The sequence below is a fragment of the Christiangramia pacifica genome (assembly GCF_057221535.1).
In genome coordinates, this window is sequence record NZ_CM170146.1 from 656,532 (window position 1) to 714,202 (window position 57,671).

Below are 57,671 nucleotides of genomic sequence, written 5' to 3' on the forward strand. Positions count from 1 at the left end.
TACTACAGCTACAGGTTCATTATAACAAATAGAGGCAATAGCACTGGCAGTATAATCTCCAACACCTTTTAATTTAACCAGTCCATTATAGCTATCCGGGAACTTACCTTTTAACTCGTTCGCAACATAAATTGCAGTTTCATGAAGGTTTCTCGCCCGGGAGTAATAACCCAGTCCCTGCCATAATTTTAATACTTCCTCCAGGGGTGCTTTTGCCAGGTCAAAAACGCTAGGATAAGCTTCAATAAATTTATAATAATAAGGTAAGCCTTGCTCTATTCGCGTTTGCTGAAGCATTATTTCACTAAGCCAGATGTGGTACGGTTCGTGTGTCTTTCTCCAGGGCAGGTCACGTTTATTTTGCAAGTACCAATGTGTCAGTCTTTTGGATAAAACCATATTAAATAAGGAATCTCCGCAATAATAGGAGTTTATTCCGTTATTATTAGTGAATTAGGTTTGAAATATTGCAGATTTAATTCTTATATTTGCCCCCTTGAAAAATTGAAACCCCAATTTATAAATTTAAATAGCACGAAAATGACGAAAGCAGATATCGTAGCAAACATTTCAGAAAAGTTAGGAATGGAAAAAGGAGACGTTCAAGCTACTATTGAATCTTTTATGGATGAAGTAAAAACTTCCCTAGAAAGTGGAGATAATGTTTACCTTCGTGGCTTTGGAAGTTTTGTTGTAAAAACAAGAGCTGAAAAGACCGGAAGAAACATTTCTAAGAACACTACTATCAAAATCCCAGCGCACAATATTCCGGCATTTAAGCCTGCTAAGATTTTTGTAGAAGGAGTTAAATCTAATGTTGAGGTAAAATAATTGATCTCTCCCGCTCTTGCGGGAGGTTTCAAATGAAATAATTATTAATTTAAATGACATTGCACTATGCCAAGTGGTAAAAAAAGAAAAAGACATAAGGTGGCTACGCACAAGCGTAAGAAAAGAAGAAGAGCTAATCGCCACAAGAAAAAGTAGTGTGAAAACTACTTTTTTTATTTAAATCGTTCTTTGAAATCGAAACCCAACAACAGAATTTCTATGTTGTTAAGGTTTCTTCAGGATTCAAAACCTGTGAAAAAATAATGTTTAATCCATCTATGTTTGTTTTATAACAGATATGGATAAAAAATCTGGAAGTGTGGACAAAGAATTAATTATCCGGTCCGAACCTTCTGCTGTAGATTTTGCCTTATTAAAAGATGGAAAACTTATTGAGCTTAACAAGGAAGAAGACAGCAATAAATTTAATGTAGGTGATATCTATATCGCCAAAATTAGAAAAGCTGTTCCTGGGTTAAATGCCGCATTTGTAAATGTTGGCTATGAGAAAGATGGTTTTTTACACTATCATGATCTGGGACCTCAGGTATCTTCTTTGCTGAAGTTCATAAAACGTGTAAGCACAGGTAAATTAAAAGACTATTCTTTAAAGAATTTTACTTTTGAAAAGGATATAGACAAAAACGGCTCTATTGCCGATGTCTTAAAATCAAATCAGTCGCTACTGGTTCAAATCGTAAAGGAACCAATCTCTACAAAAGGCCCAAGAATAAGCTCAGAGCTATCCTTACCCGGCCGTTATATTGTATTAGTACCTTTTTCAAACCGAATTTCAGTTTCTCAGAAAATTGAAAGCAAAGACGAAAAGGAACGCCTAAAGAGACTGGTAAAAAGCATTAAACCCAAAGGTTTTGGGGTTATTGTTAGAACCGTAGCCGAAGGCAAAAAAGTAGCAGAACTGGACAGAGATCTTCAAAATTTAGTAGGTCGCTGGACAGCCATGTGTAAAAAACTGTATAAACCGCATCATCCTTCTAAAGTACTGGGAGAATTGAACAGGGCTTCTTCCCTGCTAAGAGACATTTTTAATGACTCCTTTACTTCTATTTGCGTAGATGATGAAACGCTTTATACCCAAATTAAAGATTATGTGAGCGAGATCGCTCCAGAAAAAGAATCAATCGTAAAATTGCATCAATCCAACCAACCCATTTTCGAGAAGAATGGTATCGAAAGACAAATTAAAACTTCCTTTGGGCGCACCGTTTCCATGAGTAAAGGCGCCTACCTGGTCATAGAACACACCGAAGCCATGCACGTCATCGACGTGAATAGTGGAAACCGTTCTAACAAATCTAAGAACCAGGAAGATACCGCTCTTGAGGTAAATATGATTAGTGCTACCGAAATTGCTCGCCAGTTACGACTACGTGACATGGGAGGAATTATCGTAGTAGACTTCATAGACATGAATAAAGCTGAAAACAGAAAGAAGCTTTATGATCACCTTAGAAATGAAATGAGTGACGACAGAGCAAAACATAAGATTTTGCCACCAAGTAAGTTTGGATTAGTTCAAATTACGAGACAGCGCGTAAGGCCAGAGATGAACATCAAGACCCGTGAGGAAAATCCTAACGGTAATGGTGAAATTGAAGCACCAATAAGTTTGGTGAACAAGATCAAAGTTGACCTTGAAAAACTGATCAAGAAAGAACATAAAAAGATCACGCTTAGCGCACATCCATTTATTGCAGCCTTTTTAACTAAAGGCTTTCCATCTCCCCGATCTAAGTGGTTTGTAGACCACAAAAGATGGGTGAAAATTTTACCTCGCGATGCTTACACGTATTTAGAGTACCACTTTCACGATAAAGACGGGAAAGTGATCAAATAACAAAAAACGCCTTTCAAGCAATTGGAAGGCGTTTTTTTTTGCAATTTTTTAATTTTTTTGCATCGTTTAGCCCATATCACATCATATAATAACTCTATCACTGAGAATCCTGAATAATTAGTAATTAAGCAACAAATCTTTAGTAGTGTTTTAACTCGACACAGAGTCTTTCAGGATTAGATTTATACGTTATTAACCAATAAATATAGAATCATGAAAGATTTAAAAGAGTTATTTGAGCACCAGTTGAAGGATCTATTCAGTGCAGAAAGTCAGCTTATTAAAGCTCTTCCAAAAATGGCAAAGAATTCCCATGATGAGAAACTTAAAAAGGCATTTGAGAGTCATCTTGATGAAACCAAGGAGCACAAAAGTCGCCTCGAGGTAATCTGCAAAGAATTAAACATTAGTCCCAACGGAGAAACCTGCAAAGCTATGAAAGGACTTATTGAGGAAGCAGAAGACTTTTTAAAAGAGGATGCTTCAGAAGAAGTGAGAGATGCAGGCCTGATCGCGGATGCACAGAGAGTAGAGCATTATGAGATTGCCGGATACGGTACGGTAGTTCGATATGCCAAAGAACTTGGACATAAGGATATTGCCGCCAAGCTTCAGAAAACTTTGGATGAAGAATATGATGCAGACAATAAGCTGGATAAACTGGCTGAAGGCCGCCTTAATAAAAAGGCAAAAAAATAGCATCTATTAAGTAGTGAACCATCGAAGCCTTCCTTAACGGAAGGTTTTTTTATAAGTTAAGACTACAGAATTCAATTATAACAAACTAAATAAACTTCAATATTCTATATTTGGAGCATGAGAAAATATTCGGTTTTAGTAAGTATTATCACCCTTATTTTCGGCTTCACTTTCTACGGAGAACCGGTATCTATCAACATTTTCAATACTGAATATATTATTGCCGCTGAAGTTTTGTGTTTTGCAGCCTGGTTTATTTTCAACATAATCTTTCAAATTATCAATCTAAAAAGATACTTCGCCGGAAATGAAGCATGATCAAAAATCATATACGGTAGACGAAGCCATGCAAAAGCTGATGCATTATTGCGCTTATCGTGATCGGTCGCAAAAAGAGGTTGAGACCAAGCTTGATGATATGCGAATGATTCCTGAAGCCAAAGAAAAGATCATAATTAATTTAATGCAGGAAAACTTTCTGAACGAAGAAAGATTTGCTCGTAGCTTTGTAAGAGGAAAATTCAGGATTAAGAAATGGGGACGAATTAAGATTACCCAGGAATTAAAGAAGAAAGAGATCTCGACTCCTATCATTAAACTAGGTCTATCTGAAATAAAAGAATCAGATTACCGAAAAACACTTTATGACCTTGCTGAGAAAAAATCAGAAAAAATATCTGAAATAAACTTATTTAAAAAAAAGAAAAAGCTGGCAGACCATTTACTCAGAAAAGGTTATGAATCTTCTCTGGTTTTTGACTGCGTGAATGAAATTATTGATTGATATCATTCTTTTTATGAGTCCGTTTAATTGCCTGCTCATTTTTATAATCAATCCACTTCTGCCCTCTTATTTTTCTCATATAATTATCAAAATGTCTCATGAAAATGAGATTGTAAACTGCTTTGGAAAAATTAGTCAATGTCCGTGGAGTAGCCCTTAAACTCATAGAAAATCCCGCGGTTAGATAGGTCATATGATGCCAGTATCCTTCGGGCATATAAAGGGTTTCCCCATGATTTAATTCAGTAATATAACCTTTTGCTTTCTCAAGAACAGGAAATTTCTTCAGATCAGGATTGTTAAAATCAATATCCTCCCTGGAAATTAAGGCATGAGGAACTTTATACAGATACTTACTTTCTGAAGGAGGGAATAGTATACATTGCTTCTTTCCGTGGAAATGAAAATGAAGAATATTCGCATAATCGATATCGTAATGCATAAATACCCGCGAATTCTCACCTCCAAAAAACAACATGGGAAGTTGTTTTAGAAATCTTAATCCAACATCAGGAAATTTAAAGTCTTTCTGAAGGCTTGGCACTTCCTTCATAAGATGATAAAGGAAGATCCTGTAATTGGTAGGGCCAGACTTCAAAAGATCAATATAATCGCTCATTTTCATCTTTTCATGAGCTTCATTGAATTTGTATTCGGAAGAAATGGGCCTGTCGTCGTAAAGCGGTACTTCCTTATCGCCTGCTATTTTTTTAATATAATCAAGATTCCATTTTTTAAATGCTGGCCAGTCCTCTATTAGTTCTTCAATTACCACAGGTTTTTGAGGCTGAACATATTCCTTCAGAAAATCGGCCTTAGAGATTTTCTTAATCCTTGGTATTTGTTCTAGATTCATTTTTTCCTGCATCATTCTTCAATTCCAGCATTCCTGTTAGTTCTTTTTATAGCGACCCTGTTTTTATAATCGATCCATTTCTGGCCCCTTAGCTTCCGCATCAGGTTATCATAATTTCTCATAAACAGCAGATTATTCAAAACCTCCGCAATCTTTTTTGGTGATTTTGGCAATGACCTTAAAGTTAATGATAAACTGGGAGTTTCGTATTTTATAAAATGCCACCAGTGGCTTGGAATGTATAAGGCATCTCCATGTTTCAAACGCGCTTCAAAACCTTTAGCCTTAGCCAGCGCCGGATATTTATCGAAGTCAGGATTATCCATATCAATGATCTCCATACTAACGATAGAAAAAGGAACTTTATACAATAGCCCAGTTTGATCTGGCGAATAAAGGATCACTCTCTTTTCCCCGACAAAATTGAAATGAAAATTGTTGGCAAGATCCATATCGTAGTGCATCACCACCTTGGAACCCTCACCGCCAACAAATAGCACCGGCAATTTTTTAAAAAACTTTACTCCAAGATCCGGATATTCAAAATCTTTGACCAGATCAGGGCAATTCTGAAGCAGGTTAAAAAAGAACATTCTTAGATCTGTAGGTCCCTTTTTAAGAATATCAATATACTCCTTGAAAGGAACTTTCATGGCTGGCCCATGGGAATTCTGCCTGCCCTTAGCCGGTTTCCCGTCATATAATGGCACCACGACATCTCCAGCTTTTTCCCTGAAGTATTCAAAACTCCATTTTTTATAAGCGGGCCAATTTTCAGTAAGATCTTCAATGATCACCGGTCTTTCCGGCTGAAAATATTCGCTAAGAAATTCATCTTTCGATAGATTCTTTCTTCTTGGAATATTTTGAAGATCTAATTTCAAAATTCAGGATTTATCTAGGCTTTTGATTTAGCTTTTTGTTGCGCCTCAAGATTTCTTTCGATCTTGTGAGCAGGTCGTGACCATTTTGGCTTTTCACCTTTACTCTTGTATTTGCTATTTTCAGCATCCACGCTTTCCGGCTGAGATTTTTTCTCAAAAGCCTTCTGCGGATTTAACCCAAGCATCTTAAACATTTCCATATCCTCATTTACATCTGGATTTGGAGTGGTTAAAAGCTTATCTCCCGCAAAGATGGAATTTGCCCCAGCAAAAAAGCACATCGCCTGTCCTTCTCTGCTCATCTGGGTTCTTCCTGCTGAAAGTCTCACCTGAGTTTCTGGCATCACAATTCTTGTAGTCGCCACCATTCTTATCATATCCCAGATCGGCACCGGTTGTTGCTCTTCTAAAGGAGTTCCTTCCACAGGAACCAAAGCATTAATCGGCACAGATTCCGGCTGCGGATTTAATGTAGATAGGGCCACTAACATCCCGGCGCGGTCTGCCTCGCTTTCCCCCATTCCTATAATTCCACCGCTACAAACCGTCACATTGGTTTTTCTAACATTTCCAATCGTATCCAGTCTATCCTGGTAACCTCGGGTAGAAATAACTTCTTTATAATATTCTTCGGAAGAATCCAGGTTATGGTTATAGGCATATAACCCTGCTTCAGCTAAACGCTCAGCCTGGTTTTCGGTAAGCATTCCAAGTGTACAGCAAACTTCCATATCAAGTTTGTTAATGGTTCTCACCATTTCCAGAACATTATCGAATTCCTCACCGTCCTTTACATTTCTCCAGGCTGCGCCCATGCATACACGAGAACTACCGGAAGCCTTTGCCCGCAAAGCCTGGGCTTTCACCTGGTTTACGCTCATCAAGTCATTCCCTTCAAGATCTGTATGATATCTGGCTGCCTGTGGGCAATAACCACAATCTTCAGGACAACCTCCTGTTTTTATTGATAGTAGCGTGGACACCTGAACCGTATTTGGGTCATGATGCTCGCGGTGAATCGTTGCTGCTTCGTAAAGCAACTCCATAAAAGGCTTGTTATATATCTCTAGGATTTCTTCTTTGGTCCAGTTGTGTTTAATTGCCATGTAATTCAATTTGTATTCAAAAATAATGAAAACTAAGGTTTATTCAGGAAAGCTTCCGTAAGAATTATAAACGGGAAAGCTAACAATTTCTAGCTTCTTCCAACAAGAATTGAAACTGCATTTCCGCCAAAACCTACAGAATTCACTAAAATATGCTCTAATTTATCTGGTTGTTTCTGAAATTCTGAAAAAGGCACATTCAAAAACTGCTCATTTTCAAGCATCATCACGGCCATTTGAAGGCTCAGGATGCCGGAAGCAGCGAAGCTATGCCCTATTTTCCATTTATTACTTGTAATCGCTGGCATACCTTCTGAAAATACAGATTTCACTGCATTAACCTCAGACAGGTCGCCTCCAATAGTGCCCGGTGCGTGCATCACTACCGCGTCAATTTCGTCTTCACGAAAGCCTTGCATGGCCATTTTCATCGATTTCTGAAGGCATTTTCCATTTTTACTCAGTGATGCACCATGTTTCAAAGTTTCGTTGGCATAACCAATACCTTTGATGATTGCTAGAGATTTTTCATCAACTTTTTTACTCAAAGCGACAATTCCTGCAGCTTCACTCAATATCATTGAGTTTTTAGTCTTATCCATGTCCAGGGATCGGCAGGGATGATCTAGTTTTTCAGAAGCATAGATCTTCATTGCCCGCATTTGTGCGAGCGTGAAACCGGTAAGCGGAGCTTCACTTCCTCCAGCCAGAAAATTATTTGCCATACCGCTTTCCAGCCAGGCAATAGCGTTTAGAATAGAATGCATACCGGTTGAACAGGTAACGCTGTGAGAGAATTCAGGCCCTTCCAGCTGCAGATCCTGCGCGACCCATGAGGAAATATTTCCTAATGTAGTGCTAGGTGAACTGTAAGTTGAAGATTTCCCAGTTTTTATATATTCTTCATGATATTTTTCGAAAAGTCCAGTCGCTCCACGACTGCTTCCAATATTGATACCCGCATCTCTATCTGATATTTCCATTTTCTGAAAAGCAGTTCTGGCAGCAAGAATGGCAAATAAAACCGAATCATCTAGATAACGATATTTCGAATTTTCTGCGCGAAGATCAGAGACTTCTCTTTTTAATTTATCCGGCAGATCACCAGTCCAGGAAATTGAACTTTCCTCTGCTTTAAATTGAAAAAAATGATCTTGAGATAAATAATTTTTCCAGATCTCTTCCGGCGATTTCCCAAGCGGGGAAATCGTTCCAATTGAAGATATAGAAACAGGCGTTTTCAAAAGCTTACTTTTTCGACAAAAATAAGGCTGAAATAACGACTGGCTAAATTTCGGAACCTAAATTCTGCTTCTTTGGCTTAAAATAAAGATTTTTTGTGGAAAGCATTTTTTTCTTTCCGGCAGCGATCTCTCGGATTTCATTCTTTATTTCGGCAGATAATAAATCACCTAATGGCTGGTTTAAACTTTGCACCTTAGTAAATAATGGCTCAAGCAACGTATCCCACTCTTTATATAATTTAAGGATATCGTCGGGATTCACAGTTTTTCGCTCTACACCTTCATCTTCAGGGACAAATGACTCACTTAAATTTAAATATCCATAATCATCGGTAAGCTCTTCATCAATCTCTATATCTCTTATGGCAACTTCAAAATTATAGGCGGTAGAAAGGCAATTGGAATTAAAACTATGATTTACGTATTTGGCGATATCCCAGCAAAGCACATGCTCTCCTTCGCTATTTCGAAAACTATACTTTTCCAGCATCTCCCTGGCCATAGGTTTGTAAGACTCTGGTTCTTCTGGTGCGAAAATCCTATCTAATTCATCCTGAACCCATGTAATGGTTCCTTTAGGAATTTTTCTGGTAGCCACAACACCAAATCCTTTTTCAGCACTTACCCACTTCAACTTTGTATCAGGATGCATCATAATTCTCAGATTAACCTATCTAAATTAGATAAAAATTGAATCCGAATTTGAAAATTATTGCTCTGAAAGAAAATTTTTAAAACTCATCAATCACTGTCTCCAACACTGAATAAATTTTCTGAAGCTCTTGATCTGAAATTACATAAGGCGGAACTATATAGATGGTATTTCCTAGCGGGCGGAGAAAAACGCCTTTATCCATGAAATATTTGAAAAGCCTGTTTCGTAGGCTACCATAACGATCGGTTTCCACATCAAGTTCAAAAGCAAAAATCACTCCTTTTGTTCTAACATTTTTCACTTTGGAATTCGCGGATAATCTCTGACCGAATGACCTATTCGCTTCAGAAATCCTTTTAATGGAATCCTGAATTTCTTCAGATCTTAGCAATTCCACCCCGGCCAGAGCTGCTGCACAGGCTAAAGGATTCGCTGTATAGGTATGTCCATGAAAAAGTCCTTTGGCAATTTCATCTGAATAAAATGCATCATAGATCTTTTGAGAACAAGAAGTAAGGCCCATAGGAAGCAGACCTGCAGTAAGGGCCTTTGACATACAAACAACATCAGGCTTTTCAGACATATAATCTGAAGCGAAATATTTTCCGGTTTTTCCGAAACCAGTCATAACTTCGTCTGCAACAAGCACTATATCATTTTCACGACAGATCTTTAAAATTTCATTCAGTCCCTCTGCATCATGAAATTTCATAGCTGCCGCACCCTGGATCAAAGGTTCGTAAATAAATCCGGCAAATTTATGTTCAGAAATAAGTCGTTTCAAAATTTCTATAACTTCTGAATTGTTTTCTCCGGTAGGGACAGGAATTCGCTCAACCCTAATGAAATGATCTTCAAAAGCGCCATTATAAACAGATAATCCTGAAACGGACATCGCACCAAAAGTATCACCGTGAAAACCTTCTTCGAAAGCAAGCATCACCTTACGATCATTTCCCAGGTTATGATGGTATTGCAGCGCCATCTTAATCCCGATCTCGGTAGCCGTGGAACCATTATCATTAAAAAATAATTTTTGCTGTCCCTCCGGAAGTATATCTACTAAAGCCTCAGAAAGTTTGATCGCAGGTTCGTGCGTGAATCCACTGAAAACAACCTGATCCAGCTTTAGCATCTGCTCGCCTACTTTACTGGTAATGTATGGATTGCAATGCCCGTAAACCGCGGTATACCAGGAAGAAATTCCATCGATATATTCATTGCCCTCATCATCAACCAAAATACAGGCTTTAGCACTCTTGATCGGTAACATTTCCGGGCTCGTTTTATGCTGTGTTAACGGGTGCCACAAATGTCTTTGATCTCTTTCTTTCAGACTCTCCTTTGCCACTTTTATATCTCGCATAATCCTTTTCTAAACTTTTCCGCATATTCTTTAACCACCATTTCATCAAAATAGGGCTCTTCATCAATTCTACCGATGATCTTCACATTACCAATCTTTTTGATCGCAGCTTCGGTAGTTGGATGTTCCGCCCCGCTAAAAATGATACCAATGTTTTCAATTCCCCGATTCTTTAAAGCTTCGATACTTAACAAAGTGTGATTAATACTTCCTAGATAATGCCTGGAAACAAGGATCACATGGTCATTTTTATTGATAAGATCTGCAATAACTTCCTTATCATTCAATGGAACCATTAGTCCGCCTGCACCTTCAATAACCAGATCTTTTTCAGAATCCGGTCTTTTTATCTCGGAAATCTTGATCTGAACACCATCTATTTCAGCAGCAGCGTGAGGACTCATAGGTGTTTTTAAAGCAAAAGCATTCTCAAAAAAATTAGATTCTTTATTGCTTACCATTTTTCTCACTTTATGAGAATCTGAATTTTCCAGGTCTCCAGCCTGTATCGGTTTCCAGTAATCTGCTTTCAGAGCCTCGGTCACTATTGCTGAAACCACTGTTTTTCCAACTTCGGTTCCAATACCTGTAATGAAAAATGTATTCGGCATTATTTAGAATTTGCCACAAAATTACCCAAGACTTTTAAGACCTCCGAGATTTCCTCGAAAGAATTATAACTATGAACGCAAAATCTTAATCTTTCGCTGCCTTTGGCAACAGTTGGTGACAGAATAGGTTTTACATTGAAGCCATTATCTTCTAATAACTTGGCTGCAATTTTCACATTATCGTTTCCAGAAATCACGCAAGCCTGGATCGCAGAATCTGAATCAATAAATATTTCAGAAAGCCCCTTTTTTTCAACCTCACTTCGGAAATGTTGAATATTATATTCAAGCTTTTCTAAGGCTGAAGGATCTTTTTCCAAAAACCGATATGCTGCGCTTATAGTAGCCACCGAATGTGGAGAAAGCGCAGTAGTATAGATCAAACTACGGGAAAAATTAATCAGGTAATCTTTGAAATCTTTTGAACCCAGGACCACGGCACCATGACAACCCATAGCTTTTCCGAAAGTATGAATACGGGCAAAAATCTTGTTTTCCAGGTTTAGTTCCTGTACCAATCCGGCACCTTTTTTCCCGATGACACCAGTAGCGTGGGCTTCGTCAATGACTAAATTAGCATTATAAGCTTCAGAAATATTAACCAGAGTTTGCAATCCCGGTGAATCCCCATCCATGGAAAATACAGATTCCGTAACTATATAAATCTCCGAATCTTCAACAAGGGTTTTTAAGCGTTCCAGTTTTTCCTGGAGATCACTAAAATCGTTATGCCTGAATTTGAAGCTTTTCGCCAGACTCATTTTCAATCCGTCACGAATGGATGCATGCGAATATTCATCGTAGAAGATAAGATCGTTCTTCTGAGGTACTGCGGAAAAAAAACCTAGATTGGCATCATACCCGGAATTATAAATTAGAGCTGCCTGTGAATTATGAAAACTGGCTAATTGATTTTCCAGTATTTGAAACAAAGGATGATTCCCTGAAAGTAATCTTGAACCTGTAGCACCATTTATTTCACCATATTCCTGCAATAGCTTTCCTGCATTTCCAGCAATAATCCCGGATCTTGAAAATCCCAGATAGTCATTTGAAAAAAAATCCACTCCCTTCGAATTTGATAATAATTTTCGAAATGAGTTATCTTTCTTTCTGCTCTCGAGTTTTTTTTCTAATTTCTTCGGCAACTTTCGCATGGAAACAAAAATACACATTCATTCTATTAAACTATGAACTGGGAATTATTTGCACTTAGAGCCACTTTAGCAACCATAGCCGGACTTATTATTGGTCTGGAACGGGAAATACAGGGAAAGGAGGCTGGTTTAAAAACAAATGCCCTGGTTGCTCTGGGATCAGCCTTATTTATTTTGATGTCTCTAGACTTCGAGGGAGATAAGTATGTGGATATCACCCGTGTGCTAGGTCAGATCGTAGTGGGAATAGGTTTTATTGGAGCTGGAACCATTCTGGAAAAACAGCGCAAAGTAAAAGGTTTAACTACGGCAGCGACCGTATGGTGTAGTGCAGCTTCCGGATGTTTAGCCGGTTTCGGGATGTATACCGAACTTGGAATTGTAAGCGGTATTATTCTTATCATTAATCTAGTGTTCGGATATATTGAGCATAAAATGAAGAAGAAAGCCAAGGAAGAAGAAAATAATGAGGATGAAGAAGATTAAACTCAGATCTTACTTATCCATCTTTGTATGGTCCACATTATCTTCAGGAGTATCATCTACCACACTTTTTAGAATGTGAGTATTCTTCTGATATTTCCCTCTAAGTTCGTCCATAACCGATTTATCCCATAATTTCACCCCAATAAAATAGGAAGCCCTTCCAATTAAATGCGCACTTACAGGAGCAGTAAGGAAAAGGAACAGGATAATTACGAACGCCTGCGAAGTCACATCGGCATTACTAAAATAAACGGTAGTAGACATCAAAACCAGTCCAACACCGAGGGTTGCTGCTTTTGTGGTCACTGAAATTCTTAAATAAGTATCTGGCATTCTAACCAGCCCTATCGCTGCAAAAAGAACGAAAAGAGCACCAAAAGTCGCTATTGCTCCTATTATTATATCTATCATTTTCTTTTCCTTTTTTCGAGATAATAAGATAAAGCTACCGTACTTAAAAAGGCGATCAAGGCCAAAATAAGTGCCGTATCCATTAAGGTTGACTGATTATAGATAATACTATAAACGGCAATTACACCAATCCCAGTAGTAATAAGAAGGTCTAGCGCCACAATCTTATCTGCTATGCTCGGGCCTTTGATAAAACGCCATAAAATTAGCACTGCTGATACTACCAGCACCGGTAAGATGATATAATGTAAATATTCGAATAGCGTCATGATAATACCTCCATTATTCTACGTTCAAATCCATCCTTTATACTACGAATAAATTTATCTCTATCTTTAATGTACATCGCATGTACAAAAAGCACCTTCTTATCGTTAGACACATCGAGACTCAAAGTTCCCGGAGTTAACGAGATCATATTTGCCAGAACCGTAATCCCAATATCAGATTTCACATCTAAAGGAACCATAATGATCCCTGGAGTCATATTCAGTCTTGGTGTAATTACCTCGTAGGCAACTTCGATATTTGCTTTAATAAGCTCATATAAAAAGAAAACCAGCAATATGATGATCTTCGGAACAATGAGAAAATACTTGCTTCTCTTACGACCTACAGTGATCAACCAAAGAATATGGAAATTCAGGAAGAATCCAAAAAGATAATTTTCGAATGAAAAATCTCCTGTCAGGGCAACCCAGACAAAGGTCAATAATATGTTCGAAAGAAATTTATTCTTCATTATTCCTTAATTCTTCGATTTTAATACCGCATCAATATATCCCTGACTATTCACCAGCTCATCTGCAATCCTTGCTGATAATTCCTGAATATGTTCTGCACCAAAACCTATGTACAAAGATACAATACTCAATAAAGCCACAGGAACGATGAATTGCATTCTCTTCGCTTTGGTCATTTTTGAAAAATAGCCAAAGTTGCTTCTCAATGGAAGTTCTTTATCTTCTTTCCAGAAAACTTCTGCCCATAATTTCGCGATGATCACCAGAGTAATGAAACTCGCAAAAATGATCGCTCCAACAGTAATATAAGATTCATTTGTAAAACCTGCTTTTATCAGGTTTATCTTCGGCCAAAAACCTGAAAGCGGCGGAATACCAACCAATGAAAACAATGGAATGAACAACAGTAAACTGATCTTAGGCCAATTTGCATAAATCCCTCCAAGGTCACGCATGCTATTAGTTCCTTTGATTCTATATACTACCCCGCTAAGCATAAACAGGTTTGTCTTCACGATAATGTCATGGATAAGATAGAAAATAGCACCGGCAATGGCAATTTCTGTAAACATCCCAAGCCCGGCGATCATATATCCAATATGACAAATGATTAGATAAGAAAATACCTTTCTCATGTTATTCTGAACCAATGCGCCAATTCCTCCACTTACCAGTGTAAGAATGGCAATGATCATGATAATATTATTCAGGAACGGATCATCCACGAATATCAAAGTAAATACCCTGATCAACGCATAAACTCCAACCTTGGTAAGCAATCCTCCGAAAATTGCCGAAACAGCAAAAGGAGGAGTATGATAAGATGCAGGTAACCAGAAATAAAGCGGGAATACACCAGCTTTAATTCCGAAGCCTATTAAAAACAATAATGCAGTGATTTGAACGAGTCCGCGGTTTTCTACCATTGCGATCTGCCCGGCAAGATCAGCCATATTTAAACTTCCAGTGATTCCGTAAAGAACAGCAATGGCTGTAAGAAATATCATGGATGCAAGAATATTCAGCGTAAAATATTTTACTGCTCCTTCCAGCTGTGCTTTTTCTCCTCCAATAGTAATCAATACAAAGGAACTGATAATGATGATCTCGAACCAGACATATAGATTGAAGATATCACCGGTTAAAAACGCTCCATTCAGCCCAAGTAATAGAAAATGATATATGGGAAAATAGCCAAATCTAAGCCTGTCTTTCAAAACAGATGCACCTGAAAAAATGGAGACGGCAAGTCCTGAAATGGCTGTTAACAATACCAATGTCGCTGAAAGCATATCGGCCACAAATGTGATCCCGAAAGGTGCTTCCCAATTTCCCGCCTGTACAGTCTGTGTTCCGTTATTCCAGATAAATGTAAAAACCCAGATAGCAAGTCCCAGACTAAGCACGCTTCCAATGACACTAAAAATCTTCTGAAACCTGATTTTAGACCAGCCGAACATCAGTATGATACTGATGGCCATCTGAAGAAATAATGGATATAATATTAATTGTTCGCTCATGAATCTTCGTCGGTTGCGTTCATTTCATCAAGATCATCAGTTCTAACCACAGTATGGGCTCTTTTGACCAATACGATCGCAAAAGACTGAAGACCAAAACTAATAACGATTGCTGTAAGAATTAGGGCCTGCGGAACTGGATCTGCAAAGGCTTCAGCAAAAACTTTTGCATCACCCGGAATTATAGGTGGTGCACCTTTTGTAATTCTCCCCAATAAAAATATGAGAAGGTTAGCACCGTTCCCCAATAGGATAATCCCGATGATCAATTTTACCATGCTTCGGCGAAGCATCATATAGATACCCGTTCCATATAAAATTCCTACCATTAATGCTAAAAGGATCTCCATATCAGGCCGATTCTGAAATTGTAAAAATTATGGTTAAGGTCACCCCGTTCACTACGAGGTAAACACCTATATCAAAAAATAATGCTGATCCCACATAACCTAAGATCGCTACAGCCTCGTGCGACCATAGCCCAGTCATAAAAGGCAAATCGAACAAAGCAACGGGTGCAAAACCACTTAAAAATGAAATGGCAAGTCCCACAGGTAATAAAAAGCCCGGATGCATGATCAAAAGTTCCTTTGTTTTATTCAATCCGTTCGCAAACGAATGCAGGATAAATGCAATTGAAGCAATTAAACCACCTACAAATCCACCTCCAGGCAGATAGTGCCCGCGAAGAAGAATAAAAATAGAAAACACCAACAATACCGGTAATAGGTAGTTTGAAGCTGTTTTTAAAATTATGGTAGTTCGCATGCTTTATTTTTTCTTTTTATCATTTTCGATATTAAGACTTTGATCTGCATACCTTCTTCTATCTTTCATCTTAAGTCTTAATTTCATCAAACCGAATACACCAACTGCCGCGATCGATAATACCGAAATCTCAATCAATGTGTCTGCTCCCCTGAAGTCTACCAGGATCACATTCACCACGTTCTTTCCATGAGCCTCAATATAAGAGTTTGCAGCATAAAAGTCACCAACCTCCTTACTTACCGGTTCAGATAATACTTCTAATGCCAGGGTGGTAATGATCAATCCAAAAATGGTTGACAGAATACCATCTCTCAATCTGGTCTTATAATCTGAAAGTTTCAGGTATTTTGGAAGTTTATAAAGAACCAGTACAAAAAGGATCACCGTAAGGGTGTCGATCGAAAACTGCGTCATCGCAAGATCTGGCGCACTATAAAAAACGAAGATCAGACAGATGGAAAGTCCTACTACTCCCATAGCCGCGACTGCCGCCAGCCTGGATTGCGTAAACACAGTATAAAATATTCCGGCGATCAGAATTAATGTGGTGGTAATTTCATAAACCGTGATCTTGGAAAGTGAATTATAGTCAATCGCAAATCGTGTATTTCCAATCATGATATACCCAACTAACACAACAAGGAAAAGAATGATGATCGAAATATAATTTCTCAGGTAACCATTCTGAAAGAAATTAGTCCAGAAATTAGAAATCACGACAAATAATTTATTGAATTTATTCAGAATAGTTTCCGGAGCAATGAAATCCAGTCTAGCAATTCCGTTTTCAAGTTTTTTCGAAGGTTTTATTATAAAATATAATGCAGTTCCGACTCCGATCGTTATCAAACTTAGAATAAAGATCAGGTTAAAACCGTGCCATAACGCCAGATGAATTTCAGAAGCATCGGCTCCCATGGCTTCTACCACAGGTTTGATCAAAGCAGATTCTATTATGAATGGAGCAACACCAAATATAACTCCCAAACTTGCAAGCAATAAAGGCGGTCCCCACATAACAAATCCTGGCATTTTCACATTTGCATGTTCTTCGGGCAACTTACCTGTGAAAGGTTTGATTCCAGCCACAAATCCGGCATAAAGAAGCAAGATCTTGGTAAGCACTATCGCGATCATCAGGAAGATGACAAGATTTTCAGCATGATAGGAAGCCTCGTATGTCAATTCCTTTCCAACAAATCCAATAGTTGGAGGAATACCTGCGCTAGAAATCGCTGCCAAAATTCCGGCAATACCAACCGGAAGCATAATTTTATTGAGTCCGGAAAGCCTGGTGATATCCCGTGTATGTGTTTGATGATCTATAATTCCAGTAACCAGGAAAAGAGTGGCTTTATATAGCGCATGAACGATTATAAAAACGGCCGCTGCAAGAAATGCCTCCTGAGTACCAAGTCCGGTTAGAAAAACAAGAATACCTAATGCTGAAATCGTGGAATACGCCAGAACTCCTTTTAAGTCGGTTCTGAAAAGTGTATGGATTGCAGAATACAGCATAGTAAATCCTCCGACCAGGATAAGTGTGGTATTCCAAATTTCTTCACCTCCAAGTACCGGAGTAAAACGCATTAGAAGATATACACCGGCTTTTACCATCGTTGCAGAATGCAGGTAAGTTGAAACCGGCGTTGGAGCCTTCATCGCTCCTGGTAGCCAGAAATGAAACGGGAACTGGGCTGATTTTGTAAATGCAGCACCGAATATGAACAATACCGCAAGAAAATACAATTCGTTTCCTCTTATAGCCTCACTCATAGTGAGCATTTCTGAAATGCTGTAGGTTCCGGTAATATTGTTAAGCAGCAATGCTCCGGCTAAGAGAAACAATCCACCAATACCGGTAATTCCAAGCGCGGTCATAGCCGACTTTCTCGAGGCCGGATTCGTATTATTAAATCCGATCAAGAAGAAAGATGAAATACTAGTCAACTCCCAGAAAACGAACAAGGTGATCATGTTATCTGAAAGCACTAATCCCAGCATGGCTCCCATAAATGATCCTAGATAACCATAAAATCTATCAAGATATCCGTGACCTTTCAGGTAGGAGGAAGTATAGGCAAAAACCAGGAATCCAATTCCGGTGATCATCAGGGAAAACAGCAATGACAGGCCGTCAAGCTTAAATCCAAGATCAACTCCGAAGGATGGAATCCATTCGTAAGATCTCATAATCACCTCTCCATTTGAAATGCGAGAAATGAATTGAGTGAAATAAACAAAAAGTCCCAAAGGAACTAATGATGCAAGGATTGACAGCTTACCTTTAAAAAATTTCCCCGCGAAAACGAGAAAAATAGAGAATAAAAAACCTGTAAGAATTGCGGTAAGCATGCTTAGTAAAATCTGTTTTGGGCAAATATAATAGTTATTATTGAAGAATTACTTGCTGCGATTCAGTTAATACAATAGAATAAAAGTGATCTAAACATTTATTAATAATTCAATATATCACTGAAAAATTTAAAAGAATAACATGAGAATTCCTGAAAAGTCTGAATAAAAGAAAAAGATTTTCAATTTTTTTATTGTTTTACGATAATTAAGTGTAGGTTTGTTATCGTAAAACAATAATTTTATGAAGCCACCGAAATTTCTGAAAAACATAATTACCATAGTTTATTATTACATTCTTCTCAAATTAGTTTTGACCGGTCTGGCGTTTATATATTTCTTATTTGAAGGAAGTGCAAAACTAAGCTCTCTAAAGTATATTGATATTGTGACTTCAGAGAGATCTGCAAAAGAGGGTGTTTTATTTTTCAGTTTAGAAATGATCTACACCATCATTATTTTTTTCGTCGTCTATATTATTAGAAAACTAATTAAAGACCTGGAGAAAGAAAGACTCTACAGTAAATTACAAATTTCAGGATTGAATCTGGCTGGTAAATTGATCATAGGAGTCGTAATACTTCAAATTATAACTGAATTTATACTAACCATTGTTTTTGACAATAGACTGGAGGTTAGTGTCTCTTTTGAAAATGACCTTGGAAATCCATTCCTGGTAATTACGATTGGTCTTTTCCTGATCTATCTGAGTAAAATATTTAAAAATAGCGCGCGCCTACAAGCAGAAAACGAATTAACCGTTTAATTCATAATTACCTCATGAATAAAAATACGCTTTTAAGTATCGCTTCAGGTTTGTGTTCAATAACTCGAGTAATCTTATTAATTACTGTTTTAGCAAGCACCATGTTTTCAATTCAGTTTCTCATGGATTCTTCGGCTTACAGCGATTTCAAGATCACCGTACCTGAAAGCTCATCCAGTCTAAAAATCGAATTTCAAGATTTAGCAGGGGAAACAGCTGTTGACCTTGATAAATTGAATCTTAGTGATTGGAATACCAGTTCAGTTATTTTCACCTATTTTCAATTCATAGGGATTTTAACCCTTGTTTATCTAGGTGTCGGAGAATTTGAAAACGTGCTGAAATCCGTAAAAAGATTGAAAACTTTTGAAAATACTAATGAACAAGCATTTAGAAAGATCGGTTTTTATTGTATAATCTTAACCCTAGTTACCACAATCACCTATTTGCAGTTTGGAAATTATAGTCTGAGTCGATTTTCAATTTCTTTTAATTACCTAGGATTTGCACTTTTTGCTTTTATCCTTTCTGAAGTTTTTAAGGAAGGAAACACTTTAAAAACTGAAAACGATCTAACAATTTAGGTATGCCTATAGTCATTAATCTTGACCGAATGCTTGAAGAACGCGATATGAAAAGCAATGAATTGGCAGAGATCATCGGGATCACCACCGCAAATTTATCTATTCTTAAAACCGGCAAGGCAAAAGCGGTTCGATTTTCAACTCTTGAAGCCATATGTGAAGCATTAGATTGCCAGCCGGGAGATATTTTGGAATACAAACCTTAATAGATTCTTTCCCCTTTCCATCAGATAAAATTTTTACTTTAGAGCAAATCTCAAAAATCAATTATGCGCAGAATCCTAATTGCTTTTCTTTTTTTAAGTTTTATCGGAAAAGCACAAACCAATAGTTATGATATTTCCTTTGAAAATGCGGTTCATCATGAAGCAAAAATAACCGCGAGTTTTCCAGATATTAAAACCAGCACGGTGAACATAAGAATGAGCAGAACTTCACCAGGAAGATATGCTTTGCATGAGTTTGTGAAGAACGTATATGGTTTCAAAGCTACTAACAGCAAGGGTGAAAAACTGAAAATTGAGAGAAAAGATCCTTATTCCTGGCAGGTGAGTGATCACGACGGAACGGTGAACATTGAATATATTTTATTTGCCAACAGGGGTGACGGAACCTATTCTCAAATAGATGAAACTCACGCGCACTTAAATATTCCGGCGACATTTATGTATGCTGAAGAATTTCAGCATCGCCCCATTGAAGTTAAATTTGAAGTGAGAGAAGATCTGGACTGGAAAATAGCTACTCAGCTTAAGCATAAATCCGGCAATATTTACACCGCACCCGATCTATATTATTTTATGGATAGTCCTACGGAAATTAGCAATTTCAGTATGAAAAGTTTCGAGCTTGACGGACAGGAAATTCAATTTGCATTACATCATCAAGGTACAGAAGAGGAGTTTACGGAATATTTTGACCAGGTTGAAAGAATCGTAAAACAGGAAAAGGCAGTTTATAGTGAATTGCCAGAATTTGATTATGACAAATATACTTTTCTAGCCTGCTATATGCCAAATGTTTCCGGCGACGGAATGGAACATCGCAACAGTACGATCCTAACAGATACAGATGCGCTGGCTGAAGGCGGAATGAAAGGAAATATAGGAACTGTTGCCCATGAATTTTTTCATGCCTGGAATGTGGAACGTGTCAGACCTGCTGAACTGGAGCCTTTTGATTTTACCGAAGCAAACATGACCGGTTCTCTATGGTTTGCTGAAGGTTTCACCAGTTATTATACTGGATTAATGCTTTGTAGAGCGAATGTTAGAACTCCGGAAGAGTATATAAGAAGCCTGAATGGAACTTTTAATTATGTCTGGAATTCTCCCGGGCTAGAATATTTCAATCCGATTGAAATGAGTTATCAGGCGCCATTTGTAGACGCAGCAACCTCTGTTGATCCTACAAATCGGGAGAATACATTCATCTCTTATTATTCTTACGGAAGTATTCTGGGCCTCGCATTAGACCTTTCACTGAGAGAAAATGACCTGAACCTGGATGATTTTATGCAATTGATGTGGAAGAAATATGGAAAAAATGAAGTTGCATATAAAATTGAAGATATTGAATCAACTTTAAAAGAATATGCGGGAGAACAGTTTGGAGCTGACTTTTTTAAGAATTATATCTATAGCAGCAAAATGCCTGATTACAACAACTTATTCCAAACTGTAGGCATTAAATTGGAACGTTCAGAAGAAAATGATCTTGGAGTTTCTGTCAGCGAAGAAGAGAATGGCCTTAGAATAGATAGAAACCTATTTAATACATCTGCAGCTTATAAGGCAGGTTTAGCTTCAGGTGACGTCATTACTTCTATTAATGGGACTAAAATTGATTCCGAAGATCAGCTAAATGAAATAGTTCAGCAAGCTTCTAAAGAAATTACTGTAGGATACCTGAGACTGGATCAGGAGAGATCTACAACAGTTACTTTGGAAAGTGACCCTACATACACCATAAGTCTCGATGATAATGCTTCAAAAGAAGCCTTGAAAAATAGAGAATCCTGGCTGCGGTCAAAATAGTCAAACAAAAAGGCCTTTCGATTGAAAGGCCTTTTTTAATAATATATGTTCTGAAAGTTAATCAGCTAAAATAATAGCTTTGTTATCCTTCATTTCAAGAACTCCTCCTTTAATAGTGTAATAAAGTACGTTAGGCTCAGAAGATTCAGATCTAAATGCAGACTGATCTTTTCTTTTAACCTCATTCTGACTTCCGGCTTTAAGATTGATCTTAACTTCACCTTCAGTTAAAGTAGAAACTATAGGCGCGTGATTATTCAACATTTGAAATTCACCATCGTTACCCGGTACTTTTACCGCATCTACTTCCGCTCTAAATACTACAGCTTCCGGAGTTACTATCTCTAAATACATCTAACTTATTTTAGTTTTCAGCAAGCATTTTTTCTCCAGCTTCGATCGCTTCCTCAATGGTTCCTTTAAGGTTGAAGGCAGCTTCAGGATACTTATCAAGTTCTCCGTCCATGATCATATTGAAACCTTTGATCGTGTCTTTAATATCTACAAGTGTTCCCTTAAGACCAGTAAACTGCTCTGCTACGTGGAACGGCTGAGATAAGAAACGCTGAACACGTCTTGCACGAGAAACAGCAAGTTTATCTTCTTCAGAAAGTTCTTCCATACCAAGGATGGCAATAATATCCTGAAGTTCTTTATATCTCTGTAAAAGCTCTTTTACTCTTTGTGCACAATCATAATGCTCTTTTCCAAGAATATCAGCAGTAAGAATTCTAGATGTTGAATCTAGAGGATCTACCGCAGGATAAATACCTAGCTCGGCAATTTTACGTGAAAGTACAGTTGTTGCATCCAGGTGGGCGAAAGTTGTCGCCGGCGCCGGGTCAGTAAGGTCATCTGCTGGTACGTAAACCGCCTGTACAGATGTAATAGATCCATTTTTGGTAGAAGTGATACGTTCCTGCATTGCACCCATCTCGGTTGCAAGCGTTGGCTGATATCCTACCGCTGATGGCATACGTCCAAGAAGTGCAGACACCTCAGAACCAGCCTGTGTAAAACGGAAAATATTATCTACGAAGAAAAGAACGTCTTTCCCCTGACCATCTCCAGCTCCATCACGGAAATATTCCGCAATCGTAAGTCCAGAAAGGGCCACACGCGCACGTGCTCCAGGTGGCTCGTTCATCTGTCCAAAAACGAAGGTAGCTTTAGACTCCTTCATTACTTCTTTATCTACCTTTTGAAGATCCCATCCACCTTCTTCCATAGAATGCATGAAATCATCACCGTATTTTATAATTCCAGATTCTAACATCTCTCTAAGAAGGTCATTCCCCTCACGAGTACGCTCACCAACTCCAGCAAATACTGAAAGTCCACCGTGACCTTTGGCGATGTTATTAATCAATTCCTGAATAAGTACTGTTTTACCAACTCCTGCACCTCCAAAAAGACCAATCTTACCACCTTTAGAATAAGGCTCAATAAGGTCAATTACTTTTATACCAGTAAACAGAACTTCTGTAGACACAGATAAATCTTCAAATTTAGGAGCCTCACGGTGAATTGGAAGACCGTCAGCACCTTCTTTTGGTAAGTTTCCAAGACCATCGATAGCATCTCCAATAACATTGAAAAGACGTCCGTAAACATCTTTACCAACTGGCATTTGGATTGGATTTCCGGTAGAAAGTACTTCAACACCACGGCTAAGACCGTCGGTTGAGTCCATAGAAACAGTTCTCACAATATTTTCACCAATATGAGACTGTACCTCTAGAACTAAAGTAGAACCATCTTTTCTGGTGATTTCCAAAGAATCATAGATCTTTGGTAGTTCAGCATTTTCTGAGTCGAACGCTACGTCAACTACAGGACCAATAATCTGGGCAACTTTACCTGTGACTTTAGACATTTATCTAATTCTTTAATTTTTAATAGTAAAATTCAAAAACCTAATTCCCTGATTAAAAAAAGTATAAACACGAAACAGGTCATTTTCAGGCTGCAAAGATAAATTTTTCTGGCAAAAATCATATTGAAATTTTGAGAAGTTTTCAATGTTTGGCAAAACAGCTAATAAACTGATTTAAAAGAAACAATTCAGTTTAGTTTAAACCGATTCAAATAAAAAAAGCTCCGTAGATGAATCTACAGAGCTTTCATATAATTTATTGTAAAATATTTATTCTACGGTTACTGATTTTGCAAGGTTTCTAGGCTGATCCACATTCTTACCTAACAATACCGCGATGTGATATGATAGCAATTGAAGTGGAATAGTAGTAAGAAGCGGAGTAAGTGACTCCATTGTTTCAGGAACTTCGATCACGTAATCTGCAAGATCTCTTACTTCTTCATCACCTTTAGTAACGATCCCGATGATCTTTCCTTTTCTGGACTTAATCTCCTGAATATTACTTACTACTTTTTCGTAGTGCCCTTTCTTAGTTGCGATCACCACCACAGGCATTTGCTCATCAATAAGTGCAATTGGCCCGTGTTTCATTTCAGCTGCAGGATATCCTTCAGCATGGATATAGGAAATTTCTTTTAATTTCAATGCTCCTTCCAATGCCACAGGAAAGTTATAACCTCTACCTAAATAAAGGCAATTCGGTGCATCCTTATATTTATCAGCTATTTCCTGGATTAGTTCATCAGATTTTAAAGCCTCTTTTACTTTTTCAGGAATTCTTTCAAGCTCCTGTAAGTGGAACTGAAAATCTGTATGAGAGATCGTCCCTTTAAACTTACCAAGTTTAAGAGCCATCAATGTCAATACAGTAATTTGAGTTGTAAATGCTTTTGTTGAAGCAACCCCGATCTCAGGACCGGCGTGTGTATAAGCTCCAGCGTGTGTCTCTCTGGAAATAGAAGAACCAACAACGTTACAAACTCCAAAAGCAAAAGCACCTTTTTCTTTAGCAAGCTTGATCGCTGCCATGGTATCTGCAGTTTCACCACTTTGTGAAATAGCGATCACCACGTCGTTTTCAGAAATTACAGGATTTCTGTATCTAAATTCCGAAGCATATTCAACTTCCACAGGAATTCTGGCAATATCTTCAAAAATATATTCAGCTACAAGACCAGCATGCCATGAAGTACCACAGGCAACAATAATAATTCGCTTTGCATTAGCAATACGCTCCATATTATCATCTACACCCGCCATACGAATGATACCCTGATCTACGAGCATTCTACCTCGATAAGTATCACTAATGGCGCTCGGCTGCTCATGAATTTCTTTCAGCATGAAATGCTCATAACCACCTTTTTCGATCTGCTCAAGGTTCATTTGAAGTTCCTGAACATACGGATCAACTAATGAATCATCCTTGATTTTTCTGATCTTCACTTCTTTACCTCTCCTGATAACAGCCATTTCACCGTCTTCAAGATAAATTGCATTGTTAGTGAATTCAATAAATGGAGATGCGTCTGAAGCGACAAAAAACTCATCTTCACCAACACCAATAGCTAAAGGACTACCTAATCTAGCCACTACAATTTCGTCCGGCTTCGATTTATTGAAAACAGCAATCGCATAAGCACCAATTGTCTGGTTTAATGCAATTTGAACAGCTTTACCCAGCTTAACACCTTCTTGCTTTATAACATCTTCAATCAGGTTCACTAAAACTTCTGTATCGGTGTCACTTTTAAAGGTATAACCTCTCTTCTTCAGTTCCTTTTTAAGAGCGTCATAATTCTCAATAATTCCGTTGTGAATGATTACAAGATCGCCAGAATTTGAGTAATGCGGGTGAGAATTCACATCATTCGGCTCACCGTGAGTTGCCCATCTTGTATGACCAATACCAACTGTACCATTAGTAGAGATTTCATCCTCCAGGCGGGTTTTAAGATCTGCGACCTTTCCCTTGGTTTTACTCATTTTCAGCTCATTCCCATCATATAATGCAATACCTGCACTATCATAACCTCTATATTCTAATCGCTGTAATCCTTTTAATACTATAGGATAGGCTTCTCTATGCCCTATATATCCAACAATTCCACACATTTTTTCTACTAATTAAAGTTGGTATAATAAATATTTAATTTTAATTTCTTTTCTTCATCGGCAGAATTACTTCCATGCAATATCGTGCCATAAGGGGACAATATAGATGTTGTAGGAATCCGATTAACTACGTCAGAATCATTTTTCACTGCTGCGTTATCTACTCCCACTACACCGCCTTGATTATTTCTAACTGCCACTGAATTTATATTGGAAACGATTACCAAACCAAGTTTCACATTTTCAGCGTCCTCATTATTAATCAAGTTACTCACATGATTAGTGATTCTTAATTTATAAAACGAACCGCTACCATCTTCCCCTACCTTTAATGGTTGGGAAAAGGTAGTTAAAGAATTTTCCGGGTCTGAATTACTCAACGTAAGATCCAGCCCATAATCTGAAATGATGGTATTATTCTCCAAATCATACAGGTAGAGCCTTCTTGGCTGTAGGGATTCACCCGCCAGATCTTCTCTAACGTGGAAAGTAAGATCAGCCTCGTTTATTAATAATTCTTCTTCTCTAAGATCTTCTAGAACATCTTCATCCGGAAAAAGTTCAATAACAGCCATACTTCCTTCCTGAGATCTTAGGTATAGATTTTCTGCTCCCGTTTCTGAAGATTGTTCATTTATTTCAGATAATACATCTGATGGGAATTCCCCAGTATAGGTATTAATTCTGTTATTGCCTGCGATTTCAATAGCATAAATTCCTCTGCCTCGTTCAGTTCCTCCATCTCCATCATCCTGATCAGAAGTATAATACAACATGATCTTTGCATTAGAATTGGATAGATCAAATAAGATCTGACGATCAGTTCCATTCGATTCTGCCTTGAAAAACAAACTTCTAAAGTATTCCTGGAAATTATTATTATCAGTTAATTCTACTGAACCTAGTTTATCAACAAATTTTTCCTTGAAATAATCTGTTGGTAAATGAATCCTGAAAGCAGGTGCATTGGTAATCGTATCATTTTCACCATCACTATCAAGTTCGTAAGTCACAAAAGATTCTGCTGATGGCTCGAAATTATCCTTCGTATATAGTGGCTCTCCAATAATGTTCTGCTCGATGATATCTTGCTGATCTGAATAATATTTCTGACGCTGTCCAAATTCAGCATCCGGATCAAGATTGTTCAGGAAAAATGCTGTTTCATAGATTTTCAGATTGAAAGAGCCTTCTCCATAAACCGAATCTAATACGTATTCAGTTTCAGATTCATTTGTTTGAGACTCCACTTCCGTAGAAAAATATGGAATAGTCATTACAACACTATCAAGCGTCACATTCTCACCAAAATCTGGATCGTCATTAGAAAGACTCAGCTGAGTTAGGATACTTGCCGTGCTTTCACCATAGGTAGGATGATTTATACTTCCCAGAAAATAACCGCTAAGACCGTTCGTTTGAACTGCATTCAGCTTTTGAGAGTACGCATTTACTTCAACCTGCCTTAGCTCAACATTTGAAGGATTGTTGATGATCTCGCCCCCAATATTCGTGAAATCTTCATCACATCCTATAAAAGCGAAAACAACAGCCATCACAGCTGTTATTTTATAAATTTTATTCAATCTCATTTAATACTTTTCTTACTATTCAGACAATACTTTCGTGTCGTAAAATTCCTGGTAGGCGTGAGAGAAATTTTCTTTTTCCGTGTAAGGAAGAACTGGTTTATTCAGTTTATCTATATATTTTTTCAAATCTTCCGGAACATTATCTCCGCCAATCACTACCGCATCAGAATTATCCACTGCAGTCTTGATCAGGTTTACAAAGTTTGGAGTTTTCAAATGCTTCACGTTAGAATTCTCTAATCCGTCAAACAAAATCTTTTCTCTCAACTCATCATCTAACGTTTCATCGAAACTTTGATTGTAAACTGAGGTAACAATTTTTGAATCTTTGAAAAGAGGCTCATTACCGTAATAATTTCTTAGGTAAAGCGGAAGAAGGGATGCCAGCCAGCCATGAACATGAATAATATCCGGTGACCAGTTTAATTTCTTTACAGTTTCAATAACTCCTTTGGCAAAGAAAATGGCTCTTTCATCATTATCTGAAAAGAGATTTCCGTCCTCATCAGTTAAGGTTGCCTTTCTTTTAAAATAATCTTCATTATCTATGAAATAAACCTGCATTCTCTCTTTTGGAATAGAGGCTACTTTGATAATAAGCGGCATATCCAGATCATTAATCACAAGGTTCATTCCTGATAATCGGATCACTTCATGTAATTGATGCCTGCGTTCATTGATATTACCGAACCTTGGCATAAATATCCTGATTTGACCTCCAAGGTTATTCACCATTTTTGCAGCTTCAAAAGAGGTTGAGGAGATATCAGTTTCAGGTAAGTAGGGTATAACTTCAGACGAGACGTATAACACTCTCTTATCTTTCATAAATTCTTTACTTTAGTTACGTTTCCGAATAAAAAACACGCAAAATTACAAAAATTTATGCAGATTGCCAGAGATATCTTAAGTTTGCACGCTGTTAATTTTATAATAAAATGCAGGTTTTTAGGGAGAAACAACCACTTATACAGGCTATTCAGAAGATTAAATCTGAAGGAAAAAGCATCGGATTAGTTCCTACGATGGGAGCTCTTCACGAAGGTCATCTCTCTTTGGTAAAAAACGCCCTGAAAGATTCAGATCAGGTTGTGGTAAGTATTTTTGTAAATCCTACTCAGTTTGATAATCCTGATGACCTGGAAAAGTATCCTAGAAATCTGGAGAAAGATCTCGAACTCCTTAGAAGTGAATTAGCCGATATCTGGGTTTTTACTCCCACTGCCAACGAACTTTACGATAATAATATTTCTTCCCAAACCTTTGATTTTGAAGGATTGGAATCTGTTATGGAAGGTGAATTCAGAACCGGACATTTTGACGGTGTAGGTACGGTGGTAAAACGGCTTTTTGAAACCATAACTCCAGACAAAGCGTTTTTTGGAGAAAAAGATTATCAGCAACTTCAGATCATTAGAAAGCTAACTGAAAAAACAGGCCTTCCGGTGGAAATCATCGGTTGCCCTATTTTAAGAGAAGATTCTGGTCTTGCAAGGTCTTCCAGAAATGAGCGTCTAAGTAGCCAGAATCGCAAGGAAGCAGCTTTTATCTATGAAACTCTGAAAGATGCCAATCAGCTATTTGGCACAGAAAGTGCAGATTATGTCACGAATTGGGTAGAAGATCAGTTTCAGAATAACCGATTTTTAAAATTGGAATATTTCGAAATTGCCGATTCGATGACACTGAAAAAAATTGAAAAAAAAGAAAAAGGAAAACAATACAGAGCCTTTATTGCAGCCTATGCAGATGACATTAGACTGATAGACAATATTGCCCTGGACAACTAATTTTAGAAATGCAAATTCACGTAGTTAAATCAAAAATCCACAGAGTTAAAGTTACAGGAGCCGATCTTAATTACATTGGAAGCGTAACTATAGATGAAGATCTAATGGAGGCGGCCAATATTATTGAGGGAGAAAAAGTTCAGATCGTAAATAATAATAACGGTGAGCGCCTAGAAACTTACGTTATTCCTGGCCCTAGAAATTCCGGAGAGATCACTTTGAATGGTGCCGCAGCAAGAAAAGTCGCTAAAGGAGATATTCTTATTATTATTGCTTACGGAATCATGGATCAGGAAGAAGCGAAGAATTTCAAGCCTTCTCTCGTATTTCCAGATGAAGAAACCAATTTATTGAAATAGGATTTTTGAAGAAAAAACTCATCAAAATATTAAAAATCAGCATCCCCTTATTTTTGGGGATTTTTTTGATCTGGTATTCTTTAAAAAGTTCTACTCCGCAGGAAAGAGAAGACCTTTGGCAAAGCATTTTAGATGCCAATAAGTTCTGGATCTTTATTTCATTTCTCTTAGGTACTGTTTCTCATTTTTCCAGGGCTTACCGATGGAAATTTATGCTGGAACCAATGGGCTACAAAACTTCACAGTCAAATAGATTTATGGCGGTGATGGTAGCTTACCTGGCAAATTTCGGAATTCCACGTTCCGGTGAAGTACTAAGAGCCGTGACCCTTTCAACTTATGAAGATGTGCCATTCGAAAAAGGATTTGGGACTATTATATCCGAAAGAGTTGCAGATCTGCTTATTTTAATGTTCATAATAGGGCTTGCCCTCATACTTCAAACAGACGACCTCCTTGCCTACCTCAATGACCAGAATATCAAACCGCTGAACACATTTCTTATTTTGCTGGGGCTCGTTGGAATAATTATTCTCGGTCTCAATATCGTAAAACGTTCTAAATGGCTGCCTTTTCAGAAGATTAAAAAATTAGCGAAAGGCCTTTTAGATGGGATGAAAAGTATCCTCAGAATGCAACAAAAATGGGCGTTCATCTTTCACACCATTTTTATCTGGAGCATGTACCTTATCATGTTCTTTGTCATCAAGTTAAGTATTCCTGAAACTGCCAATGCACCATTAGGAATCATTATGGCGGCATTCGTGGTGGGATCGTTTGCTGTTTCCGCAACTAACGGAGGGATAGGCGTTTATCCTCTTGCTGTAGGAGGTGTCTTGATGTTTTTCGGCATTCAGGATCATGCTGCTGAAGCCTTCGGATGGATATCTTGGGCCACGCAAACCTTTGTAGTCCTGCTATTTGGAGGTTTATCCTTTATTTTACTGCCTCTTTTAAACCCTCGGAAATAATAATTATATTGTAGGCCCGAATCAATACTACACCTATGAAAAAATTATTACTACTGCTATTGGCAATTTCATTGCCGATAGTGAGCAATTCGCAGATAAAATACGAGAGTCTCTCCTCCCAGAAATTGGGTGAGACCAGGCAGATAAAGATCCAATTACCAAGGAATTACGAAGAAAATAAAGAAAAGCGCTATCCGGTTGTGGTGGTGCTGGATGGAGATTATTTATTCGAGCCCGTTGCAGGAATGGTAGATTATTATTCTTATTGGGAAGATATTCCGGAGATGATAGTGGTTGGAGTGAACCAGGATGGTATCAGAACAGATGATACAGCGTATGCTGATAACAATTTCCTTCCGGTTGACAAAGGAGCAAAATTCTTCGAATTCATCGGAATGGAATTGCTTGCACAGTTAGACCAGAAATACCGAACCGCAAATTTCCGTATTATCGTAGGTCATGATTTCACATCTAATTTTATCAATTATTATCTACTGAAGCAGTCTCCAATTTTCCAGGGTTATATCAACCTAAGTCCGGACCTGGCACCGGAAATGGCCAAACGTGTCACGGATGCATTAACCACTACTGAAAGTAAAAAGTGGTTCTACATGGCCACCGGAAGCGATGATATCCCAAGCCTTAAAAAGAATATTTTAAGCTTCGACAACCAGCTGAAGAATATCGACAATAAAATGGTCACCTATAAATTTCAGGATTTTGATAATGAAACCCATTATTCTTTAGTCGGAAAAGCGATCCCTTCAGCGATATCCAGCATTTTTGAGATCTACAGACCAATTTCTACAAAGGATTATAATGAAATCCTGTTACAGACTTCAATCTCACCTTCTCAGTATTTAGCTGAGAAATACACTTCGATTGAAGAATTATATGGTTTGAAAAGAAAGATCAGTATAAACGATTTTATGGCCGTGTATAATGCGATTGAAAAGACCAAAAATTGGGAAGAATACAAGGCACTTTACAAAATGGCTTTTGACCACTATCCAGGCACCATGCTAGGAACCTTCTTCGAGGCCCGTTATGAGGAGGAAACCGGCAACCCGAAAAAGGCGATGAGAATTTATCAGAATGCCTACGGACAGGAAAAAATTGCCTTTATCGACACAGATTTTATGCTTGAAAAAGCCGATGCGATTAAAAAAGATTTCGGTTATTAGCATAAAATAGATCGATTAAATGGCGAAAGTCAAGACCGCTTATTATTGTCAGAAATGTGGCGCACAGTATTCTAAATGGCAGGGGAAATGTAATTCCTGCGGTGATTGGAATACGATCGTGGAAGAAGTTGTTCAGAAACCAGACCCAAAAGACTGGAAAACTTCTGCGAAAAAGGAGGCAAAAAAAGCTTCCAGGCCACTTCTTATTACCGATATAGAGAGCACTCCGCAAAACAGAATGAATACCGGAAATAACGAGTTAGATCGTGTTCTTGGAGGAGGTCTTGTTCCCGGCTCACTAACTTTATTAGGCGGTGAACCCGGAATTGGAAAAAGCACACTGCTTTTACAAATTTCACTCGGATTAAAATATAAGGTCCTATACGTCTCTGGAGAAGAAAGCCAGCAGCAGATCAAGATGCGTGCTGAACGAATCAACCCGAATCCGGCAAATTGCTTTATTCTAACCGAAACCAAAACCCAGAGTATTTTTAGGCAGGTGGAAGAAGTTGAACCTGAAGTTGTAATTATTGACTCCATACAAACGCTCCACAGCGATTATATTGAAAGTTCTCCGGGAAGTATCTCCCAAATCAGAGAATGCACGGCAGAGCTTATTAAATTCGCCAAAGAAAGCAATACGCCTGTGATCCTGATAGGACACATCACCAAAGAAGGGAGTATCGCTGGCCCTAAAGTTCTGGAGCATATGGTAGACACCGTATTGCAATTTGAAGGAGACCGAAATCACGTATACCGGATTTTAAGATCACATAAAAACAGGTTTGGTTCTACGCATGAACTCGGAATTTATGAAATGCAGGGCAGCGGACTTCGTGAGGTGATAAATCCTTCTGAAATCCTGATTTCTAAAAATGATCAGGACCTCAGCGGAACAGCGATCGCTTCTACCCTTGAAGGGATGAGACCTTTAATGATAGAAATTCAGGCACTGGTTAGTACCGCGGTTTACGGAACTCCGCAGCGTTCTACCACTGGATACAATGCCAAAAGACTGAATATGCTGCTTGCCGTTCTGGAAAAAAGAGCAGGATTCAGACTCGGTGCAAAAGATGTTTTTTTAAACGTCACCGGTGGAATCAGCGTGGATGATCCAGCCATTGATCTCGCTGTTATCGCTGCCATTTTATCTTCCAATGAAGATATTGCTCTGGAAAAAGATACTTGCTTTGCTGCAGAGGTTGGCCTTGCCGGGGAAATAAGACCGGTTACCAGAATAGAACAAAGAATCATTGAAGCTGAAAAACTAGGCTTTGCCTCCATCATGGTTTCAAAACAAAGTAAAATTCCAAAAGGAGATTTCCAGATCAGGATTATCAAGGTCGCCAAAATAGAAGATGTAGTTAGCCATCTTTTTGGTTAGAAATGGCATAATTACTGATTATATTTGACTCAATTTGAGTGAAATATGCGATTGACAAAATTCCTTTCTTTACTTTTTATATTCAGTCTTTTTTCCTGTTCACAATTGGAAAAAGCAGAAAAACTGATCTCCGGACTTTCAGAAAAAGAGCAATACAAAAAAGATAGGAATATTTCTGATGAAATATTTGAGATCTGGGAAGGACGGGTTGCCACAGCTTTGCAAGACAGCCTGGAGATCGAACTTCCTTACCTGGAAACAGGAGAATTAAAGCCTCGTAATTTCGCTATTTACTCTTATTCAACTTACCTCATCCCGGGTGAGGTCGTTGAAGCCGAAATTGAAACCGATAGCTCTTCCACTTTAATATTTTCAGAATTATATAAAAAGAGTATTCCTGAAACCGGAACATTTGAAAAAATGAAATCTGGCGAAACAAAGACTAAAAAATTAAGGTTTGAGATAAAGGAAAAAGGCCTTTATAAAATCGTTATTCAACCTGAAATTGAAGCCAATACCGAATTTCAGATCCGTATCAAAAAATCACCAACCTATCTTTTTCCGGTCTTAAATGGAAACAACGCTGATATTGGCAGTTATTGGGGCGATATGCGTGACGGGGGCAAAAGAAACCACCAGGGAATCGATATTTTTGCCGATAAAGGAACTCCCGTGATCGCACCTACTTCAGGAAGAATTGGTTTTACTGGCGAAAAAGGTCTCGGCGGGAAACAGGTTTGGTTAAGAGACGGCAAACGAAAACAATCTTTGTATTATGCCCATTTAGATAGTATCGTGCCAGATCTTAGAACAGTTGAAGCTGGAGACACCCTGGGATTTGTTGGTAATACCGGAAACGCGAGAACCACACCGCCGCATCTTCATTTTGGTATTTATAGAAGAAACGAAGGCGCTATCGATCCTATTGGGTTTGTTTATCAAACAGAAGAACCAGCAAGGGAAGCTTCTACCGATAAAGAAATTTCTTCCAGGCTAAAAGTGGCAACAAATACCGCCAATTTCAGAAATAAACCTGCGGCAAATAATTCATCCATTATTAAAAAAGGAACTTTTGGAGAATTACTCATGGTTCAGGGCAAAACAGACGATTGGTTCCATGTAAGGGACAGCCTGGACAGGTCTATGTTCATTCACGAAAGCCTGGTAGAAATCCTGAATTAAGGAGCAGGATTTGGTATGGAATTGTGAATTTCGTTGATCTCGTCCATAATTTCATCGGGAAGAATAATATCAATACTGCTTATATTCTCCTTTAGTTGTTCGAGACTCGTAGCACCAATAATATTACTGGTCACAAAAGGCTGCTGATTCACAAATGCCAAAGCCAGATGGGTAAGGCTCAGTCCATGTTTATCAGCCAGTTTTTTGTATTTCCTCGTAGCTTTTACAGCCTGCTCGTTTGAATACCTTTTATACTGCGGAAAAAGGCTCAATCTTGTATTTTCTTTTATTCCATCAAGATGTTTTCCGCTTAAAGTTCCCATGCCCAACGGAGAATAAGGAAATAAGCCAACATTTTCACGATGATAGATCTCGGTTAACCCAATTTCATCTTTTCTGTTCAGAAGATTGTAAGGGTTTTGGACAGTGACCACTCTAGGAAGGTCTTTCCTACTCTCTTCCAGAAAACGCATTAATCCGAAAGGTGTTTCATTGGAAAGCCCGATATGCCTGATCTTACCTTTATCAATAAAATGCTTCAGATTCTCCAGGATCTCTTTAAAATTATCTTCCCAGGCCTCCTCTATGTCATGATGATAACCTCTTTTTCCGAAGAAATTAGTACTTCTTTCAGGCCAATGTAATTGATAAAGGTCTATATAATCGGTTTGAAGTCTTTTTAAACTTTTATCTATTGCATCTTCCATAGCCGCCCTGTGAAAACCAAGGTTTTCTCTAATATGCGAGACCATATCTCCGGGGCCGGCAATTTTCGAGGCGATTACCACATCTTCTCTCCTTCCGGTATTTTTTATCCAGCTACCAATTACTTTTTCGGTGCTTCCCTGTGTTTCCGGTTTTGCAGGGATGGAATACATCTCGGCAGTATCAATAAAATTAACTCCCTGTTCCAGAGCGTAATTTATCTGTGCGTGACCTTCAGCTTCCGTATTTTGCTGTCCCCAGGTCATTGATCCCAGGCAGATCTTACTTACTTTAATATCGGTATTGGGAAGTGTGGTGTACTTCATGAACTTCTAATCTATTTCGTTTAAAACTCTGGTGATCTCATCTAGTTTTGGAGTAAGGATCACTTCAATTCTACGGTTTTTCGCCTTCCCAGATTCACTATCATTACTTGCCACTGGAGCATATTCACCCCTTCCGGCGGCAGTAAGACTTTGAGGATCTATGTTGGAATTTTCTCTTAATATCTGAACAATTGCGGTGGCTCTTTTGGTAGAAAGATCCCAGTTATCTTTTAGCTGTCCGCTGCCTCCATAAGGCACATTATCTGTATGACCTTCAATCAAAACTGCGATATCCTGGTTTTGAGCCAATACTGATCCTAGTTGTTTCACAGCTTTTCTACCTTCAGAATTTACCGCCCAGCTTCCAGATTCAAAAAGTAGTTTATTTTCCATGGAAACATAAACTTTTCCATCTCTTTGCTCTACGGTCAAACCTTTACCTTCAAAATTGGTAAGCGCATTGGAAACTGCGTTTTTAAGGGCATTCATTTTAGCATCTTTAGCCGCGATAACACTTTCCAGCTCATTTATTCTCTGTGAACGAAGGGCAAGGTCCTTTTCCAGTTTTTCCAATCTATTCTTTTCCTGAATAAGTGCTGCTTCTTTTTCATCTAATTGAGCCAGCAATTCCCTATTCTGTCTTGAATTTTCAGCAATGGCAGCAGAACTATTCTGCTCCAACGCGTCGTAAGAACCTTCCAGGCTTTCGTAATTCTTCTGAAGAGCTGTTAGCTTTTCCATCAGATTATTACGCTCCGTAGAGAGATTTTCATAGTCTGCCTTTAAACCAGTAAGCTCTTTATTCATTTTATCACTGGAAGATCTCAGGTTTTCCAGTTCGTCATTCACATTTCGATTTTGTCTTTGCAGTTCAGCATTTCTGCTTTCCAATTCGCCGTATTTCTTTGAAGAAACACAAGAGCTCATTACTAACAGTAATGCTAAAACAGAGGTAAGTCTAATTTTCATAATATTATTCTAATTCTACAAGAACGGGACAATGATCACTATGGTATGCTTCCGGAAGGATTACCGCTCTTTTTAAACGACTTTTCAGGGGTTCTGACACTAGATTATAATCTATACGCCAGCCTTTGTTATTATTTCTCGCATTCGCCCGGTAACTCCACCAGGAATAATTATCTGGTTCATCATTAAAGTGTCTGAAAGAATCTATAAAACCATTCTTCATAAAACCATCGATCCATGCTCTTTCTTCCGGAAGAAATCCTGAAACAGTTTTCAACCTTACCGGATCGTGAATATCTATGGCTTCATGGCAGATATTATAATCTCCGGATATTATCAGGTTCGGGATCTCCAATTTCAAATTATCAATATACCTCTGGAAATCATCCATGAACTTAAATTTGTGTTCCAACCTGTTAATATTGGTGCCTGAAGGTAAATAAAGGCTCATTACTGAAAAATCTTCAAAATCTGCCCGTATACAACGACCTTCAAAATCCATATATTCTATTCCGGTTCCGTAAACCACTTTCTTTGGCTCAACTTTACTAAGAATAGCTACTCCACTATATCCTTTTTTTGTGGCAGGATGCCAGTAATGGTAAGGATATCCAGCTTTTTCAAATTCTGAAAGATCTAATTGTTCGGGTTGTGCTTTTATCTCCTGGATACAAACTATATCCGGGTTAGACTGTTGTAGCCATTCTAATAAACCTTTGCGTATCGCGGCACGAATACCGTTCACGTTATAGGAAATAATCGTCATGAAGTTTGAGTTTTCCCCAAAAATAAGGCTATCTGGAATAAATACAAGGCCAGATTAACTTTTGGGTTTATAAATATTATTTTACAATGAAACGGGTAACTTTTCCCACTTTTCTCGTTCCGAATCTAACCAGGTAAACACCTCTGGCTGCATAAGACATATCCATATCGTAGATATAAGCATCTCCATTATTCCTTACCTGATTTTCAATTAATTTCTGACCAAGAACATTATGAACGGTAATTCTCAGGGGTTCATCAAAATTGGTTTCCAAAACCGCACGATATTGACCATCTCCTTCTGAAAGAACTACCAGTGCAGCTTCATTCAGTATAAAATCTTCGATATCCAGCGTACTATCAGTAATATTCACTGAATAATCATGCGTTGTTCCATAGGCCAATACTGAACAGGGATCGTTGAGATCTCCTGAAAAATCGGTGTCTCCGGCTCTAATTCTTAATAAATGCTGCCCTAGATCTGTATCTCTAGGAATGGAGAAATCGTAAGAAAATGGCTGATTTACCTGAGGAATAACTTCTGAAGTTATCAGACGCTCATCATCCTCAAAAACGGCATTGTCATTAAAATCTATCCACATCGAGAATTTTTCCCGCTGACCTTCGGCAAAACCAGTTTCTACGGTTACCGTGAAATTTTCCTGCGACCTGTCCAGATCTGTAGAATTTACACTGAAATCTATATATCCCGTGGTACAGGGAATTCTCTCATTCTGGATATCGCCAAGCTCGAAATAAAAGATCCCGTCACCCTGTGAACAATCTGAACCTTCAGGAATGCAATCCAGGTTAGAAACTGAGATCGTTTCAGAATCGTTGGTCGGATCAAAATCATCTTCTAAAATCGTTCTTGCCGTGATCCCATAACTTCCCGAAAAAGATAAATTAGCGGTTTGATTGAAGGTATAAACCGCATCTTCCCCTACATCCAGAGTTCCCGTAAAAGTTTCAAATACCGGAGAATTATTTCCAATCTGGTAACTTAATGGAATATCCTGCTGTGGTTCTCCTCCAAGGTTGGAAACCGTAACCGTTACCTCTTCTGTAGTTGTAAGATTTTCACCGGTTGAAGGTGAATCTATTGAAGTAATTCCCACATCATTCGGAGGCAGGTTTTTCACTTCAGTTTCGTACGTATCATTATTGTTATTGGAATCATTTTCAAGATTGGTAGAAATTGTGATCGTATAAGTTTCTCCAATTTCAGAAAGATCGGCGGGCTGCTCAAAGGTATATTCAACAGAACTTTCGGCAGGCAGAGTTGCTTCAAAAACTTCTGTTACTTCAGCTCCTCCATTAATGCTATAGCTAATTTCAAAATTAGATTGCGCGTTTGTTCCGTAGTTTCTGATCCGAATAGTGATCACTTCAGAAGCTGTTAAAGTTGCATTTTCCGGACCAACCAGCGAAACAACTCCAATATCATTTGGCTCATCTGCCGCAATTCTGAAAACTCCAACTTTATTTACTCTTTCCACACCTACGAAATATTCGGCATTATGCCAGAAAGTTAGATCATCTAACGGATCGATACTCAAATGCGCATAATCGCCATATCTACCCTCAGGCCTAGGTTGTGGGCTTTCTCCCTCCACAATTGATTCTTCCTGAATGGTCATCAATCCTAATTCATCATTTACAAATCTTCCAGTATATCTAATGGAAGGAAATACAGGATTAGCGGGATTATCGTTTACCACAGTATAACCCATCGCGATATTCCCTCGAAGATCGATACCAATACTTCCGCTAAAGCGGTCGCTATTGTCTGGAGCATATGTTCCTTCCTGGTATACCGTCCACGGAGCGCCATCTGCAGGCTGCCTCAATTCATACCATCTAATTCCCGCATGTTTGGCCGCGCTTGGCTCCACATCTACCACGAAATTCATCACTACAGAGTTATGAGTGCCAAATCTTCGGTATTGGGTCATATACATCATCGCGCCCTGCAAGGCATCTATCTCTGGAGTATCTCCTGGCTGTGGAAGATTCTGAAATCCGCCTCCATCAAAGGTTGCGGTAAACGGAGAAACCCCATTGGTAATTTCCTGGCTTTCTTCAATTGTTGAGGAACCAAGATTGGTCCAGTTCACATTGATAAGCCATAATTTTAAATGATCCTGATTTACTCCAGCCCATTCATCATCCTGTAAATAAATGATCGGAGCGTTTCCCGGTGGCGGAAGATCGCCTCCCATCACACTAAAACCAGCCGGACTGTAAAAACCATTATTCTGGATTCCCGGAAGCGGAAACCCTAGAATCCTAACATTATTAGATCCCTGTAGCATTCTGTCTCTTTCGAGCACGTAAACGATCTCTTTTCCCTGGGGTTCCAGAGCATCTTTATTTGTAGTAATATAATAACCATCGTTCCACAGGGAGATCTTTGGATAATCTGGTAAAGATTCAAGATCGAACCGATAGGTGTACCAACCGCTATTCACGGGGTCTGATCCTTGCGAAACCGCAAACAACAAAGCCGGAGGAGTTGAAGATCCTCTTTCAGCACTAAACTGCATTAAAACAAATCTATCTGCAGCTTCGTCGTAAAAAACTATAGGGTCACCATCATTTTCCCCGCTAAATGCACCTCCTATACTTTCTAAAGAGGCTGGTGGCAAAACCACATTTCCCTCCTTATCCCAAATAGCAAATTCAGAATTATAGGCATTCACATAATGATTTCTCCCTACTGCCCCGGTGGGATCACTAGGTGTTGATCTGGTCACGGCTCCATCAAAAGTCAGGATCGGTGATTTCACCTGAATATCTCCCATTTTCTTCTGCAGCGCGGGATCTATGGTTTTTGGAAGTCCTTTTCCGGGAACAACCTTATTAATACCGCGATTTCTTGGATTATATAATTTAGCTTTCTCGTTGGATCGCTTAAGTGTTGCTTTAGATAGCGGACCGGTTTTCATTACGCTGGCCGAATCAATAAAGGCCGGACCGGATTTTTCACCGGTTTGTCCGAAAGAATTTAGATGAAAAATGAAGCAAAAGGAAAAAAGTAGAAGTGTTTTTTTCATCATTAAAATGGTCTTACTGAAATATTTGCCTAAAAATAGACAATATCGATTTAATTAAAATAAAAAAGGCAATTAATAAATCAATTGCCTTTTTAATAATTCCTGAGTTTATTTCTTATTCTGAAAAACCTTTCATCCAGGTTTTAAAGTCAGTTTCTTTTCTAATAAGCGTATCCAGCTCTTCAATTGGCACTCGTTCTTGATTCATACTATCACGGAATCTAACGGTTACCGAATTATCTTCGAGTGAATCGTGATCTACGGTGATACACATTGGAGTTCCCGCAGCATCCTGGCGACGATATCTTCTACCAATCGCATCTTTTTCGTCATACTGCACTTTGAAATCCCATTTAAGATCATCAAAGATTTTTTTAGCGAGTTCCGGAAGTCCGTCTTTTTTAACCAGCGGAAGTATTGCAGCCTTAGTTGGCGCAAGAACCGCAGGAAGCTTTAATACCGTCCTCGTATTTCCATCTCCAAGGTCTTCTTCTTTTAAAGAGGCAGATAATACGGATAGGAACATTCTGTCCAAACCTATTGAAGTTTCGATTACATAAGGCACATAATTCTCTTTCAATTCAGGATCGTAAAATCTCAGTTTTTTACCCGAATGCTCTTCGTGTGCTTTAAGGTCAAAATCTGTTCTGGAATGAATTCCTTCGAGTTCTTTAAATCCGAATGGGAAATTAAACTCAATATCGGCTGCGGCATTTGCGTAATGCGCAAGTTTTTCATGGTCGTGGAATCTGTAGTTCTCTTCTCCAAGTCCAAGCGACCTGTGCCAGTTCAATCTATTATCTTTCCATTTCTCGTACCATTCCAATTCTTCACCCGGACGCACAAAAAATTGCATTTCCATCTGTTCAAATTCACGCATTCTGAATATGAACTGTCTCGCCACGATCTCATTTCTGAAAGCTTTACCAATCTGGGCAATTCCGAAAGGAATCTTCATTCTTCCGGTTTTCTGAACATTCAGAAAGTTTACAAATATTCCCTGTGCAGTTTCGGGACGAAGATAAAGTTGGGTGGCAGAATCGGCTGAAGCTCCCAGTTTAGTTCCGAACATCAGGTTAAACTGTCTAACTTCTGTCCAGTTCTTGGATCCGGTTTCAGGATCAGCGATTTCCAGTTCTTCAATAAGCGCCTTTACATCGGCAAGGTCTTCATTAGTTAAGGATCTGGCTAAACGCTCCAGCATTTCTTTCCTGTCATCAAGATATCTCTTGACCCTTGGATTGGTTTCACGGTACATTTTTTCATCAAAATCGTCCCCGAAACGTTTTTTGGCTTTCGCAATCTCTTTTTCAGCTTTCTGAAGCAATTTCTCAGCATGATCTTCTACAAGAACATCTGCTCTGTAACGCTTTTTAGAATCTTTATTGTCAATAAGCGGATCGTTGAAAGCATCTACGTGACCTGAAGCCTTCCAGGTTGTTGGATGCATCAGGATTGCCGCATCAATACCAACAATGTTCTCATGCAGCTGCGTCATGCTTCGCCACCAATACTCCTTGATATTTTTCTTCAGTTCGGCACCATTCTGTCCATAATCGTAAACAGCACTTAAACCGTCATAGATTTCACTAGATGCGAAAATATATCCATACTCCTTGGCATGGGATATTACGTTCTTAAAAAGATCTTCTTGTTTTGCCATGGCGCAAAAATAAAAAAACCGCCCTGAATAATCTCCAGGACGGTCTGTAAATTATAAATTTAGATTAGTTCAGCGTGAAACTTCCTGTTCCCAGAAGTACCGCGTCATTATATACATATACTTTATAGTTACCTTCCAGCAATCTGTCTTCAATAGTATTAGCCAGGATACAAACATCAAGTTCATCATTTTCGTAGAAAACTTTTGAAGAGGCGCTATAAACCATGGTTCCACCTTCATGCTGAACAACCAGCTCATCACCTACCAGTTCGTTTTCCGGGTTGTAAACCTGTACATACATGTTCTTTTCTCCGGCTTCAGCAAGATCATTAGAAGTAATAGTGAAACAGGTTCTAATCTGGTCTACCCGACGATTATTATCATTCTCCACCAGTTTACCGCTATTCCTAACTATCACCCCTTCTCCAGAAAGACTGGTGATTTTCAACCTGGAAGCTTTATCTACTTTCGTGGAAAGACTCTGATTCGTAGTTTTTAAAGAATCAGATAATTTTGTTCGCTGTTCCAAAGCAACGTTAGTACTATCCAGCGAGGTTGTTAGCTGCTGATTTTGAGCACTCAAACTGTCAACCACCCTAAAAAGACGATCTTTTTCGGCCTTAAGATTCCCAATTTCTCTTCTATATCTTGAAATAAGAACCAGATTTGCCTCATTATCCTTAACTGAATCTAATAATCTTGAAATTCGATCTCTTGCATTTACCAGGTCCTGATCCATAACCTCGTTTTCCTCAATGGCTTCGTCATACTTTACGATAAGCTCATTAAGTTCATCTTCGATCACAGATTTTTCCTTCTGCAGGATCTCTTTATTTTCTTTTTCCTCATTGTAGAATTTTATGGTATAAATGCTAAGCGCAACCAGGGCTACTGCCAGAATACCGGTCAAAATCTTTAATGCGGTATTATTCTTTTTTTCTGTCATCATAAATATAATTTAGTTCGTAAATTTATATGTTTAACCAAGTATGGTACAATCCATTAACAAATGTTTCACGATTTCGTTAATCTACTTTATCCAACGGTGTGTCACATTTGTGAGGCCGAACTGCTTCAAAATGAAAAGCTCATTTGTACCTCCTGCCTGCATGATTTACCAGTTACCAGTTATCACCTTGATAACGAGAACCCTGTTAAAAAAGTATTTTACGGCAGGGTAAAGATAGAAAAAGCAACGGCATTACTACATTTCAGAAAGAAAGCAGGCGTCCAGCATCTTATCCATGATCTGAAATACAGAGGTTACCGCGAAATTGGAAACTATCTTGGAAAATGGCTAGGCTCAGAACTTTCAACCACAGATTGGAAAGAAATGATTGATGTGGTCATACCTGTTCCACTTCATCCTTCCAGGTTAAAACAGCGCGGATACAACCAGGTGGAAGATTTTGGCAGGGAGGTCGCATCATACCTTGACGCTGAATATCTGGATGATATTTTACTAAAAATTAGTTCCACGCAAACCCAGACCCTTAAAGATCGTTTATCGCGATGGGGAAAACTGGAAGAAACCTTAACCGTGGAAAATTCAGAAAAAATAAGAGATAAGCATATTCTTATTGTTGATGACCTGGTCACTACGGGAGCAACCCTTGAGGCCTGTGCACACAAGCTATTTGAAGTTCCCGGTATTAAAATTAGTATTGCTACCATGGCAATTACAGATTAAGCTTTGCGTTGTAATTCAAAATAATTGTTTCTTTGCTAAAAGATTTCAGTTTTCATCTATGAAGAAAAGGGTACCGGGATTTATAATCGTTTTGATATTACTTTTTACAATGGTGCAATGTGCCAAGAAAGGAATGCCTGAAGGCGGACCTATAGATGAAGAACCCCCAAAATTCATTAGAGCAAACCCTGAAAACTATTCTACCCAGTTTGATGAGGACGAGATCAGGATCTTTTTTGATGAGTATATAAAACTGGATAAACCTCAGCAGCAGATCATCATTTCTCCACCCATGAACCCCAAGCCGAGCATCATGCCTTTGGGAACTGCCAGAAAAGATATCAAGATCGAGATCTTTGATACCCTGGAAGAAAATACTACCTATACGATCAACTTTGGGAAAAGTATCGTAGACAACAATGAATCTAATCCATATAATTATTTCAAATACGTATTTTCCACAGGGGATTATATTGATTCACTAATGGTTGGAGGTACAGTTAAGGATGCGAAATTAAAAGCACCATCCGAGCCAATTTCGATCATGCTATACGAGATAGATACCACTTATAGTGATTCGATCGTATATAAGGAAACACCTAGATACGTCACTTATTCCCAGGACAGCACTTTTACTTTTTCACTTGAAAATCTTAAAGCCGGAACTTATAAAATGGTTGGTATACTGGATAAAAATGACAATTATTTATATAATCCTAAAACTGAAAAAATAGGTTTTGTTGCTGAGAACGTGACCATCCCAACAGATAGTACTTATGATATCACCGTCTTTAAGGAAGAGTTGGAATTCAATCCTAAAAGGCCTTCTTTATTAAAAGGAAATAAAATTCTCTTTGGTTATGAAGGAAGCCTGAACCTGGATAGTATAAAGATCGACCTGTTAACCAGCAAGCCGGAAGGATATGAATACCGCATCATCAAAGATCCAGAGAAAGACAGCTTATATTACTGGTACAATACAAAACCTGAATTTGACAGCCTTGCTTTTGAAGTACTGACTCCTAAAACCAGAGACACCCTTATTTTACCCAGATTAGGAAGTTTGGATCGTGATTCTTTGATCGTGAACACCGAACCTGGTGGAATCAACAAGGATTTTAAATTTACCTCGAATACACCAATTGTTGATCATAATGATGAACTAATAAAAGTAATTGATAAGGATTCTACCGAAGTTCCTTTTTCAACAGAGTTCTCCCCGATGATGAACGAAATTGCCCTTAAATTTGAGAAGCTTCCGCAAAATAATTACCAGGTTTCTGCTTTTCCAGGTGCGATCATAGATCTATTTCAGGAAACCAATGATACCATTATTAAAAGTGTTCCAACGAAGGCATTGACAGAGTACGGAAAAATCATTCTCAATATTCAGAATATCAGATCATTTCCAATCATCGTGCAGCTTACGAATACAAAAGGCGAAGTTATGGCCGAGCAGTATTCAGAAAACTCGGGTAATTTTACCTTTGAGTATCTTAATCCGGGGAATTTCCTGATCAGGGTGATCTATGATGCCAATGCAAATATGAAATGGGATACCGGAAGTTATCTTAAAAAGCGACAGCCTGAGAGAATTCTATATTACCAGGATACTATTAATGTAAGAAGCAACTGGGACCAGGTGGAAACTTTTAGTTTAGAGTAAAACTATCCCTGTCCTGAAGAAATTTCAACTTATTTCTAACTTCATATAAACCTGCTTTTTCAATACTGAATTCAGCAATAAATTCATCTGCTCTATTAGGTTCGGTTAATTCTTCACCCAAAGGCCCGTATGCAGTAGAATGACCATTGTAGATATATCCGTCGCCATCTTCTCCAGTTCTATTTAAACCGATACAATAACTCATGTTTTCAATAGCTCTTGCTTTAAGCAATGCGTCCCAGGCATTCACCCTTTTTTCTGGCCAGTTCGCCACATAAATAAGCAGATCATAGTCTACGGTATTTCTTGCCCAGACCGGGAATCTAAGGTCGTAACAAATGAGCGGACAGATCTTCCAGCCTTTATAATCTACGATCAATCTATCTGTTCCCGCTGTATAGGTCTCATCCTCTTTAGCGAGCGTAAACGTGTGCCTCTTATCATAAAGTTGGTATGTTCCCTCAGGAAAGACGAAAAATAACCGATTATAATAATTAGAATTTTCTGTAATGATCACACTTCCGGTTACCGCGGCAGATTTTTCCCTGGCAATATCTTTCATCCATTCCAAAGTTTCCGCCTCTGTTGGTTCTGCTAGTTTTTCAGCATTCATACTGAAACCTGTCGTAAACATTTCCGGCAGAATGATCAATTCAACTTCATCAGAGATCTTAGAAATCTCTTTTGAAAACAATTTCCTATTCGCTTCGGCATCTTCCCACTTCAGGTTCGCCTGAATGAAGGCAATATTTAGTTTTTCGCTCATATTCAAAAATATCAAATTTGAAGGAGCAATGCCAAATGCATGTTAAATGATTGTTCAAATAAGGACGATTAAATAGTTTTATTCGGTAAAAATGAAACAGATTATGAGCGTAACAACATTTCTTCAGAAAGATTCAAGTATGTCTAATACCGGTAGAAGCCTGATTTCAGGTTTTATTGGTGGCCTGGCAGGTTCAGCGGTAAAAAGCCTTATTGAACAATATCTTCCCGTAAGAAAGATTGAACAACGCTCAGCACAGATCAAGATCGTTGATGATCTTTCCACAAAAATTACCGGGACACCTGTAAGTACTCAGAATGAAGCTTTGGCAGAGCAACTGGTGAATATCCCGATGGGTGGTTCTCTTGGTGCCGCGTATGGTTATGGAAAAAAAGACAGAAATGGCCTAAGACCCATGGACGGGATTATTTTTGGTGCCACAACCTGGGCTTCCACACATGAAACTTCTCTTCCTATTTTAGGATTGGAGCCAAAGCCAACAGATATTCCAATCAGAATGCAGATGAATGAGCTTTTTGCCCATGTTGCTTTTGGAGTAACTACTGAGTTGGTAAGACATTATTTAGATAAAAAGTTGAGAGAGTAATTATTTCTCCAGCTGTTTCAGCATTCTCTTAATTCTATCTTCAAGTTTCTCTGAAGACAATTTTTCCCTTAATCTATCGGTAATGATCGGAAAAGAAAATGGTGTTGGTTTTTCACATTTTCGCCACACGATATTTTGCTGCTCAATCCTTTCCAGTGAAATTCTTAATCTGCCTTCTTCCAGCTGATGCTCAAAGGTTTCTCTGAACGCCTGCTGATAAAGCAAATTATCTTCTTCATAATCACGAAATACGCTAAAAAGCAACTGGGAATTAGATTGTAAATGCTTGCTCTTAACCAGCTTATTTGGGTAACCGGTGAAAACTAGTCCCGCAACTACCGCAATATCACGAAATTTCCTACGAGCCATTTCGGTAGCATTCAAACTTTTATAAAGATCGTCCATCAGGTAATCTGCGCTAAAAAGGTTATTATCGATCACCTGCTGCATATCAATTTCCTGATCAGACAATAATTCAAAACCATAATCATTAAATGCAATTGAAAAACTGATCGGCGATAAAAGACTGATCCTGTATGCCAATAGACTTCCCAGGGCTTCATGGACGAATCTACCTTCAAAAGGATAGAAAACTGCATGATATCCTTCGCGGGTTTTGAAAGTTTCGATCAAAAACTCATCACTTTTAGGAATGATAGATTCTAATTTCTGTCTTTTGAAAATCCCGGAAAGCGCGCTTAATTCCCGGGTAGATTTTTTTCCATTTCCCATCGTGGAAGCGGTATACATTTCTTCCCTGAGCAGTTCACTCATTTGTGCTGAAAACGTCATTCTTCCTCCCATCCAACTGGGCACTTTGGAGGTTTTCTTCGAAGATTTCCGAACAAGCACCTGCATACCTTTTATTCTGACCAGTTCCAGGTTTCTCCCTGCAAAAGTGAAAACATCTCCGGGTTTCAATTTTGAAATAAACCATTCTTCAATCGTGCCTATATATCCGCCTTTCATATATTTCACACTCAGCATCGCATCACTAACGATGGTCCCAATCTGTAACCTGTGACGCATGGCCACGCCGCGATTATTGATCTTAAATTTGCCATCTTCCTCTATTTCCACCTTTTTATATTCGTCGTAAGCCTGCAAACTCTGACTTCCCTTCGTGATGAAATTAAGTACCCATGTCCACTCCTCTTCTGTAATCCCCTGGAAACAGAAAGTGGAGGCAATTTCTGGAAAGATCTCTTTTGGGTAAAATCCGTTAGAAACAGCTAGGGAATTGAGGTACTGTACCAATACATCAAAACTCATTAGATAAGGTATTCTATCTTCTACCGCCTGTTTTTCAACCGCTTTTTGCAAAGCCGAAGCCTCTATAAGTTCAATGGCATGAGTAGGGAGAAAATAAATAACACTCACTTTTCCAGGCTGGTGACCACTTCTTCCTGCTCTTTGCAAAAATCTCGCAACTCCTTTGGGTCCACCAATCTGCACAATCGTTTCCACCGGGGCAAAATCTACCCCTAGATCCAGACTGGATGTACAAACAACGGCCTTCAGACTTTCATTTCTAATAGCCTGTTCCACCCAAAGTCTTGTTTCTTTATTGATGCTCCCATGATGCATAGCCACTTCACCGGCAAATTCAGGATATTTTGCCATCAATTTCTGAAACCAGAGTTCACATTGAGACCTAGTATTGGTAAATAAAAGGGTTGTTTTTGAATTATTGATTATCGGTACGACCTCATCAAGGAGATGCAGGCCCAGGTGACCTCGCCAGGGAAATTTTTCCATTTTATCCGGAATGATGGAACGCACTTCGATCTTCTTCTGAATATTCGCTTTGATCATCACCGAATTTTTCAACGCTTCAGAATTTGGTCCCAGCAAAACTTCTCTCGCCTGTTCCAGGTTTCCAATAGTGGCTGAAATTCCCCAGATACGCAGATCCTTAGAAACGGTTTTCAACCTGGACAAAGCAAGCTCTACCTGAACACCTCTCTTCGTTCCCAGAAGTTCGTGCCATTCGTCAATTACAATTGCCTGAAGACCTTTAAAGGTTTTATCATAATTCTTTGATGAAAGAAGTAAATGCAGACTTTCCGGAGTAGTAATTAAAAGATCTGGCATCGACTTTTTCTGAGCAGCTCTTTCCTTTTGAGAAGTATCACCAGTTCTAATTCCAACGGTAAATTGCGTTCCCATTTCTTCAGCAAACCTGCTGGCTGCCTGTTCAATTTCTACAGAAAGCGCTCTCAATGGAGTGATCCATATGGCTTTCAGTCCTTTTTTATGCTTGGTTTTAAAATCAGGATTTTTCTTGATGTAATCCAAAACAATTGGCACCCAGAGTCCGTAAGTTTTACCACTTCCGGTAGGAGCATTTAAAAGTCCGTTCTTTTTCTGAAGGTATGCTGTCCAGGCATCTTTCTGAAACTTGAAAGGCTTCCAGTTCTGTGCTGAAAACCAATCTTCTGCGAGTTTTATAAGTTCTGCCCTTTTCATTTATGGGATCAGTGCTTTCAGGTCTTCCAGCGTATTTGCTTCTTCCTTCTTCTTATCTTTTCTCCAGCGTAAAATTCTAGGGAACCGAGTGGCTACACCACTTTTATGCCTTTTTGATTCCGCAATTCCTTCAAAAGCGATCTCAAAAACATGATGCGGAGTAACACTCCTTACCGGTCCAAAACGCTCCAGTGTGTTCTTTTTGATCCATGCGTCCAGGCTTCTGAATTCCTTATCGGTTAATCCCGAATAAGCTTTGGCAAAAGTTACCAATTCCTGTTTTTCCTCATCCCATAAACCGAAGGTATAATCTGTAAATAAATTACTTCTTCTACCGTGACCACGCATGGCATAAGTTAGAACGGCATCAATGGTTAGTGGATCAACCTTCCACTTCCACCAATCACCTTTCTTCCTGCCAACTAAATAAGGAGAATCCAGTCGTTTTAACATCAAACCTTCAGATTTGACTTCCCGGGAATTCTCTCTTTCCGCAGCAGCATCCTCCCAATTCTTAAAACTGATGGTTTCTGAAAGGTGCAACGGTATTTCAGGAGCTTTTACTTCGTGGTATAGTTTTTCCAAGATCTTCCTGCGCTCTCCAAAAGCCGTATCCCGAATATCTTCACCTTCCCATTCCAGAATATCGTAAGCTTTAAGGATAACCGGTGTTTTTTCCAGCAATTTCTTGCTGACGTTCTTTCTGCCGATCCTGGTTTGCAAATCTTTAAAAGTACCTATTTCCCCTTTTGGAAACGGTAGAATTTCACCATCTATCACCGTTCCATTAGGGATCGCTTCTACAAAAGCTTCAAATTCAGGGTATTTATCGGTAACCAGTTCCTCTCCACGACTCCATACGAACAATTCATCGTTCCTGATTATTACCTGAGAACGGATACCATCCCATTTATGTTCCGCGCTCCATTCACTCACATCGCCAAGCTCCTCAGGCTCACCTTCAATAGCATAGGCCAGGTAAAACGGATAAGGTTTGGATAGAAAATCTTCTTCATTTTCTTCAAGAATAAGCTTATTGAAGGTTATTTTTGAAGGTTCCCAGTTACCCATCAGTTTATAAGCTAATATATCCTCGTCAATATCTGTCGCTTTAGACAGTGCTCTGGTCATTAATTTCTGGCTTACTCCAATTCTAAAACTACCGGTAATTAATTTTGTAAAGACAAAGCGCTCGTAATAATTCAGGTTCAACCAGTTTTCGAACAAATATTCTTTCTTTACTTCTTCCGGTTTTGCCTTCAATTCGAGGATCTCCTGTAAGAATTGGTTTAAACTTTTTTCAGTAGAATCATCTGAAGGTGGAATAATAAGGGCAATAGTTTCAGCGAGGTCACCTACGATATGATAGGATTCTTCAAAAAGCCAAAGCGGAATTTTAGCTAATTCTGAAGCCCATTCCCGCATTAATGTTGTATTCACCGGTCTGGGAGGCCTTCTATGACTTAAGATGGCAATGGTCCAGACTTTATCCTTTGGCGGCGCATTTCTGAAATATTCAGTTAAAGCCTCCACTTTCAAAGTAGTCTTATTGGTACTGTCAAGGGTTTTTATGAGCTCTGCAAATGCCTTCATTCTGAATCTTTTTCTTTTTCACTTTCCAATTGCCCTGTTTCACCCTCATACTGAGTTTCTTCGGTTCTCGCATCATACCCCTGTTCTCTCAAATATCTTGAGAAAATATCTGTATAACCATGAGTACAGATTACTTTTTCACATCCGGTATCTTTTATGGATTTCAATAATCCCTGCCAGTCACAGTGATCACTTAAAACAAATCCCTTATCGATGGCTCGTCTTCTTCGCGCACCTCTAAAAGTCATCCAGCCACTTGCAGATGCCGTCACATAAGGCACCATTTTTTTGATCCAGGTGGTTCCGTGAGCACTTCCCGGAGCAAGCACGATATTCCCTTTTATTTCTTCCTTTTTAGTTTCCCGGGTAATCCTGGTAGTTTCAGGAAAATCTATCTGTTCTCTAAGTACATTGGTCATATTCTCAATTGCGCCATGGGTATAGATCTTTCCGATGGAAGTATCAAGGTGTTTCAATAATCGCTGAGCCTTCCCCAAAGAATAACCAAATAGCACCGAGGTTCTTCCATCGTCCTGGTTTTGCTGCCACCAGTTATTGATATCATTAAAAACCTCCTTTTGGGGAGTCCACTTAAAAGCCGGTAAACCAAAGGTACATTCCGTAATGAAGGTGTGACAATTCACAGATTCATATGGCACCGCGACTCCATCATCTTCAGTTTTATAATCTCCTGTGAATACCCAAACTTCTCCTTTATGTTCTACCCTTATCTGGGAAGAACCTATAATATGACCAGCGGGATGCATGGAAAATTTCACCCCATTAATGCTGAAACTCTCATTCCACTCCACTCCAGAAACTTCTATATCTCCAAGCCTGTGCTTGATAATCGGCACGTTGCTATGATGCGTGATATATTTTTTATGACCCCAACGGGAATGATCTGCATGCCCATGGGAAATTATGGCCTTATCAACCGGTTTCCATGGATCCAGATACACATCTGCCGCTTCACAGTAGATCCCTTTATCATTAAATGCCAGTAATGGTGTTTTCATCCTTTTCTTTGAAGAACATTGAATTTAATTAATAGATACTTCAAGCCCCAAGGATTAAGAAAAGATTAGCGATTGACTAGGTTTATTTTAGACCTCACATGGCTAAAAATACTTACTTCTTTGCCTATATTTGTAGTATAAAATCAATACAATAATGTCCTTTTCAGATTTATTCGGCTCGGGAGAGCACCTACGTAACCTTAGTCATTTCGCGTCAATTGTGAATCTTGCTGCAGTTGATGGTGAGATCAATGAAGATGAAGAATTACTTCTAAAACGCTTCGCCAGAAAACTTGACATTAGTCAGGAAGAGTATGATAAGGTTATTGAAAACCCTAAAGCATTTCCATTATCTGCATATAACAGTATCGAAAGAAGACTGGAACGTCTGCACGACCTGTTCAAAATCATCTTTGCCGATCATATTATCGATGAGGAAGAAACTGAACTTATCAAGAGATATGCGATTGGTCTTGGATTCTCAAGCCAGGCTTCCGAAGGAATTATCAAACGTTCCATCCAGATCTTTAGCGGACAGCTAAATTTCGAAGATTATCGTTATTTACTTGAAAAGGAGAATGACTGAGACTGATCTTTAGTCTCGGCTTTTGCCATAAATTCCTCAGCTTTTTCTACCATTTTTCTACTTCCGCAGAAGAATGGCGCTCTCTGATGCAATTCTGTAGGCTCAATATCCATGATCCTCTGGAATCCGTCGCTGGCTTTACCTCCGGCCTGTTCCGTGATGAAGGCCATTGGATTACATTCGTACAATAACCGTAGCTTTCCACTGCTGTTCTTGGAACTCTTTGGATACATGAAAATTCCGCCTTTGATCATATTCCTATGAATGTCTGAAACCATGGAGCCAATATATCTTGAAGTATAAGGTCTGTTATCTTCTTCCTGCTGACAGTATTTGATGTAATCTTTCACTCCCTGTGGAAAATGAACATAATTTCCCTCGTTTATAGAATATATCTGGCCTTCTTCAGGCAATTTCATATCAGGATGCGACAGATACCAAGAACCAAGCGCAGGGTTCAGTGTAAACCCATTAACTCCGTGGCCCGTAGTATACACCAGCATGGTTGAAGTTCCGTAGATAATATAACCCGCAGCAACCTGCTTGTTTCCGGGCTGAAGAAAATCTTCGCTTTGCACCGGTGTTCCTACAGGAGTTACTCTTTGATAAATAGAAAAAATAGTTCCAACAGATACATTGACGTCAATATTCGAACTTCCATCAAGCGGATCCATCAAAACGACATATTTATTCTGATGATCACCTTTATGACCTTCGATCTGGATAAAATCATCATTTTCTTCGGAAGCGATTCCGCAAACGATCTCCCGGTTCGTTAAGGTCTGAATGAATTTATTGTTTGCGTAAACATCCAGCTTTTGCTGATCTTCTCCCTGGATATTGGTTTCACCGTAAGCGCCGATAATATCTACCAGTCCGGCTTTGTTTACTTCGTGATTTACTACTTTTGCTGCTAATCTTAGAGAGTTTATCAATCTGGAAAGTTCTCCCGAAGACCCCGGGAAATCTGATTGGTTTTCAATGATAAATTCTCCGAGGGTTTGATTTGGCTTAGGCATGAATGCTTTTATTTTTCGCTGGCTAAAATATTAAATTTTAAACTTACTACAACGTTTTCGCTGACAATAGTAACATTGTTTATTTTTGTTGAAAAGTATTTATATGGAAATTAACATTCGCAGGGCTGAAGAGAAAGATATGGCAGCCGTACTTGAACTTATTAATGAACTGGCCATCTTCGAAAAAGAGCCAGATGCGGTGATCATTGATGAAAAAGACTTGATTAGAGATGGATTTGGCGAAAATCCGGCATTTTACTGTTTTGTCGCCGAGGCTGACGGAAAAATTGAAGGCATGGCACTGGTTTATTTTAGATACTCTACCTGGAAAGGTAAAACCGTGCATCTGGAAGATCTTATCGTAAGGGAAGAATTCCGAGGAAAAGGTTTAGGTTCAGCATTATATACCGAAGTCATTAAATTTGCGGCAGATCAGAAAGTTAAACGTACTGAATGGGTGGTGCTCAACTGGAATAAGGGAGCAGCAGATTTCTATAGAAGAAGCGGGGCAGATGTGATGGAAGACTGGGACACCGTGCAGATGGATGAGGCTTCTATGCACAAATATCTTCAAAATAAAGGCGTTCTTTAAGATGGCTTTAATAGGCTTATGAAATTCAATGCTTATTTTTGTTAAAAATCTGAATTATGGAATATACAATATGCGAAGCAAAAAGGGAAGATATGAATCAGGTCCTGGAACTTATCAAAGAGCTGGCAGCGCATGAGAATCATCTTGATGATGTAGAAGTGACGGTCGCAGATCTTGAAAAGGAAGGCTTTGATAATGGCAATTTCAAATGCTTCGTAGCAGACGTTTCCGGAAAGATCGAGGGGATGGCCCTGGTTTATTTCAGATTTTCCACCTGGAAGGGAAGAACCGTGCACTTAGAAGACCTAATTGTTAGAGAAAATATGCGTGGAACGGGTCTTGGTGGCGCACTTTATCAGCAAGTAGTAAAATATGGTCACGAGCATGGCGTAAAGCGTATAGAATGGGTGGTCTCTGAAGGAAATAGAAATGCGATAGAATTTTACGAAAATACCGGAGCCCAGATTAAGGAAAGCTGGAAAACCGTACATATGGAAGAAGGCGGAATCCAGAAAAATGTGAAAAAGTAGTGATCAAAGTTTTTAAGTTTGGTGGAGCTTCCGTCAAAGATGCGAACGGAGTAAAAAACCTTATTAAAGTTCTTAACGAAACCGGAACTGATAACAAGCTTATCGTGATTTCGGCCATGGGCAAAACAACAAATGCCCTGGAAATCGTGGTTAAAGACTACCTGGAAACCACTAAAATCCCGGAAAGTCTTAAAGAGGTAAAAACCTATCACCGGGCTATTCTTGAGGAGCTTTTCCCGAATACGGAGGCAAAGGTTTATTTTAAAGTTGAAACGCTCTTTACCGAACTTGAGAATTTTCTACAACATAACAAGTCAGATCAATACGATTTTGTTTACGACCAGATCGTAAGTTTTGGAGAGTTGATTTCTACCACTATCGTTAGCGAATATCTTAACTCTGAAAACATTTCTACCAACTGGCTGGATGCCCGTAATTATATCAAAACCGATAGCACCTACCGCGATGCACAGGTGAACTGGACAAAAACCCAGGAATTGATCCAGAAGGATATTGATCCTAAAAAGCTGAATATCATCCAGGGTTTTATTGGATCAGACCCCAATAATTTTACCACTACGCTGGGCCGCGAAGGTTCAGATTATTCTGCGGCGATCATGGCTTACTGCCTCAATGCTGAAAATGTGACGATCTGGAAGGATGTTCCCGGAGTCTTAAATGCTGATCCGCGATTTTTTGAAAATGCAGAATTACTGAAACAGATTTCCTATGAAGAAGCCATAGAATTGGCTTTTTACGGAGCTTCGGTAATTCACCCAAAAACACTTCAGCCATTACAACGAAAAGAGATTCCATTGTTTGTGCGATCCTTTATAAATCCTTCAGAAGAAGGAACCGCAGTTAGCAAAGGCAAAACTATTTTTCCGGAAATTCCCTGCTTTATCGTAAAAAAAAATCAGGTTTTGATCTCGCTGTCTTCCCTGGATTTTTCATTCATGGTGGAAGAGAACATTTCTGAGATCTTCAGGCTTTTTCACCAGTATCAGATGAAAGTTGATCTTATTCAGAATTCTGCGATCAGCTTCCGAGTATGTGTGGACAATAAATTCAATCAGTTAGAAAAACTCATTCAGCATTTAAAAGCCAGGTTCAAGGTTGATTACAAAACCGGAGTTTCGCTTTATACCATCAGGCACTTCAATGAAGACGCGATTAATAGTCTGGAAAAAGACAAAAAAGTACTCCTGAAGCAACTTACCCAGAATACAGTACAGCTGGTTGCTGAAAACTAAATTTTGATTTCTTATTTTTGATTGAATCAAACCAATCAATTTATGGGAATCGTAAGTGCCAAAGAAGTTGCCAATGTCATGAACCTACGCAAACTTGGATTCCTGGGAACGGGAATTGGCTGGCTGGTTCTGAAAACAACCAAACTGTCTCGCATCAACAGGGAATATGACAAACGAAAGGATCTGAAAGGAACTGATTTTATTCAATCTATCCTGAAAGAATTTGAGATCGATTTTGAAATTCCTGAGAAAGACCTGAAACGTATCCCGAAAGATGGTCCGTTTATTACTATTTCCAACCATCCCCTGGGAGGAATTGACGGGATGATCCTCATGAAAACTGTGCTTGAAAAACGTCCCGATTATAAAGTGATCGCCAATTTTCTACTGCATCGTTTAGATCCTTTAAAACCATACATTCTACCGGTAAACCCGTTCGAAGATCATAAAGATGCAAAATCAAGCCTTAGCGGGATGAAGAATGCTATCGCACATTTGAAAGATGGCCATGCACTGGGAATTTTTCCTGCCGGAGAAGTATCTACAGACAGAGATAATCATCATATTGTAGATAAACCCTGGGAGCCATCTGCGATGAAACTAATTCAGAAATCTAAAGTTCCGGTGGTTCCTATCTATTTTCATGCAAAGAATAGTTTGTTCTTTTACCGTCTGGCTTCCATGAGCGATGTATTGAGAACCGCAAAATTACCCAGCGAAATGCTTACACAAAGACGCAGAAAGATCAAGGTAAGGATTGGACATCCAATTTCGGTTGAAGATCAGCAGGAGCATACCAACCTGGAGGCATACACGGCCTTTTTACGCCGAAAAACCTATATGCTGGCCAATGTTTTTGAAAAGAAAAAACTGCTGTCCAAACTTCCAAAAACTTTAAAAATACCACGCTCTCCTAAAGATATTGCTGAAGAAACCAATTCTGAACTCATGAAAATGGAGATCGAGAATTGCCGTAAAATGGATAAGCGCCTTCTGCAAAGTAAAAATTACGAGGTTTTTCTCGCCAAGCGCGAGGTCATCCCCAATATCCTGAATGAAATTGGGAGGTTGAGAGAGATCACCTTTAGAGAAGTTGGAGAGGGAACCAACAAAAGCATTGACCTGGATAAATTTGATGAGCATTATCACCATTTGTTTTTATGGGATAATGATGCGGAAAAGATCGCCGGCGCCTATCGCATGGGGATGGGAAATGAGATATTTGCTAATCATGGTATCGATGGTTTTTACCTGCAGGACCTTTTCAGATTTGAACCGGAATTGTATAAAATGATGAGCCAGTCCATAGAAATGGGGAGGGCCTTTATTATCAAGGAATATCAATTAAAACCCATGCCGTTATTTCTTCTATGGAAAGGAATCGTGCATTGTACCTTGAGGTTTCCAGAACATAAATTCCTGATCGGGGGAGTGACCATAAGTGATAAATTCAGCAACTTCTCAAAATCGCTAATGATCGAGTTCATGAAATCCAATTACTACGATCCATATGTAGCGCAGTATGTTAGGCCAAAAAAGGAATTCAAAGTAAAACTTGAGGATGCCGATAAAGATCTCGTTTTTGATGAAAGTGAAGCCGACCTCAACAAATTCGACAAGATCATCGATGAGCTGGAAACCGAAAACCTCAGGCTACCCGTACTCATCAAAAAATATATCAAACAGAACGCGAAGGTGGTTGCCTTTAATGTAGATCCGCTTTTCAACGATGCGGTAGACGGTCTCATGTACATAAGAATTGCTGATCTTCCTGAGAGTACAGTGAAACCGGTGATGGAAGAATTTCAGAAGGAACTGGAAGAAAGAGCCTCTGCCAACGGGAAGTAAATTTTCATTGTTAAGATACTGTTATTCCTGACTTCTGGCTGGGGAATCTTTGCATTCCTCCTTATCTTGTTAAAACTAAAAAAGATCAGAAAATTATGGAAAATATATTGATTGCCGGGGCAACCGGACACACAGGAAAAAGAGTGATCGAGATCCTCAATAATTCGGAAAGTTTCAATCCTCTTGCACTTATCAGGAAAGAGGAACAGAGACAACAATTTGAAGATATGGAAGTGGAAGCCGTGATGGGAGATCTTGAAGGTGATGTTAGCCACACCATGAAAGGGATCGATAAAGTGATCTTTGCCGCAGGTTCTGGTGGTAGCACGGGAAAAGACAAGACCATTGCTGTAGATCTTGAAGGTGCGAA

57 protein-coding genes (2 of these 57 cut by a window edge) are annotated in these 57,671 nt (G+C 38.8%); 25 read left to right on the forward strand and 32 right to left on the reverse strand.

Annotated elements, in window-relative coordinates; all coding sequences use genetic code 11:
• Positions 1-399, reverse strand: the 5' end (the start) of a protein-coding gene (mutY, locus tag AC2S94_RS03080) for an A/G-specific adenine glycosylase (protein ID WP_484630046.1). 654 nt of this gene lie to the left of the window's left edge; 399 of the gene's 1,053 nt are visible here — the first part of the coding sequence; the start codon lies at positions 397-399; its stop codon lies beyond the left edge, outside the window.
• Between the two features lie 141 nt (positions 400-540).
• Here mutY and AC2S94_RS03085 point away from each other — a divergent pair, with 141 nt between their 5' ends.
• The 5 genes from AC2S94_RS03085 (at position 541) to AC2S94_RS03105 (ending at position 4,172) form a co-directional block, all read left to right on the forward strand.
• Complete coding sequence (locus AC2S94_RS03085; RefSeq protein ID WP_011711414.1) at positions 541-831, forward strand: HU family DNA-binding protein; 291 nt, start codon at positions 541-543, stop codon at positions 829-831.
• Between the two features lie 319 nt (positions 832-1,150).
• Entirely contained in the window at positions 1,151-2,689 is a 1,539-nt protein-coding gene (locus AC2S94_RS03090) for an Rne/Rng family ribonuclease (protein ID WP_484630892.1), read from the forward strand.
• A 213-nt stretch (positions 2,690-2,902) separates the two neighbouring features.
• Complete coding sequence (locus tag AC2S94_RS03095; RefSeq protein WP_484630047.1) at positions 2,903-3,388, forward strand: YciE/YciF ferroxidase family protein; 486 nt, start codon at positions 2,903-2,905, stop codon at positions 3,386-3,388.
• A 117-nt stretch (positions 3,389-3,505) separates the two neighbouring features.
• Complete coding sequence (locus tag AC2S94_RS03100; RefSeq protein ID WP_484630048.1) at positions 3,506-3,706, forward strand: hypothetical protein; 201 nt, start codon at positions 3,506-3,508, stop codon at positions 3,704-3,706.
• On the forward strand, positions 3,696-4,172 hold the full coding sequence (locus tag AC2S94_RS03105; RefSeq protein ID WP_484630049.1) for a regulatory protein RecX: 477 nt from the start codon (positions 3,696-3,698) through the stop codon (positions 4,170-4,172). Before AC2S94_RS03100 ends, AC2S94_RS03105 begins: the two co-directional genes overlap by 11 nt.
• Here the strand turns inward: AC2S94_RS03105 and AC2S94_RS03110 are convergent.
• The 8 genes from AC2S94_RS03110 to AC2S94_RS03145 all read right to left on the reverse strand — a co-directional run bounded on the left by AC2S94_RS03110 (position 4,162) and on the right by AC2S94_RS03145 (position 12,051).
• Entirely contained in the window at positions 4,162-5,028 is an 867-nt protein-coding gene (locus AC2S94_RS03110; protein WP_484630050.1) for a cupin-like domain-containing protein, read from the reverse strand. The genes AC2S94_RS03105 and AC2S94_RS03110 overlap by 11 nt on opposite strands.
• An 11-nt stretch (positions 5,029-5,039) precedes the next feature.
• Entirely contained in the window at positions 5,040-5,912 is an 873-nt protein-coding gene (locus AC2S94_RS03115; RefSeq protein WP_484630051.1) for a cupin-like domain-containing protein, read from the reverse strand.
• Positions 5,913-5,926: 14 nt separating this feature from the next.
• On the reverse strand, positions 5,927-7,018 hold the full coding sequence (bioB, locus tag AC2S94_RS03120; RefSeq protein WP_484630052.1) for a biotin synthase BioB: 1,092 nt from the start codon (positions 7,016-7,018) through the stop codon (positions 5,927-5,929).
• Positions 7,019-7,107: 89 nt separating this feature from the next.
• Complete coding sequence (locus AC2S94_RS03125) at positions 7,108-8,262, reverse strand: beta-ketoacyl synthase N-terminal-like domain-containing protein (protein ID WP_484630053.1); 1,155 nt, start codon at positions 8,260-8,262, stop codon at positions 7,108-7,110.
• Positions 8,263-8,305: 43 nt separating this feature from the next.
• Positions 8,306-8,917 (reverse strand): SET domain-containing protein, encoded by a 612-nt coding sequence (locus AC2S94_RS03130; RefSeq protein WP_484630054.1) that lies wholly within the window; start codon positions 8,915-8,917, stop codon positions 8,306-8,308.
• Positions 8,918-8,993: 76 nt separating this feature from the next.
• On the reverse strand, positions 8,994-10,283 hold the full coding sequence (gene bioA / locus AC2S94_RS03135; protein ID WP_484630055.1) for an adenosylmethionine--8-amino-7-oxononanoate transaminase: 1,290 nt from the start codon (positions 10,281-10,283) through the stop codon (positions 8,994-8,996).
• Complete coding sequence (gene bioD, locus AC2S94_RS03140; protein WP_484630056.1) at positions 10,271-10,894, reverse strand: dethiobiotin synthase; 624 nt, start codon at positions 10,892-10,894, stop codon at positions 10,271-10,273. Before bioD ends, bioA begins: the two co-directional genes overlap by 13 nt.
• On the reverse strand, positions 10,894-12,051 hold the full coding sequence (locus AC2S94_RS03145; RefSeq protein WP_484630893.1) for an aminotransferase class I/II-fold pyridoxal phosphate-dependent enzyme: 1,158 nt from the start codon (positions 12,049-12,051) through the stop codon (positions 10,894-10,896). The genes bioD and AC2S94_RS03145 overlap by 1 nt, the downstream gene beginning before the upstream one ends.
• Positions 12,052-12,084: 33 nt before the next feature.
• On the opposite strand from AC2S94_RS03145, the gene AC2S94_RS03150 reads away from it, so the two are divergent.
• On the forward strand, positions 12,085-12,537 hold the full coding sequence (locus AC2S94_RS03150) for an MgtC/SapB family protein (protein ID WP_484630057.1): 453 nt from the start codon (positions 12,085-12,087) through the stop codon (positions 12,535-12,537).
• A 9-nt stretch (positions 12,538-12,546) separates the two neighbouring features.
• Here AC2S94_RS03150 and mnhG read toward each other — a convergent pair whose 3' ends face one another.
• The 7 genes from mnhG to AC2S94_RS03185 are packed head-to-tail and all read right to left on the reverse strand — an operon-like array spanning position 12,547 to position 18,337.
• Complete coding sequence (mnhG, locus tag AC2S94_RS03155; protein ID WP_484630058.1) at positions 12,547-12,948, reverse strand: monovalent cation/H(+) antiporter subunit G; 402 nt, start codon at positions 12,946-12,948, stop codon at positions 12,547-12,549.
• A complete protein-coding gene (locus tag AC2S94_RS03160) occupies positions 12,945-13,217 on the reverse strand; it encodes a cation:proton antiporter (protein ID WP_484630059.1) in 273 nt (90 codons plus the stop codon). The genes mnhG and AC2S94_RS03160 overlap by 4 nt, the downstream gene beginning before the upstream one ends.
• A complete protein-coding gene (locus AC2S94_RS03165) occupies positions 13,214-13,690 on the reverse strand; it encodes a Na+/H+ antiporter subunit E (RefSeq protein ID WP_484630060.1) in 477 nt (158 codons plus the stop codon). Before AC2S94_RS03165 ends, AC2S94_RS03160 begins: the two co-directional genes overlap by 4 nt.
• Before the next feature lie 6 nt (positions 13,691-13,696).
• Complete coding sequence (locus AC2S94_RS03170; RefSeq protein WP_484630061.1) at positions 13,697-15,211, reverse strand: proton-conducting transporter transmembrane domain-containing protein; 1,515 nt, start codon at positions 15,209-15,211, stop codon at positions 13,697-13,699.
• Entirely contained in the window at positions 15,208-15,561 is a 354-nt protein-coding gene (locus tag AC2S94_RS03175; RefSeq protein WP_484630062.1) for a Na+/H+ antiporter subunit C, read from the reverse strand. Before AC2S94_RS03175 ends, AC2S94_RS03170 begins: the two co-directional genes overlap by 4 nt.
• A gap of 1 nt (position 15,562) precedes the next feature.
• Positions 15,563-15,979 (reverse strand): MnhB domain-containing protein, encoded by a 417-nt coding sequence (locus AC2S94_RS03180; RefSeq protein ID WP_484630063.1) that lies wholly within the window; start codon positions 15,977-15,979, stop codon positions 15,563-15,565.
• A gap of 3 nt (positions 15,980-15,982) precedes the next feature.
• The gene (locus AC2S94_RS03185) at positions 15,983-18,337 is read right to left on the reverse strand and encodes a putative monovalent cation/H+ antiporter subunit A (protein WP_484630064.1); all 2,355 of its coding nucleotides are present in this window, start codon (positions 18,335-18,337) and stop codon (positions 15,983-15,985) included.
• Positions 18,338-18,581: 244 nt separating this feature from the next.
• Here AC2S94_RS03185 and AC2S94_RS03190 point away from each other — a divergent pair, with 244 nt between their 5' ends.
• The 4 genes from AC2S94_RS03190 to AC2S94_RS03205 all read left to right on the forward strand — a co-directional run bounded on the left by AC2S94_RS03190 (position 18,582) and on the right by AC2S94_RS03205 (position 21,723).
• Entirely contained in the window at positions 18,582-19,103 is a 522-nt protein-coding gene (locus AC2S94_RS03190; protein ID WP_484630065.1) for a DUF2975 domain-containing protein, read from the forward strand.
• Between the two features lie 122 nt (positions 19,104-19,225).
• A complete protein-coding gene (locus tag AC2S94_RS03195) occupies positions 19,226-19,687 on the forward strand; it encodes a DUF2975 domain-containing protein (RefSeq protein WP_484630066.1) in 462 nt (153 codons plus the stop codon).
• Positions 19,688-19,689: 2 nt separating this feature from the next.
• On the forward strand, positions 19,690-19,893 hold the full coding sequence (locus AC2S94_RS03200; RefSeq protein WP_484630067.1) for a helix-turn-helix domain-containing protein: 204 nt from the start codon (positions 19,690-19,692) through the stop codon (positions 19,891-19,893).
• 63 nt (positions 19,894-19,956) lie between these two features.
• Positions 19,957-21,723, forward strand: coding sequence for a M61 family metallopeptidase (locus AC2S94_RS03205; RefSeq protein ID WP_484630068.1), 1,767 nt, complete (start codon positions 19,957-19,959; stop codon positions 21,721-21,723).
• A gap of 57 nt (positions 21,724-21,780) precedes the next feature.
• Here the strand turns inward: AC2S94_RS03205 and AC2S94_RS03210 are convergent, their stop codons facing one another.
• The 5 genes from AC2S94_RS03210 to AC2S94_RS03230 form a co-directional block, all read right to left on the reverse strand.
• Positions 21,781-22,077 carry a FoF1 ATP synthase subunit delta/epsilon gene (locus AC2S94_RS03210; protein WP_484630069.1) on the reverse strand — a complete coding sequence of 99 codons (297 nt, stop codon included), beginning with the start codon at positions 22,075-22,077 and terminating at the stop codon, positions 21,781-21,783.
• A 10-nt stretch (positions 22,078-22,087) separates the two neighbouring features.
• Positions 22,088-23,599 (reverse strand): F0F1 ATP synthase subunit beta, encoded by a 1,512-nt coding sequence (gene atpD / locus AC2S94_RS03215; protein ID WP_484630070.1) that lies wholly within the window; start codon positions 23,597-23,599, stop codon positions 22,088-22,090.
• Positions 23,600-23,869: 270 nt separating this feature from the next.
• Positions 23,870-25,717, reverse strand: coding sequence for a glutamine--fructose-6-phosphate transaminase (isomerizing) (gene glmS / locus AC2S94_RS03220; RefSeq protein WP_484630071.1), 1,848 nt, complete (start codon positions 25,715-25,717; stop codon positions 23,870-23,872).
• Positions 25,718-25,725: 8 nt separating this feature from the next.
• Positions 25,726-27,309: a BamH family beta-barrel-assembly machinery protein gene (gene bamH / locus AC2S94_RS03225; protein ID WP_484630072.1), complete on the reverse strand. Its 1,584-nt coding sequence runs from the start codon at positions 27,307-27,309 to the stop codon at positions 25,726-25,728.
• Between the two features lie 15 nt (positions 27,310-27,324).
• Positions 27,325-28,137 carry a glycogen/starch synthase gene (locus tag AC2S94_RS03230; RefSeq protein WP_484630073.1) on the reverse strand — a complete coding sequence of 271 codons (813 nt, stop codon included), beginning with the start codon at positions 28,135-28,137 and terminating at the stop codon, positions 27,325-27,327.
• 110 nt (positions 28,138-28,247) lie between these two features.
• On the opposite strand from AC2S94_RS03230, the gene panC reads away from it, so the two are divergent.
• Genes panC through AC2S94_RS03260 form a run of 6 tightly spaced genes read left to right on the forward strand, consistent with a single transcriptional unit; the run spans position 28,248 to position 34,179 of the window.
• Entirely contained in the window at positions 28,248-29,099 is an 852-nt protein-coding gene (gene panC / locus AC2S94_RS03235) for a pantoate--beta-alanine ligase (RefSeq protein ID WP_484630074.1), read from the forward strand.
• A gap of 8 nt (positions 29,100-29,107) precedes the next feature.
• Positions 29,108-29,458, forward strand: a complete 351-nt coding sequence (panD, locus tag AC2S94_RS03240; protein WP_484630075.1) for an aspartate 1-decarboxylase — start codon at positions 29,108-29,110, stop codon at positions 29,456-29,458.
• Positions 29,459-29,463: 5 nt separating this feature from the next.
• The gene (locus AC2S94_RS03245; RefSeq protein WP_484630076.1) at positions 29,464-30,429 is read left to right on the forward strand and encodes a lysylphosphatidylglycerol synthase transmembrane domain-containing protein; all 966 of its coding nucleotides are present in this window, start codon (positions 29,464-29,466) and stop codon (positions 30,427-30,429) included.
• Positions 30,430-30,464: 35 nt separating this feature from the next.
• The gene (locus tag AC2S94_RS03250) at positions 30,465-31,613 is read left to right on the forward strand and encodes an alpha/beta hydrolase (RefSeq protein WP_484630077.1); all 1,149 of its coding nucleotides are present in this window, start codon (positions 30,465-30,467) and stop codon (positions 31,611-31,613) included.
• A gap of 19 nt (positions 31,614-31,632) precedes the next feature.
• Positions 31,633-32,997, forward strand: a complete 1,365-nt coding sequence (radA, locus tag AC2S94_RS03255; protein WP_484630078.1) for a DNA repair protein RadA — start codon at positions 31,633-31,635, stop codon at positions 32,995-32,997.
• A gap of 45 nt (positions 32,998-33,042) precedes the next feature.
• Entirely contained in the window at positions 33,043-34,179 is a 1,137-nt protein-coding gene (locus AC2S94_RS03260) for a peptidoglycan DD-metalloendopeptidase family protein (RefSeq protein ID WP_484630079.1), read from the forward strand.
• Here AC2S94_RS03260 and AC2S94_RS03265 read toward each other — a convergent pair.
• The 6 genes from AC2S94_RS03265 to AC2S94_RS03290 all read right to left on the reverse strand — a co-directional run bounded on the left by AC2S94_RS03265 (position 34,176) and on the right by AC2S94_RS03290 (position 42,612).
• Positions 34,176-35,210 carry an aldo/keto reductase gene (locus AC2S94_RS03265; RefSeq protein WP_484630080.1) on the reverse strand — a complete coding sequence of 345 codons (1,035 nt, stop codon included), beginning with the start codon at positions 35,208-35,210 and terminating at the stop codon, positions 34,176-34,178. The genes AC2S94_RS03260 and AC2S94_RS03265 overlap by 4 nt on opposite strands.
• Positions 35,211-35,216: 6 nt before the next feature.
• Positions 35,217-36,179, reverse strand: coding sequence for an OmpA family protein (locus AC2S94_RS03270; RefSeq protein ID WP_484630081.1), 963 nt, complete (start codon positions 36,177-36,179; stop codon positions 35,217-35,219).
• 4 nt (positions 36,180-36,183) lie between these two features.
• Positions 36,184-36,945 (reverse strand): exodeoxyribonuclease III, encoded by a 762-nt coding sequence (locus AC2S94_RS03275; RefSeq protein WP_484630082.1) that lies wholly within the window; start codon positions 36,943-36,945, stop codon positions 36,184-36,186.
• 76 nt (positions 36,946-37,021) lie between these two features.
• Positions 37,022-40,003: a GEVED domain-containing protein gene (locus tag AC2S94_RS03280; RefSeq protein ID WP_484630083.1), complete on the reverse strand. Its 2,982-nt coding sequence runs from the start codon at positions 40,001-40,003 to the stop codon at positions 37,022-37,024.
• Between the two features lie 112 nt (positions 40,004-40,115).
• Entirely contained in the window at positions 40,116-41,663 is a 1,548-nt protein-coding gene (locus AC2S94_RS03285) for a glycine--tRNA ligase (protein ID WP_484630084.1), read from the reverse strand.
• Between the two features lie 64 nt (positions 41,664-41,727).
• Positions 41,728-42,612 carry a hypothetical protein gene (locus AC2S94_RS03290; protein WP_484630085.1) on the reverse strand — a complete coding sequence of 295 codons (885 nt, stop codon included), beginning with the start codon at positions 42,610-42,612 and terminating at the stop codon, positions 41,728-41,730.
• A 60-nt stretch (positions 42,613-42,672) separates the two neighbouring features.
• On the opposite strand from AC2S94_RS03290, the gene AC2S94_RS03295 reads away from it, so the two are divergent.
• Entirely contained in the window at positions 42,673-43,353 is a 681-nt protein-coding gene (locus AC2S94_RS03295) for a ComF family protein (RefSeq protein WP_484630086.1), read from the forward strand.
• 58 nt (positions 43,354-43,411) lie between these two features.
• Positions 43,412-45,019 (forward strand): Ig-like domain-containing domain, encoded by a 1,608-nt coding sequence (locus tag AC2S94_RS03300; protein WP_484630087.1) that lies wholly within the window; start codon positions 43,412-43,414, stop codon positions 45,017-45,019.
• Here the strand turns inward: AC2S94_RS03300 and AC2S94_RS03305 are convergent.
• On the reverse strand, positions 45,006-45,785 hold the full coding sequence (locus AC2S94_RS03305) for an amidohydrolase (RefSeq protein ID WP_484630088.1): 780 nt from the start codon (positions 45,783-45,785) through the stop codon (positions 45,006-45,008). The two genes, AC2S94_RS03300 and AC2S94_RS03305, sit on opposite strands and share 14 nt — an antisense overlap.
• Positions 45,786-45,888: 103 nt before the next feature.
• Between AC2S94_RS03305 and AC2S94_RS03310 the strand changes: the two genes are divergently transcribed.
• The gene (locus AC2S94_RS03310) at positions 45,889-46,392 is read left to right on the forward strand and encodes a DUF1440 domain-containing protein (RefSeq protein ID WP_484630089.1); all 504 of its coding nucleotides are present in this window, start codon (positions 45,889-45,891) and stop codon (positions 46,390-46,392) included.
• Here AC2S94_RS03310 and AC2S94_RS03315 read toward each other — a convergent pair whose 3' ends face one another.
• Genes AC2S94_RS03315 through AC2S94_RS03325 form a run of 3 tightly spaced genes read right to left on the reverse strand, consistent with a single transcriptional unit; the run spans position 46,393 to position 51,473 of the window.
• A complete protein-coding gene (locus tag AC2S94_RS03315) occupies positions 46,393-48,861 on the reverse strand; it encodes a ligase-associated DNA damage response DEXH box helicase (protein WP_484630090.1) in 2,469 nt (822 codons plus the stop codon).
• Positions 48,862-50,454, reverse strand: a complete 1,593-nt coding sequence (locus AC2S94_RS03320; RefSeq protein ID WP_484630091.1) for an ATP-dependent DNA ligase — start codon at positions 50,452-50,454, stop codon at positions 48,862-48,864. It abuts the gene before it with no gap.
• The gene (locus AC2S94_RS03325) at positions 50,451-51,473 is read right to left on the reverse strand and encodes a ligase-associated DNA damage response exonuclease (protein ID WP_484630092.1); all 1,023 of its coding nucleotides are present in this window, start codon (positions 51,471-51,473) and stop codon (positions 50,451-50,453) included. Before AC2S94_RS03325 ends, AC2S94_RS03320 begins: the two co-directional genes overlap by 4 nt.
• Before the next feature lie 154 nt (positions 51,474-51,627).
• Between AC2S94_RS03325 and AC2S94_RS03330 the strand changes: the two genes are divergently transcribed.
• The gene (locus AC2S94_RS03330) at positions 51,628-52,059 is read left to right on the forward strand and encodes a TerB family tellurite resistance protein (protein WP_484630093.1); all 432 of its coding nucleotides are present in this window, start codon (positions 51,628-51,630) and stop codon (positions 52,057-52,059) included.
• Here AC2S94_RS03330 and fbp read toward each other — a convergent pair.
• Positions 52,032-53,078 carry a class 1 fructose-bisphosphatase gene (gene fbp / locus AC2S94_RS03335; protein ID WP_484630094.1) on the reverse strand — a complete coding sequence of 349 codons (1,047 nt, stop codon included), beginning with the start codon at positions 53,076-53,078 and terminating at the stop codon, positions 52,032-52,034. The genes AC2S94_RS03330 and fbp overlap by 28 nt on opposite strands.
• A 103-nt stretch (positions 53,079-53,181) precedes the next feature.
• Here fbp and AC2S94_RS03340 point away from each other — a divergent pair, with 103 nt between their 5' ends.
• From AC2S94_RS03340 to AC2S94_RS03360, 5 genes are all read left to right on the forward strand, one after another.
• Complete coding sequence (locus AC2S94_RS03340) at positions 53,182-53,670, forward strand: GNAT family N-acetyltransferase (RefSeq protein WP_484630095.1); 489 nt, start codon at positions 53,182-53,184, stop codon at positions 53,668-53,670.
• Between the two features lie 56 nt (positions 53,671-53,726).
• Positions 53,727-54,200, forward strand: a complete 474-nt coding sequence (locus AC2S94_RS03345; protein ID WP_484630096.1) for a GNAT family N-acetyltransferase — start codon at positions 53,727-53,729, stop codon at positions 54,198-54,200.
• A 2-nt stretch (positions 54,201-54,202) separates the two neighbouring features.
• On the forward strand, positions 54,203-55,453 hold the full coding sequence (locus AC2S94_RS03350; RefSeq protein WP_484630894.1) for an aspartate kinase: 1,251 nt from the start codon (positions 54,203-54,205) through the stop codon (positions 55,451-55,453).
• A gap of 42 nt (positions 55,454-55,495) precedes the next feature.
• Positions 55,496-57,301, forward strand: a complete 1,806-nt coding sequence (locus AC2S94_RS03355) for a GNAT family N-acyltransferase (protein WP_484630097.1) — start codon at positions 55,496-55,498, stop codon at positions 57,299-57,301.
• Positions 57,302-57,396: 95 nt separating this feature from the next.
• On the forward strand, positions 57,397-57,671 hold the start of the coding sequence (locus AC2S94_RS03360) for an SDR family oxidoreductase (protein WP_484630098.1). The gene runs 376 nt beyond the window's last position; only the first 275 of its 651 coding nucleotides appear in the window; its start codon is at positions 57,397-57,399; the stop codon falls past the right edge of the window.

Coding starts and splice junctions, on each gene's coding strand:
- AC2S94_RS03085 (WP_011711414.1), top strand. CDS start 541: ATGACGAAAGCAGATATCGTAGCAAACATTTCAGAAAAGTTAGGAATG.
- AC2S94_RS03095 (WP_484630047.1), top strand. CDS start 2,903: ATGAAAGATTTAAAAGAGTTATTTGAGCACCAGTTGAAGGATCTATTC.
- AC2S94_RS03100 (WP_484630048.1), top strand. CDS start 3,506: ATGAGAAAATATTCGGTTTTAGTAAGTATTATCACCCTTATTTTCGGC.
- AC2S94_RS03105 (WP_484630049.1), top strand. CDS start 3,696: ATGAAGCATGATCAAAAATCATATACGGTAGACGAAGCCATGCAAAAG.
- AC2S94_RS03110 (WP_484630050.1), bottom strand. CDS start 5,028: ATGAATCTAGAACAAATACCAAGGATTAAGAAAATCTCTAAGGCCGAT.
- bioB (WP_484630052.1), bottom strand. CDS start 7,018: ATGGCAATTAAACACAACTGGACCAAAGAAGAAATCCTAGAGATATAT.
- AC2S94_RS03130 (WP_484630054.1), bottom strand. CDS start 8,917: ATGATGCATCCTGATACAAAGTTGAAGTGGGTAAGTGCTGAAAAAGGA.
- bioA (WP_484630055.1), bottom strand. CDS start 10,283: ATGCGAGATATAAAAGTGGCAAAGGAGAGTCTGAAAGAAAGAGATCAA.
- bioD (WP_484630056.1), bottom strand. CDS start 10,894: ATGCCGAATACATTTTTCATTACAGGTATTGGAACCGAAGTTGGAAAA.
- AC2S94_RS03145 (WP_484630893.1), bottom strand. CDS start 12,051: ATGCGAAAGTTGCCGAAGAAATTAGAAAAAAAACTCGAGAGCAGAAAG.
- AC2S94_RS03150 (WP_484630057.1), top strand. CDS start 12,085: ATGAACTGGGAATTATTTGCACTTAGAGCCACTTTAGCAACCATAGCC.
- mnhG (WP_484630058.1), bottom strand. CDS start 12,948: ATGATAGATATAATAATAGGAGCAATAGCGACTTTTGGTGCTCTTTTC.
- AC2S94_RS03160 (WP_484630059.1), bottom strand. CDS start 13,217: ATGACGCTATTCGAATATTTACATTATATCATCTTACCGGTGCTGGTA.
- AC2S94_RS03165 (WP_484630060.1), bottom strand. CDS start 13,690: ATGAAGAATAAATTTCTTTCGAACATATTATTGACCTTTGTCTGGGTT.
- AC2S94_RS03170 (WP_484630061.1), bottom strand. CDS start 15,211: ATGAGCGAACAATTAATATTATATCCATTATTTCTTCAGATGGCCATC.
- AC2S94_RS03175 (WP_484630062.1), bottom strand. CDS start 15,561: ATGGAGATCCTTTTAGCATTAATGGTAGGAATTTTATATGGAACGGGT.
- AC2S94_RS03180 (WP_484630063.1), bottom strand. CDS start 15,979: ATGCGAACTACCATAATTTTAAAAACAGCTTCAAACTACCTATTACCG.
- AC2S94_RS03185 (WP_484630064.1), bottom strand. CDS start 18,337: ATGCTTACCGCAATTCTTACAGGTTTTTTATTCTCTATTTTTCTCGTT.
- AC2S94_RS03190 (WP_484630065.1), top strand. CDS start 18,582: ATGAAGCCACCGAAATTTCTGAAAAACATAATTACCATAGTTTATTAT.
- AC2S94_RS03195 (WP_484630066.1), top strand. CDS start 19,226: ATGGATTCTTCGGCTTACAGCGATTTCAAGATCACCGTACCTGAAAGC.
- AC2S94_RS03200 (WP_484630067.1), top strand. CDS start 19,690: ATGCCTATAGTCATTAATCTTGACCGAATGCTTGAAGAACGCGATATG.
- AC2S94_RS03205 (WP_484630068.1), top strand. CDS start 19,957: ATGCGCAGAATCCTAATTGCTTTTCTTTTTTTAAGTTTTATCGGAAAA.
- AC2S94_RS03210 (WP_484630069.1), bottom strand. CDS start 22,077: ATGTATTTAGAGATAGTAACTCCGGAAGCTGTAGTATTTAGAGCGGAA.
- atpD (WP_484630070.1), bottom strand. CDS start 23,599: ATGTCTAAAGTCACAGGTAAAGTTGCCCAGATTATTGGTCCTGTAGTT.
- glmS (WP_484630071.1), bottom strand. CDS start 25,717: ATGTGTGGAATTGTTGGATATATAGGGCATAGAGAAGCCTATCCTATA.
- bamH (WP_484630072.1), bottom strand. CDS start 27,309: ATGAGATTGAATAAAATTTATAAAATAACAGCTGTGATGGCTGTTGTT.
- AC2S94_RS03230 (WP_484630073.1), bottom strand. CDS start 28,137: ATGAAAGATAAGAGAGTGTTATACGTCTCGTCTGAAGTTATACCCTAC.
- panC (WP_484630074.1), top strand. CDS start 28,248: ATGCAGGTTTTTAGGGAGAAACAACCACTTATACAGGCTATTCAGAAG.
- panD (WP_484630075.1), top strand. CDS start 29,108: ATGCAAATTCACGTAGTTAAATCAAAAATCCACAGAGTTAAAGTTACA.
- AC2S94_RS03250 (WP_484630077.1), top strand. CDS start 30,465: ATGAAAAAATTATTACTACTGCTATTGGCAATTTCATTGCCGATAGTG.
- radA (WP_484630078.1), top strand. CDS start 31,633: ATGGCGAAAGTCAAGACCGCTTATTATTGTCAGAAATGTGGCGCACAG.
- AC2S94_RS03260 (WP_484630079.1), top strand. CDS start 33,043: ATGCGATTGACAAAATTCCTTTCTTTACTTTTTATATTCAGTCTTTTT.
- AC2S94_RS03265 (WP_484630080.1), bottom strand. CDS start 35,210: ATGAAGTACACCACACTTCCCAATACCGATATTAAAGTAAGTAAGATC.
- AC2S94_RS03270 (WP_484630081.1), bottom strand. CDS start 36,179: ATGAAAATTAGACTTACCTCTGTTTTAGCATTACTGTTAGTAATGAGC.
- AC2S94_RS03275 (WP_484630082.1), bottom strand. CDS start 36,945: ATGACGATTATTTCCTATAACGTGAACGGTATTCGTGCCGCGATACGC.
- AC2S94_RS03280 (WP_484630083.1), bottom strand. CDS start 40,003: ATGATGAAAAAAACACTTCTACTTTTTTCCTTTTGCTTCATTTTTCAT.
- AC2S94_RS03285 (WP_484630084.1), bottom strand. CDS start 41,663: ATGGCAAAACAAGAAGATCTTTTTAAGAACGTAATATCCCATGCCAAG.
- AC2S94_RS03290 (WP_484630085.1), bottom strand. CDS start 42,612: ATGATGACAGAAAAAAAGAATAATACCGCATTAAAGATTTTGACCGGT.
- AC2S94_RS03295 (WP_484630086.1), top strand. CDS start 42,673: ATGTTTCACGATTTCGTTAATCTACTTTATCCAACGGTGTGTCACATT.
- AC2S94_RS03300 (WP_484630087.1), top strand. CDS start 43,412: ATGAAGAAAAGGGTACCGGGATTTATAATCGTTTTGATATTACTTTTT.
- AC2S94_RS03305 (WP_484630088.1), bottom strand. CDS start 45,785: ATGAGCGAAAAACTAAATATTGCCTTCATTCAGGCGAACCTGAAGTGG.
- AC2S94_RS03310 (WP_484630089.1), top strand. CDS start 45,889: ATGAGCGTAACAACATTTCTTCAGAAAGATTCAAGTATGTCTAATACC.
- AC2S94_RS03315 (WP_484630090.1), bottom strand. CDS start 48,861: ATGAAAAGGGCAGAACTTATAAAACTCGCAGAAGATTGGTTTTCAGCA.
- AC2S94_RS03320 (WP_484630091.1), bottom strand. CDS start 50,454: ATGAAGGCATTTGCAGAGCTCATAAAAACCCTTGACAGTACCAATAAG.
- AC2S94_RS03325 (WP_484630092.1), bottom strand. CDS start 51,473: ATGAAAACACCATTACTGGCATTTAATGATAAAGGGATCTACTGTGAA.
- AC2S94_RS03330 (WP_484630093.1), top strand. CDS start 51,628: ATGTCCTTTTCAGATTTATTCGGCTCGGGAGAGCACCTACGTAACCTT.
- fbp (WP_484630094.1), bottom strand. CDS start 53,078: ATGCCTAAGCCAAATCAAACCCTCGGAGAATTTATCATTGAAAACCAA.
- AC2S94_RS03340 (WP_484630095.1), top strand. CDS start 53,182: ATGGAAATTAACATTCGCAGGGCTGAAGAGAAAGATATGGCAGCCGTA.
- AC2S94_RS03345 (WP_484630096.1), top strand. CDS start 53,727: ATGGAATATACAATATGCGAAGCAAAAAGGGAAGATATGAATCAGGTC.
- AC2S94_RS03355 (WP_484630097.1), top strand. CDS start 55,496: ATGGGAATCGTAAGTGCCAAAGAAGTTGCCAATGTCATGAACCTACGC.